Origin of the sequence: Paracoccus panacisoli (assembly GCF_042435015.1) — a bacterium.
In the GTDB taxonomy this organism is placed as follows: domain Bacteria; phylum Pseudomonadota; class Alphaproteobacteria; order Rhodobacterales; family Rhodobacteraceae; genus Paracoccus; species Paracoccus panacisoli.
Genome location: NZ_JBHMQU010000022.1, coordinates 1 through 54,827, shown reverse-complemented (window position 1 = coordinate 54,827; position 54,827 = coordinate 1). Strand labels below are relative to the sequence as shown.

Annotated in this window: 52 protein-coding genes and 2 pseudogenes (1 of these 54 running past the window's edge); 24 read left to right on the top strand and 30 right to left on the bottom strand. The window is 71.7% G+C overall.

From position 1 onward, the window contains the following. Positions 1-900 carry the 3' portion of a PP2C family protein-serine/threonine phosphatase gene (locus ACFHYO_RS05735; RefSeq protein ID WP_394318985.1) on the top strand. Its footprint begins 300 nt before the window's first position, so 900 of the gene's 1,200 nt are visible here — the last part of the coding sequence; its start codon lies beyond the left edge, outside the window; the stop codon is at positions 898-900. A 277-nt stretch (positions 901-1,177) separates the two neighbouring features. On the opposite strand, the gene ACFHYO_RS05730 is transcribed toward ACFHYO_RS05735, so the two are convergent. The 6 genes from ACFHYO_RS05730 to ACFHYO_RS05705 all read right to left on the bottom strand — a co-directional run bounded on the left by ACFHYO_RS05730 (position 1,178) and on the right by ACFHYO_RS05705 (position 10,326). Continuing rightward, positions 1,178-1,834, bottom strand: a complete 657-nt coding sequence (locus ACFHYO_RS05730) for a L,D-transpeptidase (RefSeq protein WP_036711808.1) — start codon at positions 1,832-1,834, stop codon at positions 1,178-1,180. 1,424 nt (positions 1,835-3,258) lie between these two features. Beyond that, entirely contained in the window at positions 3,259-3,777 is a 519-nt protein-coding gene (locus ACFHYO_RS05725; RefSeq protein WP_394318983.1) for a SixA phosphatase family protein, read from the bottom strand. Positions 3,778-3,864: 87 nt separating this feature from the next. Next, the gene (argB, locus tag ACFHYO_RS05720) at positions 3,865-4,764 is read right to left on the bottom strand and encodes an acetylglutamate kinase (RefSeq protein ID WP_036711816.1); all 900 of its coding nucleotides are present in this window, start codon (positions 4,762-4,764) and stop codon (positions 3,865-3,867) included. A gap of 93 nt (positions 4,765-4,857) precedes the next feature. Then, on the bottom strand, positions 4,858-7,956 hold the full coding sequence (locus ACFHYO_RS05715) for a calcium-binding protein (RefSeq protein WP_394318982.1): 3,099 nt from the start codon (positions 7,954-7,956) through the stop codon (positions 4,858-4,860). A 138-nt stretch (positions 7,957-8,094) separates the two neighbouring features. Further along, complete coding sequence (locus ACFHYO_RS05710; RefSeq protein WP_394318980.1) at positions 8,095-9,237, bottom strand: GNAT family N-acetyltransferase; 1,143 nt, start codon at positions 9,235-9,237, stop codon at positions 8,095-8,097. A gap of 216 nt (positions 9,238-9,453) precedes the next feature. Then, positions 9,454-10,326, bottom strand: coding sequence for a branched-chain amino acid aminotransferase (locus ACFHYO_RS05705; protein WP_043134260.1), 873 nt, complete (start codon positions 10,324-10,326; stop codon positions 9,454-9,456). Positions 10,327-10,475: 149 nt separating this feature from the next. On the opposite strand from ACFHYO_RS05705, the gene ACFHYO_RS05700 reads away from it, so the two are divergent. The 3 genes from ACFHYO_RS05700 to rsmD all read left to right on the top strand — a co-directional run bounded on the left by ACFHYO_RS05700 (position 10,476) and on the right by rsmD (position 12,549). Further along, positions 10,476-11,126, top strand: coding sequence for a MarR family winged helix-turn-helix transcriptional regulator (locus tag ACFHYO_RS05700; RefSeq protein WP_394318978.1), 651 nt, complete (start codon positions 10,476-10,478; stop codon positions 11,124-11,126). Further along, positions 11,123-11,839 (top strand): response regulator, encoded by a 717-nt coding sequence (locus ACFHYO_RS05695; protein ID WP_036712443.1) that lies wholly within the window; start codon positions 11,123-11,125, stop codon positions 11,837-11,839. Before ACFHYO_RS05700 ends, ACFHYO_RS05695 begins: the two co-directional genes overlap by 4 nt. A 74-nt stretch (positions 11,840-11,913) precedes the next feature. Then, entirely contained in the window at positions 11,914-12,549 is a 636-nt protein-coding gene (gene rsmD, locus ACFHYO_RS05690; RefSeq protein ID WP_394318976.1) for a 16S rRNA (guanine(966)-N(2))-methyltransferase RsmD, read from the top strand. Here the strand turns inward: rsmD and ACFHYO_RS05685 are convergent. Then, complete coding sequence (locus tag ACFHYO_RS05685) at positions 12,522-13,487, bottom strand: TAXI family TRAP transporter solute-binding subunit (RefSeq protein ID WP_394318974.1); 966 nt, start codon at positions 13,485-13,487, stop codon at positions 12,522-12,524. The two genes, rsmD and ACFHYO_RS05685, sit on opposite strands and share 28 nt — an antisense overlap. A gap of 296 nt (positions 13,488-13,783) precedes the next feature. Beyond that, positions 13,784-14,326: a molybdopterin adenylyltransferase gene (mog, locus tag ACFHYO_RS05680; RefSeq protein WP_036703172.1), complete on the bottom strand. Its 543-nt coding sequence runs from the start codon at positions 14,324-14,326 to the stop codon at positions 13,784-13,786. 241 nt (positions 14,327-14,567) lie between these two features. Between mog and ACFHYO_RS05675 the strand changes: the two genes are divergently transcribed. The 3 genes from ACFHYO_RS05675 (at position 14,568) to ACFHYO_RS05665 (ending at position 18,601) form a co-directional block, all read left to right on the top strand. After that, positions 14,568-15,221: a protein-L-isoaspartate O-methyltransferase family protein gene (locus tag ACFHYO_RS05675; RefSeq protein WP_036703171.1), complete on the top strand. Its 654-nt coding sequence runs from the start codon at positions 14,568-14,570 to the stop codon at positions 15,219-15,221. Continuing rightward, on the top strand, positions 15,221-16,627 hold the full coding sequence (locus tag ACFHYO_RS05670; protein ID WP_052171876.1) for a TolC family outer membrane protein: 1,407 nt from the start codon (positions 15,221-15,223) through the stop codon (positions 16,625-16,627). The genes ACFHYO_RS05675 and ACFHYO_RS05670 overlap by 1 nt, the downstream gene beginning before the upstream one ends. 993 nt (positions 16,628-17,620) lie before the next feature. After that, positions 17,621-18,601 (top strand): hypothetical protein, encoded by a 981-nt coding sequence (locus ACFHYO_RS05665; RefSeq protein WP_394318972.1) that lies wholly within the window; start codon positions 17,621-17,623, stop codon positions 18,599-18,601. A gap of 789 nt (positions 18,602-19,390) precedes the next feature. On the opposite strand, the gene ACFHYO_RS05660 is transcribed toward ACFHYO_RS05665, so the two are convergent. The 3 genes from ACFHYO_RS05660 to surE form a co-directional block, all read right to left on the bottom strand. Then, positions 19,391-20,281, bottom strand: coding sequence for a peptidoglycan DD-metalloendopeptidase family protein (locus tag ACFHYO_RS05660; protein WP_394318970.1), 891 nt, complete (start codon positions 20,279-20,281; stop codon positions 19,391-19,393). 546 nt (positions 20,282-20,827) lie between these two features. Continuing rightward, positions 20,828-21,577, bottom strand: a complete 750-nt coding sequence (locus tag ACFHYO_RS05655; RefSeq protein ID WP_394318968.1) for a protein-L-isoaspartate(D-aspartate) O-methyltransferase — start codon at positions 21,575-21,577, stop codon at positions 20,828-20,830. 4 nt (positions 21,578-21,581) lie between these two features. After that, positions 21,582-22,376, bottom strand: coding sequence for a 5'/3'-nucleotidase SurE (gene surE, locus ACFHYO_RS05650; protein ID WP_394318966.1), 795 nt, complete (start codon positions 22,374-22,376; stop codon positions 21,582-21,584). Positions 22,377-22,548: 172 nt separating this feature from the next. Between surE and ACFHYO_RS05645 the strand changes: the two genes are divergently transcribed. The 3 genes from ACFHYO_RS05645 to copM all read left to right on the top strand — a co-directional run bounded on the left by ACFHYO_RS05645 (position 22,549) and on the right by copM (position 24,961). Continuing rightward, on the top strand, positions 22,549-23,466 hold the full coding sequence (locus tag ACFHYO_RS05645) for a sulfite exporter TauE/SafE family protein (protein WP_168782562.1): 918 nt from the start codon (positions 22,549-22,551) through the stop codon (positions 23,464-23,466). Then, on the top strand, positions 23,463-24,323 hold the full coding sequence (locus tag ACFHYO_RS05640; protein WP_394318964.1) for a TIGR02186 family protein: 861 nt from the start codon (positions 23,463-23,465) through the stop codon (positions 24,321-24,323). Before ACFHYO_RS05645 ends, ACFHYO_RS05640 begins: the two co-directional genes overlap by 4 nt. Positions 24,324-24,403: 80 nt before the next feature. Next, complete coding sequence (gene copM / locus ACFHYO_RS05635) at positions 24,404-24,961, top strand: CopM family metallochaperone (protein ID WP_394318962.1); 558 nt, start codon at positions 24,404-24,406, stop codon at positions 24,959-24,961. Positions 24,962-24,986: 25 nt separating this feature from the next. On the opposite strand, the gene ACFHYO_RS05630 is transcribed toward copM, so the two are convergent. From ACFHYO_RS05630 to ruvC, 7 genes are all read right to left on the bottom strand, one after another. Beyond that, the gene (locus ACFHYO_RS05630) at positions 24,987-26,162 is read right to left on the bottom strand and encodes a pyridoxal-phosphate-dependent aminotransferase family protein (protein WP_394318960.1); all 1,176 of its coding nucleotides are present in this window, start codon (positions 26,160-26,162) and stop codon (positions 24,987-24,989) included. A gap of 548 nt (positions 26,163-26,710) precedes the next feature. Next, positions 26,711-26,863, bottom strand: coding sequence for a hypothetical protein (locus ACFHYO_RS05625; protein ID WP_394318959.1), 153 nt, complete (start codon positions 26,861-26,863; stop codon positions 26,711-26,713). Positions 26,864-27,262: 399 nt separating this feature from the next. After that, complete coding sequence (locus ACFHYO_RS05620) at positions 27,263-27,679, bottom strand: PaaI family thioesterase (protein WP_394318957.1); 417 nt, start codon at positions 27,677-27,679, stop codon at positions 27,263-27,265. A 6-nt stretch (positions 27,680-27,685) separates the two neighbouring features. After that, positions 27,686-28,714, bottom strand: a complete 1,029-nt coding sequence (ruvB, locus tag ACFHYO_RS05615; RefSeq protein WP_168782567.1) for a Holliday junction branch migration DNA helicase RuvB — start codon at positions 28,712-28,714, stop codon at positions 27,686-27,688. Further along, entirely contained in the window at positions 28,711-29,568 is an 858-nt protein-coding gene (locus ACFHYO_RS05610; protein ID WP_394318955.1) for a M48 family metalloprotease, read from the bottom strand. The genes ruvB and ACFHYO_RS05610 overlap by 4 nt, the downstream gene beginning before the upstream one ends. A gap of 82 nt (positions 29,569-29,650) precedes the next feature. Next, positions 29,651-30,334: a Holliday junction branch migration protein RuvA gene (ruvA, locus tag ACFHYO_RS05605; RefSeq protein ID WP_394318953.1), complete on the bottom strand. Its 684-nt coding sequence runs from the start codon at positions 30,332-30,334 to the stop codon at positions 29,651-29,653. Positions 30,335-30,344: 10 nt separating this feature from the next. Beyond that, a complete protein-coding gene (gene ruvC / locus ACFHYO_RS05600) occupies positions 30,345-30,839 on the bottom strand; it encodes a crossover junction endodeoxyribonuclease RuvC (RefSeq protein ID WP_036702760.1) in 495 nt (164 codons plus the stop codon). 167 nt (positions 30,840-31,006) lie between these two features. Between ruvC and ACFHYO_RS05595 the strand changes: the two genes are divergently transcribed. From ACFHYO_RS05595 to ACFHYO_RS05570, 6 genes are read left to right on the top strand one after another with little or no spacing between them, the layout of a single operon-like run. Continuing rightward, positions 31,007-33,841: a monovalent cation/H+ antiporter subunit A gene (locus tag ACFHYO_RS05595; RefSeq protein ID WP_394318951.1), complete on the top strand. Its 2,835-nt coding sequence runs from the start codon at positions 31,007-31,009 to the stop codon at positions 33,839-33,841. Further along, a complete protein-coding gene (locus ACFHYO_RS05590; RefSeq protein ID WP_052171829.1) occupies positions 33,841-34,239 on the top strand; it encodes a Na+/H+ antiporter subunit C in 399 nt (132 codons plus the stop codon). Before ACFHYO_RS05595 ends, ACFHYO_RS05590 begins: the two co-directional genes overlap by 1 nt. Beyond that, positions 34,236-35,831: a monovalent cation/H+ antiporter subunit D gene (locus tag ACFHYO_RS05585; protein WP_036710520.1), complete on the top strand. Its 1,596-nt coding sequence runs from the start codon at positions 34,236-34,238 to the stop codon at positions 35,829-35,831. The genes ACFHYO_RS05590 and ACFHYO_RS05585 overlap by 4 nt, the downstream gene beginning before the upstream one ends. Beyond that, entirely contained in the window at positions 35,828-36,319 is a 492-nt protein-coding gene (locus ACFHYO_RS05580) for a Na+/H+ antiporter subunit E (protein WP_394318949.1), read from the top strand. Before ACFHYO_RS05585 ends, ACFHYO_RS05580 begins: the two co-directional genes overlap by 4 nt. Beyond that, complete coding sequence (locus ACFHYO_RS05575) at positions 36,316-36,606, top strand: K+/H+ antiporter subunit F (protein ID WP_231555327.1); 291 nt, start codon at positions 36,316-36,318, stop codon at positions 36,604-36,606. Before ACFHYO_RS05580 ends, ACFHYO_RS05575 begins: the two co-directional genes overlap by 4 nt. Further along, positions 36,603-37,016: a Na+/H+ antiporter subunit G gene (locus tag ACFHYO_RS05570; protein ID WP_052171828.1), complete on the top strand. Its 414-nt coding sequence runs from the start codon at positions 36,603-36,605 to the stop codon at positions 37,014-37,016. Before ACFHYO_RS05575 ends, ACFHYO_RS05570 begins: the two co-directional genes overlap by 4 nt. 9 nt (positions 37,017-37,025) lie before the next feature. On the opposite strand, the gene ACFHYO_RS05565 is transcribed toward ACFHYO_RS05570, so the two are convergent. The 5 genes and pseudogenes from ACFHYO_RS05565 to ACFHYO_RS05545 all read right to left on the bottom strand — a co-directional run bounded on the left by ACFHYO_RS05565 (position 37,026) and on the right by ACFHYO_RS05545 (position 42,054). Next, complete coding sequence (locus ACFHYO_RS05565) at positions 37,026-37,754, bottom strand: GntR family transcriptional regulator (protein ID WP_394318947.1); 729 nt, start codon at positions 37,752-37,754, stop codon at positions 37,026-37,028. Between the two features lie 29 nt (positions 37,755-37,783). Further along, on the bottom strand, positions 37,784-38,722 hold the full coding sequence (locus ACFHYO_RS05560; protein ID WP_394318945.1) for a 2-hydroxyacid dehydrogenase: 939 nt from the start codon (positions 38,720-38,722) through the stop codon (positions 37,784-37,786). A 9-nt stretch (positions 38,723-38,731) separates the two neighbouring features. Then, positions 38,732-39,526 (bottom strand): SDR family oxidoreductase, encoded by a 795-nt coding sequence (locus ACFHYO_RS05555; RefSeq protein WP_394318944.1) that lies wholly within the window; start codon positions 39,524-39,526, stop codon positions 38,732-38,734. After that, positions 39,526-40,259 (bottom strand): annotated as a pseudogene (locus ACFHYO_RS05550) (SDR family oxidoreductase). Before ACFHYO_RS05550 ends, ACFHYO_RS05555 begins: the two are co-directional and overlap by 1 nt. Positions 40,260-40,272: 13 nt before the next feature. Continuing rightward, the gene (locus tag ACFHYO_RS05545) at positions 40,273-42,054 is read right to left on the bottom strand and encodes an IlvD/Edd family dehydratase (RefSeq protein WP_394318942.1); all 1,782 of its coding nucleotides are present in this window, start codon (positions 42,052-42,054) and stop codon (positions 40,273-40,275) included. Between the two features lie 79 nt (positions 42,055-42,133). Between ACFHYO_RS05545 and ACFHYO_RS05540 the strand changes: the two genes are divergently transcribed. The 6 genes from ACFHYO_RS05540 to ACFHYO_RS05515 all read left to right on the top strand — a co-directional run bounded on the left by ACFHYO_RS05540 (position 42,134) and on the right by ACFHYO_RS05515 (position 47,719). After that, positions 42,134-43,045, top strand: a complete 912-nt coding sequence (locus ACFHYO_RS05540) for a dihydrodipicolinate synthase family protein (protein WP_394318940.1) — start codon at positions 42,134-42,136, stop codon at positions 43,043-43,045. Further along, positions 43,042-44,181 carry a fumarylacetoacetate hydrolase family protein gene (locus ACFHYO_RS05535; RefSeq protein ID WP_394318938.1) on the top strand — a complete coding sequence of 380 codons (1,140 nt, stop codon included), beginning with the start codon at positions 43,042-43,044 and terminating at the stop codon, positions 44,179-44,181. Before ACFHYO_RS05540 ends, ACFHYO_RS05535 begins: the two co-directional genes overlap by 4 nt. Positions 44,182-44,245: 64 nt before the next feature. Next, the gene (gene denD / locus ACFHYO_RS05530; protein WP_394318936.1) at positions 44,246-45,235 is read left to right on the top strand and encodes a D-erythronate dehydrogenase; all 990 of its coding nucleotides are present in this window, start codon (positions 44,246-44,248) and stop codon (positions 45,233-45,235) included. Further along, positions 45,232-46,017 (top strand): GntR family transcriptional regulator, encoded by a 786-nt coding sequence (locus ACFHYO_RS05525; protein ID WP_394318934.1) that lies wholly within the window; start codon positions 45,232-45,234, stop codon positions 46,015-46,017. The genes denD and ACFHYO_RS05525 overlap by 4 nt, the downstream gene beginning before the upstream one ends. Then, the gene (locus ACFHYO_RS05520; protein WP_043134518.1) at positions 46,014-46,736 is read left to right on the top strand and encodes an SDR family oxidoreductase; all 723 of its coding nucleotides are present in this window, start codon (positions 46,014-46,016) and stop codon (positions 46,734-46,736) included. Before ACFHYO_RS05525 ends, ACFHYO_RS05520 begins: the two co-directional genes overlap by 4 nt. Next, a complete protein-coding gene (locus tag ACFHYO_RS05515; protein WP_394318932.1) occupies positions 46,733-47,719 on the top strand; it encodes an aldose epimerase family protein in 987 nt (328 codons plus the stop codon). The genes ACFHYO_RS05520 and ACFHYO_RS05515 overlap by 4 nt, the downstream gene beginning before the upstream one ends. Before the next feature lie 8 nt (positions 47,720-47,727). Here the strand turns inward: ACFHYO_RS05515 and ACFHYO_RS05510 are convergent, their stop codons facing one another. The 3 genes from ACFHYO_RS05510 to fsa are packed head-to-tail and all read right to left on the bottom strand — an operon-like array spanning position 47,728 to position 50,092. Further along, positions 47,728-48,684 (bottom strand): tyrosine recombinase XerC, encoded by a 957-nt coding sequence (locus ACFHYO_RS05510; RefSeq protein WP_052175100.1) that lies wholly within the window; start codon positions 48,682-48,684, stop codon positions 47,728-47,730. Then, positions 48,681-49,439, bottom strand: a complete 759-nt coding sequence (locus tag ACFHYO_RS05505; protein ID WP_394318930.1) for a DUF484 family protein — start codon at positions 49,437-49,439, stop codon at positions 48,681-48,683. The genes ACFHYO_RS05510 and ACFHYO_RS05505 overlap by 4 nt, the downstream gene beginning before the upstream one ends. Next, the gene (gene fsa / locus ACFHYO_RS05500) at positions 49,436-50,092 is read right to left on the bottom strand and encodes a fructose-6-phosphate aldolase (RefSeq protein WP_394318928.1); all 657 of its coding nucleotides are present in this window, start codon (positions 50,090-50,092) and stop codon (positions 49,436-49,438) included. Before fsa ends, ACFHYO_RS05505 begins: the two co-directional genes overlap by 4 nt. A 213-nt stretch (positions 50,093-50,305) precedes the next feature. On the opposite strand from fsa, the gene ACFHYO_RS05495 reads away from it, so the two are divergent. After that, complete coding sequence (locus ACFHYO_RS05495; RefSeq protein ID WP_394318927.1) at positions 50,306-50,833, top strand: TIGR00645 family protein; 528 nt, start codon at positions 50,306-50,308, stop codon at positions 50,831-50,833. Between the two features lie 39 nt (positions 50,834-50,872). Here the strand turns inward: ACFHYO_RS05495 and folD are convergent, their stop codons facing one another. Together folD and ACFHYO_RS05485 are read right to left on the bottom strand one after the other, a co-directional pair. Beyond that, entirely contained in the window at positions 50,873-51,751 is an 879-nt protein-coding gene (gene folD / locus ACFHYO_RS05490; RefSeq protein ID WP_394318925.1) for a bifunctional methylenetetrahydrofolate dehydrogenase/methenyltetrahydrofolate cyclohydrolase FolD, read from the bottom strand. Continuing rightward, positions 51,741-52,055 carry a chorismate mutase gene (locus ACFHYO_RS05485; RefSeq protein ID WP_036711467.1) on the bottom strand — a complete coding sequence of 105 codons (315 nt, stop codon included), beginning with the start codon at positions 52,053-52,055 and terminating at the stop codon, positions 51,741-51,743. Before ACFHYO_RS05485 ends, folD begins: the two co-directional genes overlap by 11 nt. 106 nt (positions 52,056-52,161) lie before the next feature. Here ACFHYO_RS05485 and ACFHYO_RS05480 point away from each other — a divergent pair, with 106 nt between their 5' ends. Then, complete coding sequence (locus ACFHYO_RS05480; protein ID WP_394318923.1) at positions 52,162-52,389, top strand: hypothetical protein; 228 nt, start codon at positions 52,162-52,164, stop codon at positions 52,387-52,389. A gap of 216 nt (positions 52,390-52,605) precedes the next feature. Here the strand turns inward: ACFHYO_RS05480 and ftsH are convergent, their stop codons facing one another. Both ftsH and ACFHYO_RS05470 read right to left on the bottom strand, forming a co-directional pair. Beyond that, positions 52,606-54,492: an ATP-dependent zinc metalloprotease FtsH gene (gene ftsH, locus ACFHYO_RS05475; protein WP_036711471.1), complete on the bottom strand. Its 1,887-nt coding sequence runs from the start codon at positions 54,490-54,492 to the stop codon at positions 52,606-52,608. A 63-nt stretch (positions 54,493-54,555) separates the two neighbouring features. After that, a pseudogene (locus tag ACFHYO_RS05470) lies at positions 54,556-54,827 on the bottom strand (tRNA lysidine(34) synthetase TilS); the annotation flags it as partial.

Sequence of the window (54,827 nt, the reverse complement as noted above, 5' to 3'; positions counted from 1 at the left end):
AAGCCGATCTCGGGGGCCGAGCTGGTCGCGCGGCTCGGCGCGGCCGAGCGGGTGCTCGACATGCAGGACACGCTGAGCGAGGCGAACGCCAAGCTGCGCGGCGCGCTCGACCGCCTCAGCGCTGCGCAGGAGCAGATCAACACCGACCTGCGCGAGGCCCGCAAGCTGCAGCAGGCGCTGATCCGCGAACGGCAGCGCAGCTTCGGCCCGCTCAGGCTGTCGCTGCTGATGCGGCCGGCGGGGATGATCGGCGGCGACCTGGTGGGGTTCCACCAGATCGATGAGCGGACCGTCGGGCTTTATGCGGTGGATGTCTCGGGTCACGGCGTCGCCTCGGCGCTGATCACGGCGCGGATCGCGACGCAGATCGATTCGCTGTCGCTCGACCACGCGCTGTCGCCGGTGCAGGTCGTCGCGGCGCTGAACGGGCTGATGCTCGACGGGATCCAGACCGACAACTACCTGACCATGATCTACGGCCGGCTGGACCTGCCGACCGGGCGGCTGCAACTGGTGCAGGCCGGCCACCCGCACCCGGCGCTGCAACGCGCAGGCGGCGGGGTCGAGCGGATCGGCGGCGGCGGCCTGCCGGTCGGCGTGATCGAGGCGCCCGTGTTCGAGGAGACCGTCGTGACGCTGGGCAGCGGCGACCGGCTGCTGATCGTGTCGGACGGGATCACCGACGCCTGCTCGCGCCGCGGCGAGTTGCTGGGCGATGAAGGTCTAAAGACGATCCTGCAGCTCAATGCGCCCCTGTCGGGGTTCGGGCTGCTCGAATCGATGTGCTGGTCGGTGTCCGAGTTCGCCTCGGGCGAGCGACAGGACGACGTCTCGGCGCTTTTGGTCGAGTACCTCGCCCCGGCCGAGGTGGTGCCGGGGCCACGGGGAGGGAGGGAGTGAGTGGGGTTGGTGGGGACGCTTGTGCAGGTGACAGGGTAGGATGGCGGGGCGCCGGGCGGAGGTTTGGTTTCTTTTGGAGGTCGGCAAGGGGGCGGTCAGCCGTCTCGCACTCCCGCCGCGGGCGGCCGGTTGAGGGGCGCCGCATCGTAGGCGGCGCTTTCAAATTGCCCTGCCGCGCCGCCAGACCGAGGGCGGACGGCGGCTCATAGGCCGCTCGCCCCATTCGGCCCGCGCGTCAGACGCAGCGCCGGCGAGCCGACCGCGGCCGCTGCCGTCCTCAGATCACCAGCACCTGCGTGCCGATCTTGGTCAGGCCGTACAGCTCCTTGATGTGCTCGTTGTAAAGCCCGATGCAGCCGTTCGACGACTTCCGCCCGATCTTGCGCGTGTCGTGGGTGCCGTGGATGCGGTAGTACTGCCAGCTCAGCCACAGCGCGTGGGTACCGAGCGGATTGTCCGGGCCGGCAGGGACGAAGTCCGGCCACTCGGGGTTGCGCTTCTTCATCTCGGGGGTGGGCGACCAGGTCGGCCCTTCGACCTTCTTGATGATCTCGGTCCGCCCCTTCCGCGTCAGATCTTCGCTGACCGGGATCGAGGTGGGGTAGAGCCGGAAGACGGTCTGGTCCTCGGACCAGAAGCTGAGCGCCCGCGAAGTGAAATCCACGAGGATCGCGCCGTTGGTGAGGTTGTCGAAGAACGGCTGCCAGTCGTGCATCCGGAAGCTCGACTGGTTGCGCCGGTTGTCCTGGGTGTCGAACTGCACCACGCCGGCGTCCGGGGTTGCGCCCGCCGCGGGCGCGCCCTGCAGCGGCTGGCCGGTGTAGGGGTCGATCGCCTGCGCGGCAGCAGCGCCGGCGACGGTCGCGACGCCGAGCGCGGCTGAACTGGCGAGAAACCGCCTCCGGTGAAGGGCGGGCGTGGCGATCCGGGTCATGTGTGTCTCCTGTCCTGCCGGGCCGTCGAGGCTCTTGTCGGCAACCTGCTTGATTCAGGCCAAGCAGATAGGCGGAGCGCCGCCGATTTCAATTCAAACCACCGTCACCGCCGCACGACCCCGCCGTCGCTGCGGCGGCGGGGCCACAATCGGGTGGGGGATGTGATGGCGGGTGGCTGGGACTCAGGTGCGGAGACGGGAATCTCTACGAGGCCGCGAGGGGGCGGGACGCGGTGGAGGCGGGCGAAATGGTCAACCGTGCAGGCGCCGCGCTGGATGGGCGCCGCACCACAGGGGATGAGCTTAGCCCTGAGGCGCTGCGCTCTAAGGCTATCCGCCAAATGCGAGCCGACATTGGCGACTCGGTTTTAGCCGGCCAGCCGTACCCCACAGCACACACCGGCTTGGCTAAGGGTGCCAGCTGCTCCGGCAAGAACAGCACAGCACGAGTCGTTCTCCTTGGAGGCAAAGAGCGTTTGGCCCGTGCCCGGGATTTCTTTGCTCGGACCACCAAAGTCGCCCGCAGGAGGCCGCACGTGGCCAAGGGGCGAAAAAGTTCGGCCACGGCGTGAGGCACGCCTCGACCGATGCCGTGCAGCCAATCACCCGTCGAGCCTGTGTGGTGCGCCGCACCGCGCACCGCCAAACCAGTCAGAGAACGCGTGATACGCCTCTCAACGCGTGCGGGGCAGCGGGAGAAACATTTCACGACCCCTCTAAGATTAAACACGACCCGACCTTCGCCCAGCCAAAACACCTATTCACTCGAGCTTGAGCGTCCACATCGAGCCGCAACTCGCGAAGGTGGCAGACCCTCCTCTCAGACAGTTCAGCCTGCCGCAGAGGGGCGCAACTTGGAATGCCGTGCCTTGGCTTGGGAAGCTATGGACGGGTCAGTTAGCTTGAACCGGGACTCAGTCTCCCGGCGCAGGGTGCACGGGGCGCCGGGCAGGCGCACAGCCTAGTCCGCAAAAGCCTTAACGCGACGCGAGAGCCATGCGCGCCGCCCACCGTGCCTCTGGGTGGGTGGCGAGCAAAGCTTTGCTTTACGCTCGGGAGAGATGGAGGAGGCGCTTGGAGCATTTCGTGCGCAGCCGGCAAAAGGCCAACGTCGCCACCGTTGGCGCTTGGTAAACTACTCGCCTCGGTCAGCGGTGCTTGGGTCGGGATGAAGTCGCCGAGGTGCGCAAGACTTGGCGTTGGTATCCCGCTGAGCCGCTCAGCAGCCGGACATCATCGTTTGCCGCGGTTCAGCCAGGCAATGCTGATCTCGTTTTGCGAATATGTAGCCCCGCATCTCCCAGAACGTCAGGGCGCGTGCGCAACTACGCCGTCTGTCGGGTCCAGCCCATCATCCTCGCTGCACGAAACGCAGGGGTCATCGGTGATTGCCGCACCCCTCGGTCCCCCAACCCTGCCCCGCCTCACTCCCGCCCGTCGAGCCGTACGAAATCCAACACGCTGCCCTCGCCGGGGCATAGCTTCGACCAGTCGTCGGTCTGGAAATCCACCACCAGCGTTGCCGCCGTGGGATAGCGGCGGAACTCGGGCGAGAGCGGGGGGCGCGCCGGCAGTTGCGCCGCGAAGGCGGCGATGCCGGGGTTGTGGCCGATCATCATCACCGTCGGCGCCGTCGCCGTGCGCAGCACCTTCAGCATCACCTCGGGCGCAGCGTGGTAGAGCGCGGGCTCGAGCCGGACGGGCGGGCGGGTCTCGAACACCGCGCTCGACACGCACTCCCACGTCTCGCAGGTGCGGCGCGCGGGCGAGCAGAGCACCTCCTCGGGGTCATAGCCGCGGCTGGCGAGCCAGTCGCCCAGCGCCCGGGCCGAGCGGCGGCCGCGGGCGTTCAGGGGCCGCTCCTGATCCGGCAGGCTCGGGTCGTCCCAGTCGGACTTGGCGTGGCGGGTCAGGATCAGGCGGCAATGTCCGGGCGGTGTCATCTCGGTCCTTTCCCGCGGGTGCCGGGTCAGACTGCCACCCGCATAGCCGGCCCGCAAGCCACCACGGCGGCTAGATTTTCACGACGGCTAAAGCCCGCTGCCGCCCTGCCTGAGCCCGTGCGGCTTCACCCGCGGCTCGGTCGACCGCATCAGGCTGCCCGCCCCCTGCTCGGTGAAGAGCTCGAGCATGGTCGCGTGCGGCACCCGCCCGTCGAGGATCACCACCGCCCGCACCCCCTCGTCCAGCGCCTTGAGCGCGGTCTCGGTCTTGGGGATCATCCCCCCGGCGATGGTGCCGTCGGCGATCATCGCGCGCACCTGGTCGGGGTGGATCTGGGTCAGCACCTGGCCCGAGCCGTCCTTGACCCCCGCCACGTCGGTCAAGAGCAGCAGCCGGTCGGCCTTGAGTGCGCCCGCGATCGCCCCCGCTGCGGTGTCGCCGTTGACGTTGAAGGTCTCGTTGTCGGCCATGCCGGTGGCGACCGGGGCGATGACCGGGATCAGCCCGGCGCCGTAGAGGTCGCGGATGATCTGGACGTTCATCTCGATCGGGCGCCCGACGAAGCCGAGTTCGGGGTCGTCGGCCTCGCACACCATCAGGTCGTCGTCCTTGCCCGAGATGCCGATGGCGCGGCCGCCGGCGTCGTTGATCGCCTGGACGATGCGCTTGTTGACGAGGCCCGAGAGGACCATCTCGACCACCTGCACGGCCTCTTGCGTGGTGACGCGCTTGCCGCGGACGAAGCGGCTTTCGATCCCCAGCCGGTCGAGCAGCTCGTTGATCATCGGCCCGCCGCCGTGGACGACGACGGGATGGATGCCCACCTGCTTCATCAGCACGATGTCGCGCGCGAACTCGGCCATCGCCGCGTCGTCGCCCATCGCGTTGCCGCCGAACTTCACCACCACAACCGCGCCGGCATAGCGCTGCATATAGGGCAGCGCTTCGGCGAGCGTGCGGGCGGTGCTGACGAAATCGCGGTCCATGTTCTGCTGTCTCATCCGGTGGCTGTCCTCAGGGGCGTGGCGCGAAGCTAGGCAAACCGCGGCCCGAGGTCCAGTCCGGCGGGACCGACCCGCTCAGAGCAGGAAATCGTCGCGGCCGAGCGCCGTCAGCCGTTCGACCCGGATGGAGAGGTCGGTCACGCGGTCGCCGTCGGCATCCAGCGCGATGCGGACCCCGTCGGAATAGGCGACCAGGATCACCTCGCCCGCGTGGCCAGTGAAGGACCGCCCGCCGAGCCACAGCCCGCCCTCGATGTCCGCGCCTAGCGCCGAGAGGTCGATGCGGTCCTCTCCCCTCACGAAATCGGCGATGGTGTCCTGCCCGCCGGCCGGATCGTCGAGCGCCGAGAAGACGAAGATGTCGGCCCCGGGATCGCCGACGAGCCAGTCGGCCCCCGCCCCGCCGGAAAGAAAGTCGTCGCCCGCCCCGCCGGCCAACCGGTCGGCGCCGGAACCGCCCGCCAGCGTATCGTTCCCCCAGTCGCCCAGCAGCACGTCGTCGCCTGCCCCGCCGTCAAGCACGTCGTTGCCGCCCTGCCCGTTCAGGACATCCCCGCCATCACTGCCGTCGAGGGTATCATTGTCCATGCCTCCTCGTAGCCGATCGTTGCCCGCGCCGCCGATCAGCCAGTCACTCCCTCCGTTTCCCCACAGGTCATCGTCGTCCGCGCCGCCATCGATGCTGTCATGGCCCGCCCCCCCGATCAGCCGGTCGCGGCCGCTGTCCCCAGCCATGAAATCATCGCCCACGTCGCCGGCCAGAAGGTCGTCTCCCAGACCACCGGACATACGGTCGTCTCCCGCCCCGGCGAACTGGGTGTCGTTGCCGCTGTGCCCGCATAGCGCGTCGCCGCCCTCTCCGCCCAGCAACACGTCGTTTCCCGATTCGCCCATCAAGAGGTCGGACCCGGTACCGCCTGCCAGCCGGTCGTTCTCGGTCCCGCCATAGATCCTGTCGTTCCCCCCACCGCCGTGCATCCAGTCGGCACCGCTGAGCCCAAGGAGTACGTCGTCGCCCTCGTTTCCCAGCACCACGTCGTCGCCCGCCGCGGCGATCACGTTGTCTTCCCCGCCGCCACCGGCAACGAAATCGTTTCCCGCCCCCGATCGGATGGTGTCGTTGCCCGAACCCCCGAACATCCGGTCGCGCCCGGCGCCGGCGAACATCACGTTGTTGCCCGCGGTGTCGCGGAACACGTTGTTGCCCTCGGCATCGATCAGCACGTCGTTGCCGTTCCCCCCGATCAACCGATCGTTGCCAGCCAGCCCGCAGATGCGGTCGTCGCCGTCCTCGCCAGCCAGGAAATCGTCGCCGGACCCGCCGTTCAGGCGGTCGTTTCCGGAGCCGCCGAAGATGATGTCGTTTCCACCCTGCCCGGCGAGGCTATCGTCCCCGCCCTCGCCCATGACGAGGTCGTGATCATCGCCCGCCAGCACGATGTCGTTCATCCCCCCGGCGCGGATGAAATCGTTGCCCCCGCCCGACCAGATCGTGTCCTCGCCGTCGTCCGCGCTGATGCGGTCGTGACCGGCGCCGCCGACGATGAAATCCTCGAGCCGGCTGCCGAGGATCGTGTCGTTGCCGGTGAAGCCGTAGACGGTCGAGCCGCCTTCGGTGGCCCGCAGCAGGTCCGCGCGGCCGGTGCCGGTCACCGTCGAGCGCACGTCCGGCGGCTGGTAATGGGCGACCGGGAACATGGCGTTGTCGAACCACGACGCCGACAGCGGCTTGCCGTTGTGGCTGTAGACGTTGACCGTCGTCTCGCCGCACTTGATGCGGATGCCCCAGCTCTGGGCGGTCATCTTGACCTGCCAGATCGAGCGGATCATCCCCATCATGGAAAAGTCGAGCCGGTCCACCCCCGCCTCGAAGTCGCGGATCGCCACCTGGCCGCGGACCCGCAGGGGCATGAACACGTCCGCCCCCGCCCCGCCGTACAGGTCGATGGCGCGCGAGCCGCAGATCAGGATGTCGTCGCCGTCCCCGCCCGAGATCCGCGTCGTGTTCAGCCCGCCCTGGATCAGGTCGTTGCCGTCGGTGCCGACGTGGCGGCCCTGATCGACGTGGCGGGTCTGGCCGATCCGGCCGGGGTCGATCACGAACTGGCTGATCCCGTCCTCGGTGGCCGAGGCGGCAAAGACCACGATGCGCCCGTCGATCACCCGGGTCGCGAGCGCCGAGACATTGGCGAGGCTCATGCCGTCCGCGTCGGCGATGGTGTCGAGATGCACGAGCCGCCCGTCCGGGGTCACGGTGAAGAGGCTCAGCCCGTCGTCCGCCCCGCCCACGACGACGAAGGCGCGGCCGTCGATCTGCACCGCCTCCATCACCGTGGCGGACTGGAAGCGCGTCGTGCGCTCGTCGATGACGTGATCGACCGGCACCAGCCCGCCGCCCGCGACGATCCGCACCGTGGTCAGGGACGACGACCCGGCCGAGCTGACGATGACGTAGTGCTTGCCCTCGACCTCGACCGCGGCGAGGTCGCGCGGGCCGTTGAAGCCGGTCCCGCGGCTGCTGCCGACGAACTGGCCGCTGCCCATCCGGCCGTCCGGGGTGACGACGTGGGCGCCGATGTAGTTGCCCAGCGTCGAGGCCTGCACGATCATGTCCACCCCGCCCAGCCGCAGGGTCAGCACGCTGTCGATCTGCCCGCCGGGCGGCATCCGCCCCGGCCAGGCATCGCGCGCCATCAGGCTCAGCCCGCCATCCGCGCGCTGGTGCCAGATCGACAGCTCGCCCGAGTTGTCGCGCGTCGTCCAGAGCAGCGAGCGCCCCGAGGCCGTGGTGAAGCTGCCCGCGTCCAGCAGGCTGGACGGCAGCCCCGCCCCGGAGAGGCCCCGGTCCCCCGCCCCCCGGCCGAGGTCGGGGTCGAGCCAGCGCACGTCCCGCACCCCGCCCGATATCCCCGCGGTCAGCAGCGCCGTTCCGCCGCCCGGCCGGTCGATCAGCAGCGCCTGCGGCTCGGCCATGTGGCGCAGGCTGCGGGCATAGGCGTAGCTCTCGGCCAGTTGCGGCGCGGTGTCGGCCCCGGTCACGGCATAGATCGACCCGCCCCCCGCATGGGTCGCCCCGACCAGCACCAGCCGGTCGCCCACCTTGCCGAGGGTCAGGTCCGTGAGATTACGGACCTGCCCCTGCATGGTCGTTGCGATGTGGCGAAACCCCGTCATGTCCCCGATCCATGTCGTCCACCTTGTTCCCCGTGGACGATCCTGCCGGGCGAGGGGTTAATTTGGGGTAAGATTCGCCGTTAACGCGCCGTTCAACTGCCTCAAATGCCCCTTACAGCCGCGGGAACCTTTTCGGGTTCAGCCGCGGCGGTAGGGGCCGAAGGCCGCCGTCTCGGCCATGTCGTCGCCGACGGCGGCGTCCTCGTCCTCAAGATGGGCGGCGAGCGCGGCGCAGAAACCGGGATCGGCGATCCAGTGGATCGAGTGCGTCGCGGCGGGCAGATAGCCGCGCGCCAGCTTGTGTTCGCCCTGTGCCCCGGCCTCGACGCGGGCGAGCCCGTGGGCGATCGCCCAGTCGATGGCGCGGTGGTAGCAGAGCTCGAAATGCAGGAACGGGTGGTCCTCGATGCAGCCCCAGTAGCGGCCGTAGAGCGTATCGGCGCCGATCAGGTTCAGCGCCCCGGCCACCGCCCGGCCGTCGCGCTCGGCGATGACCAGCAGGCAGTCGTCGCGCATCGTCTCGTGCAGCGCCTCGAAGAAGGCGCGGGTCAGATAGGGCCGCCCCCATTTTCGCCCGCCGGTGTCCTGGTAGAACGCCCACATCGCGTCCCAGTGGCGCGGCGCGATCTCGTCGCCGCGCAGCGCCCGGATCCGGCCGCCGAATTCGTTCGCGCGGGCGCGCTCTTTCCGCAGCGCCTTGCGCTTGCGGCTCGACAGGCGGGACAGGAAATCCTCGTAATCGGCGTAGCCGTCGTTCTGCCAGTGATACTGGGTCGTCGTGCGGCCGAGCCAGCCCTGCGCCTCGCCCAGCCGCCGCTCGGCCGCGGTGCAGAAGGTGACATGGGCCGACGAAAACCCGGCCTGCCCGGCCACCTCGGCCATCGCCGCCAGCAGCGCCGCCTGCACCGCGGGGCTGTCGGCGATCAGCCGGGGGCCGGTCGCGGGGGTGAAGGGCACCGCGGACTGCAGCTTGGGATAGTAGCGCCCGCCCGCGCGCTGCCACGCATCGGCCCAGTGATGGTCGAAGATGTATTCGCCCTGGCTGTGGGTCTTGAGATAGAGCGGCGCGACGCCCACGACCGCCGCCCCGTCGCGTGCGACCAGATGGGCGGGCTGCCACCCCGTCCCCCGCCCGACCGAGCCCGACGCCTCGAGCGCGGCGAGGAAACGGTGGGTGGTGAAGGGATCGCCCCGCAGCCCCGCGGCCGCGCCGCAGCCGTCCCAGGCGGTCGCTTCGATTTCCGCGATCGCGGGCAGGACGGACACGCTCAGATCAGCCATGCCGGGAAGATAGGTGGCGTTCGTCCGACGTCAACGCCGGCCGGGGCGCTGCCCCCAGCCTTCGGGCATGGCCCGAGGGCGTTCGTCGGGACAAAGCTCCACCGGAGCTTTGTCTGACCCTCCTCACCCCCGGGATATTTGGGTCCAGCCCGAGGGGCCGCCGGGCGTAAGCGCGGGAGGGGCGCGCCGCGTTGGGCGCGCGCCCCTCGGTCTGGCTCAGGCGCGGACGAGCGCCTCGTAGTCCTCGGCGATCTTGCGCGTCGTGGCTCCGACCTGGAAATGCCAGTCGTCGCCGATCTGGGCCACCGGGGTGACCTCGGCGGCCGAGCCGGTCAGGAAGCACTCCTGGAACTCGGACACCTCCTCGGGCAGGATGTGGCGCTCGTGCACGACCATGCCCTGGTCCTTGCACATCTGGATGATGGTCTGCCGGGTGATGCCGTTCAGGAACGCATCGGCGAGCGGGGTGTGGATCTCGCCGTCCTTCACGAAGAACACGTTGGCACCGGTCGCCTCGGCCACGTAGCCGCGATAGTCCATGAACAGCGCGTCCGAGCAGCCCTTCTTCTCGGCCGCGTGCTTGGACATGGTGCAGATCATGTAGAGCCCCGCCGCCTTCGCCGCCGCCGGGATCGTCTCGGGGCTCGGCCGCTTCCACTTCGAGATGTCGAGCTTGGCGCCCTGCCACTTGGCGTCGCCGTAGTAGCTGCCCCATTCCCACGTGCAGATCGCCAGCCGCACCGGGTTGTGGCTGGCCGCGACCCCCATGTCGGGGCCGGCGCCGCGGAAGGCGATGGCGCGGACATAGGCGTTGGTGAAGCCGTTGGCCTTGAGCACCTCCTCCTTGGCCGCGACGATCTGGTCGGCGGTCCACGGGATCTCCATGTCGATCAGCTCGCCGGACTTGAGCAGCCGCTCGGCGTGCTCGCGCGACTTGAAGATCTTGCCGTCGTAGCAGCGCTCGCCCTCGAATACGGCGCTGGCATAGTGGAGGGCATGGGTGAGAATGTGGACGCGCGCATCGCGCCAGTCCACCAGCTCTCCGTCCATCCAGATCTTGCCGTCGCGATCCTCGTAACTCGCTGCCATGTCAGCCCCCGACCTCAGGTCATTTTCAGATTGTGTCGCGCCTGCCCCCTTTCGGTGGCAGAAAATTGCGCCACGGCCAGCGGTAGAGATTGATTCTTGGAAAGTCAACAACGCTGCCCTATCATGGCCGCCATGACTGTGAGGCAACGATGCAGAACGCGGGACTGAAGACGGGCGCGCGCGACGCGCAACGCGAGGCGCGGCGCGATCCCCGCGCGACCGGCGTGGCGCAGGCGGCGGCCAGCGGGCTGGGCGCGGGGCTCGGGGCACCGGGGGTGCCGGCGGGCGCCGAAACCCTGCTGTCGCTCACCGACGAGCAGATCCGGCGCGGGATGGAGGCGATGTATTTCGCCTATCGCGCCTTCACCTCGGACCCCGACCTGATCCTGGCCGAGATCGGCTATGGCCGCGCCCATCACCGGGCGCTCTATTTCATCCACCGCGACTCGGGGCTGACCGTGACCGCGCTGCTCGAGGTGCTGGGCGTCACCAAGCAGTCGCTGAACCGCGTGCTCAGGGCGCTGATCGAGGACGGGCTGGTCGACAGCCGCATCGGCCGCCGCGACCGGCGCGAGCGGCAGCTCACCCTCACCGACAAGGGCGCCGCGCTGGAACGGCGGCTGTCCGAGAGCCAGCGGGCGCGGATGCGCGCCGCCTATCGCGCCGCCGGGCCGCAGGCGGTGACCGGCTTCCGGCAGGTGCTCGAGGCGATGATGGACGGCGAGACGCGGGCCCAGTTCCAGGCGCTGCGCGACGCCCCGCCCACCCCCGGCGAGGTCGGCGCGGGGCCGCGCGGATGACCCGATCCGAGCCCGCCCCCGACGCCCATCTGCTGATCGTGGACGATGACGAGCGGATCCGCAGCCTGCTGCGCCGCTTCCTCGTCCGCAGCGGCTATTTCGTCACCACCGCGCGGGATGCCGCGCAGGCGCGGCGGCTGCTCGCCGGGCTCGACTTCGACCTCATCGTGCTCGACGTGATGATGCCGGGCGAGGACGGGCTGACGCTGACCCGCGACCTGCGGCGGAAGAGCCAGACCCCGGTCCTGCTGCTGACCGCGCGAGGCGAGACCGACGACCGCATCCGCGGGCTCGAATCGGGGGCCGACGACTACCTCGCCAAGCCCTTCGAGCCGCGCGAACTGCTGCTCAGGATCGCCGCGATCCTGCGCCGGGTGCCGGCGGCGGCGGCGAGCGGGCCGAAGTACCTGACCCTCGGCCCGTTGCGCTACGACGCCGGCAAGGGCGAGCTGTGGCAGGGCGAGAGCCCCGTCCGCCTGACCGGCAGCGAGCAGACGCTGATGCGCCGCCTGGCCGAGAGCCCCGGCGAGCCGGTGGACCGCCCGACCCTGATCGAGGTGCTGGGCCGCGACCCCGACGAGGGCGGCGAGAACTCGGAACGCGCCATCGACGTGCAGATCACCCGCCTGCGCCGCAAGCTCGAACCCGACCCGCGCGAGCCGCGCTACCTGCAGACCGTGCGGGGGGCGGGGTACATGCTGGTGCCGGACTGAGGGCGCCAACGCGGGACGTTCGGTCCTGCGACGCGCCATCAGTTCTACCTTGCCGGCCATTTGCACATCCTCACTTGCCACCGGTTGCGACACGGGCAAAGCCGGCGCGACCGGACACGAAGGAGCGGGACATCATGCGGATCGTCGGCGGCAGGCTGCGGGGGCTGAAACTGGCCGAGGTCGGCGACGGCGACCCGGCAGCGCATCTGCGGCCCACGACCGACCGGGTGCGCGAGGCGATGTTCAACCTCATCGAGAACAGCCACGGCGTCACGCTCGAGGGTGCGCGGGTGCTCGACCTCTTCGCCGGCACCGGCGCGCTCGGGCTCGAGGCGCTCAGCCGCGGCGCGGCGCGGGTGGCGTTCGTCGATGACGGCGCCGCGGCACGGGCGCTGTTGCGCGCCAATGTCGAGAAGGCGAGGGCGATGGGGGTGACCGACATCTGGCGCCGCGACGCGACGAACCTCGGGCCGAACCGCGGGCCGGGCTATGACGTGGTGTTCCTCGACCCGCCCTACGGGCAGCGGCGGGGCGAGGCGGCGCTCGCCTCGGCGCTGGCCGGCGGCTGGCTCGCCCCCGCCGCGCTCGTGGTGTGGGAGGAGGAGGCGCCCCCCCTGCCCCCGCCGGGCCTCGCCCAGATCGACCAGCGCCGCTACGGGGCGACGCTGGTGACGCTGCTCACTCACTCGATGGGGACGCCGGCCTCCTGATAATACCGCGCCGCACCGGGATGCAGCGGCACCGGCAGGTTCTGCGCGGCCTTCATCGGGTCGATGTCATTGGCCGCCGAGTGGGCCGCCTTGAGCGCGTCGAGATTGGCGTACATCAGCTTCGCCATCTGATAGGCCAGCTCGTCCGGCACCTCATCGTGGGTGACGAGGTAGTTCGGCGTCAGCACCGTCATCACGTCGGCGTCCTGCCCTTCGTAGGTGCCGGCGGGGATCACCGCGGACTGGAACGGCTTGCCCATCTTCTCGGCGACGGCGGCGGGCACCTCGGCGATGGTGATCGGGATCGACGCCGCGAGGTCACGGATGAACCCCGACCCCAGCCCCGCCGACTGCAGCGTCCCGTCGAGCTGGCGGTTCTTGATCAGCTCGGCCGAGTCCGAATAGGGCAGGTACTCCACCTTGCTCAGGTCCTTGTAGCTCATCCCGGCCGCATCGAACATCAGCCGGCTGCTGAGTTCCGCCCCCGACGCCGGCGCGCCCACCGACAGCGAGTGCCCGCGCACGTCCGCGAAGGTGCGGATGCCCGAATCCTGCCGCACCACCAGATGGGCGAAGTTGGGATAGATCGCGGCCAGCACCCTGAGCGAGGTCAGCGGCCTCGGAAACCCTGCCTCGGCGTTGCCCTCGGCCGCGTGCATGAGCGAGTCGCCGAGGATGAAGGCCAGCTCGCCCCGCCGGCGGTCCAGCAGAACGCAGTTCTCGACCGAGGCCTTGGTCGCCTGCACCTGCGTCTGCGCCCCCTCGATGCCGGCGCCGTAGATCTGCGACAGCGCCACGCCGAGCGGGTAATAGACCCCCGAGGTGCCGCCGGTCAGGATGTTGATGAAGGTCCGGGCGTGACCCCCGCGCGGCAGCGCCACCAGCGCCCCCGCCCCGAGCGCGACCCGGCCCAGATCGCGGCGTGTGAATGTGGTCATAAGGGCTCCTCCCCTGAAATCCCTGATGTTTTTGAGTGTCCGGGGCTCCCCCCCGTGCGAGGCCCAACACCCCCGCCCGCGGCCGGGTTGCACCGCGGCCCCCGCGCCGGCCTCCCTCGGTCGAGCCACGGGACGCCTCGGGCTGGGCCATGACACCGGGGCAATGGCCCCTGTGCGGCCAGCCTTACAGCCGCCAGACCACCCCTCGCAGGCACGCCCCCACCCCCTCGGGCTGGACCCAAATATCCCGGGGGGGCGCCCGGAACGGGCGCGGGGGCAGAGCCCCCGACCCGCCTTCACCCCTTCGGCCGGAAAGCCACGATCCGCGCCGGGTCCGTCTCGATCCGCGCCGCGCCGATCAGGTCGAGGCAATAGGGCACCGCCGCGAACACCGCGTCGAGGCAGGTGGCGATGGCGGCCGGCTTGCCGGGGATGGTGATCATCAGGCAGGCGTCGCGGATGCCCGCCGACTGACGCGACAGGATCGCCGTCGGCACCCCCTCGTCGAGCGAGGCGCGCCGCATCGCCTCGCCGAAGCCCTCGAGCTCCTTCTCGATCACGTCGGCGAGCGCCTCCGGCGTCTCGTCGCGCGGCGCAGGGCCGGTGCCGCCGGTGATGAGGATGAGGTCGGCGCCCTCGCCGTCGGCCAGCCGCCGCAGGGTCGCGGCGACGCCCTCGCGCCCGTCGGGGACGATGTGGCGGGCGATCTCGACCGGCGAGGTCACCACCTCGCGCAGCCACGCCTCGGCGGCGGGGCCGCCCTTGTCCTCGTATTCCCCGCGGCTGGCGCGGTCCGAGACGGTGACGATGGCGATGCGGGCGGTCTGGCGCTGGGTCATTCGGGGCCTCGCGGATGGGGCGCGGCAGGGGCGCCGGGGGGATGCGGACGGCGGCGCGGCAGGCCGCGCCGGGCGTCATCCTGCCCGCTCGCGCCCGCGAAGGGAACCGGACGCGCTGCCGCACCGATCGCGTCGCCCGCACCCCGCGCCGTGCGGTCACGCCGCCCCCCCGCCTGCCCGCCGTTGCCCCGCGCCGCCAATCGTGGCAAGACGAGCCGACACGACAGCCGGATGGACCGCGATGACCGATTTCCAACAGCGCCGCATGATGATGGTGGACACCCAGGTCCGCCCCAACGATGTCACCAAATACCCCGTGATCGCCGCCATGCTCGACATCCCGCGTGAGGATTTCGTGCCCGACTCGCGCCGCGACGTGGCCTATGTCGGCGACAACGTGGACCTTGGCCACGGGCGCGTGCTGCTCGAGCCGCGGACGCTGGCCAAGATGATCGACACGCTCGACGTGCAGCCGACCGAGCTCGTGCTCGACCTCGGCTGCGGTTACGGCTACGCGGCCGCCGTGCTGGGCCGGATGGCGCAGGCCGTGGTCGCGGTCGAGGAACTGCCCGACATGGCCGCCGCCGCGACCGAGCGCCTCGCCGCCGCCCGCGCCGACAATGTCGCCGTGGTGCAGGCCCGGTTGACCGAAGGTGCAGCCGCGCAGGGCCCCTATGACGCGATCCTCGTCGGCGGCGGCATCGAGGAGCTGCCCGAGGCGATCGCGGACCAGCTCGCCGAGGGCGGGCGGATCGTCGCGCTGTTCCTCGAGGGCGCGCTCGGCGTCGTGCGGCTCGGCCGCAAGCTCGACGGGCGGATCGACTGGCGCATGGCCTTCAACGCTGCCGCCCCGCTCCTCCCCGGCTTTGCCCGGCGCCCGGGGTTCGTCCTGTGATGCGCCGCCGCACCCTCGCCGCGGTCCTCGCCCTGGGGACGGCGCTCGGCGGGGTGCCGGCCTGGGCGGAATCGCTCGCCGACAGCATGGTGGCGGCCTATCGCCACTCGTCGCTTCTGGACCAGAACCGCGCGCTGCTGCGCGCCGCGGACGAGGATGTGGCCAGCGCCACCGCCGCGCTGCGCCCGGTGGTGCAGTGGGTGGCGAGCCACAATTTCACCCGCTCGGACGGGGTCGAGATCGTCTCGGACACCGTCCAGCTGGTCGGGCAGATGACGCTCTATGACTGGGGCCGCAACCAGCTCGCCATCGACATCGCCAAGGAGCAGGTGCTCTCGACCCGCGAATCGCTGATCGCGGTCGAGCAGGACGTGCTGCTGAGCGCCGTTCAGGCCTTCCTCGAGGTCCGCTCGGCCGAGCAGCAGGTAGCGCTGAACCGCAACTCGGTCGAATTGCTGGGCCGTGAGCGGCAGGCGGCGCAGGACCGCTTCGACGTGGGCGAGATCACCACCACCGACGTGGCGCTGGCCGACGCGCAGCTGGCCGCCACCCGCGCCTCGCTGGCCGCGGCTGAGGGGCAGCTCGCCGTCGCGCGCGAGGCCTATACGGCCGCCGTCGGCCGCAAGCCCGGCAAGCTCGACGCCCCGCCGCCGCTGCCCAAGCGGCCGAAATCGCTCGAGTCGGCCCGCGCCACGGCGGTCAAGACCCACCCCGCGATTCGCCAGGCGCAGCGCGCCGTAGCCGCGTCCGAACTGGGCGTCGCCGCCGCCGCCGCCGAGCGCCGCCCCGAGGTGACCGGCTCGCTGGGCCTCGGCACCACGCGGCGGCCGCAGCAGACGATCTTCGGCCTGGGCGACCCTGAAACGACCACGACGCTCTCGGGCAGCATCGAGGCCAAGCAGACGATCTACTCGGGCGGCCGCCTGCCGGCCGCGCACCGCAAGCAGATGGCCCAGCGCGACGCGGCGCGCTCGGCGCTGCTCAACGCCTCGCGCCAGGTGGCCGAGGCGGTGGGCAAGGCCTGGGCGAGCATCGACGTGGCCCGCGCACAGATCGGCGCGATCGACCAGCAGATCTCGGCCGCCCAGCAGGCCTATGACGGGGTGCGGGAGGAGGCGACGCTGGGCGCCCGCACCACGCTCGACGTGCTCGACGCCGAGCAGAACCTGCTCGAGGCGCGGGCGAACAAGATCACGGCGGAAGCCAATCTCCAGTTAGCACATTATCAACTTTTGGCCGCTATGGGACTCTTGACGGTGAAAGACCTCAAGCTGGGAGTCCCGACCTATGACCCTTCGGCCTATTACAACGCGGTGCGCGAGGCGCCCTATACCAGCACCCAGGGCGAGAATCTCGACCGGGTGCTGCGCGCCATCGGCCGCGATCCGGGCAAGCCGCGGAATTGACCTCTCCCAGGGCGGCGGGCGATGACCGACCCGCTGCGGCTGGACCGCCCGCGGAGCCGGCGGGGTGAGGACATCGGCGACGTGCTCGCCTCGATCCGGCGGCTGATCGCGCAAGACGCCGCGCCTTCAGGGCGGGCTGCGGGCGCCGAGCCGCCCCTGCGGCTCGAGCCGGCGGGACGGAGCGAGGGGTCCGTGGGCGCGGCGCCTTGCGCGGGGGGAGCGGAGTCCGATGCGCGGGGGCCGGGTTTGGCGCCGGCTGAGGTGGAGACTGCCTCGAACCCGGGTGCGTCCGTTGTCGCTGGCTCGCCTTTCGGTGCAACGCCCGTTGGTGCGTCGGTTCAGCCGGCGGCGTCGCGAGGATCACAATCGTCCTCAGAGGCCGCGCCTGCTGGCGCATCGCCCGCGTTGCCCTCGACGACGCCGTTCGGAGCTTCGCCCGCGCCGGAGCCGGCGTCGCCCCTCGGTGCATCGCCCGCAGCTGCTGCACCAGCCGCCGCTATGACCGACGGGGCATCGCCGCTCAGAGGTTCGCCCTTGGCAAGATCCTACCACGCCGCGACACCCGACGGAGAATCGCGCCCCGCAGTAACCGCCGTAGCCGAGCCTCCCTCCTCCGCGTCGCTTTTCGCTGCTGCGTCTCACCCCGCTCCGCCGTCTGCGTCTCATCTCGCACCGCCCGGTGATGCACGGCCAGACCCAGCCTCGCCTGACACCGCATCGCCCGTCGCAGCTTCGCCCGCCGCCGCACACCCCGTCGCGCCCTTCCCGGGGCCGGCATCGCCTTTCGGGACGTCGTGTGTTGCCGCATCGCCCGTCGATCCATGGAGCAGCGCAGCCCTGCCCAGCACGGCACCGCGCGTTGCACCACTGCACGACGCGCCCCTAGCCACAGCAGCAGCCCTGTCCGCGTCGCCTGTTGTCGCTAAGGCCATGGCGACATCGCTCCCGAATGCACCGTCCGGGGCGGCCTCGGCAGCGAATGAGGCGGATGACATGACCCCAGCCGGTCGGCCCAACGACCCACCTCTTTCACCAGCCCGCACCGCGGCGCTCACCTCCTCCCTCGCCGAGGCTGTCGAGGCAGCCGCCGCCCGCATGGCCGAAACCGCCCGGCTGGCGGCAACCGCCCGCCGCGCCGACGCGTCGGCTGCACCGGGTTCCGCGTATCCGCGCTTGTCAGCCGCGCCAGACCCCGAGAGCGCCAGCCAACGACATGCCGACGCCCCGCCCCCCGGCACGACTGCCTCGCCCCTCGGCAGCGCCATCGGCCTGGCATCGCCGGAAGCGACACAAGGCAACAACAGCCCGTTCCGCCTTGGCCCTGACGCCCTGATCCCCCCCGCCCTCGCAGTGCCGGGCACCGGTGAGCGCGGTTCGCAGTCACCCCATGCCGAGCACGCACCGGTGGCGTCCGGCGCGGACCGTCCCCGTCTTTCGCCGATGCTGACGGTCGTCGAGCCTTTGGCCGCTGCGCACGTCACCAACCACAGAGTCGAGCGGGCCGAAGTCCAGCCTTTGTCCGCACTGCAACCTGCCGATGCTTGGCCGAACGGACAGTCGATCGGCGACTACACCGCAGCGCCCCCCCCTGCCGCCGAGCCTCTGGCAGCCGCTCAGCCGCACCCCGGTAGCCCCTTGGCACCGGCGACGCCTCTCTCAGCGCAAATGCCTTCGGCAAGCGGCCTCCTCACCTCCACCAGCCCCGACCCGCTATCCGTGCAGGACCTACCTTGCGCGTCTCTAACCACTCCGGCATTGCCCGTGACGCCGGAGCAGCAGACCACAGACCAGACCAACCCTGCCCAACCGGAGCCCTCCATGGATGCCCACCCCCTCCGCCAGCTGCTGCGCGAAGCGATCCGCGACGAGATGCGCGGCGAGATCGGCCAGCAGATCGACACCGAACTGCGGCGCGTCGTCCGCGAAGAACTCGCCACGGCGTTGACGGAGGCCTTCGGCCGCGACCTCCGCTGACAAAGCACAGTCGGGGCGAGGCTGATGCCGCACGCGGCTTCGGCGCGACCCCGGCGCGGCGCTGACGGCTTTTCGCAGTTGTCGGACTGCGATTGCACGCGCACTAGGCGAACGATCGGGTCGGCGAAGCCCTCGCCTATCGGTCGGTGGCCTGGTTCGGATGAGGCGCTGGGCCTCGCGGTCTGAGAGCACCGGCGGGGCTGGCGTACTGCGTCGGGCTTAGGCTGTGCGTTAGCTGGCGAACCACTCGACGCCCCGCAGGTTTTTGGTCCCCTAAGTGCGGCCGCGGTGCTGGCGCGCTATTCGGGGCTTCTGCTCGTGGGTCAGACGGAGTGCGGCTCGACTCCGCGCGGAACTATCGCCTCAGAACACAGCGGACGCGCGCCTCGGCCTGCCGGTCTGCGCCGAGCGGCGCGACCAGCGCTGAGGAGGATGACGAGTGCGAAACGGGAGTGCTAGTGCGGAGAAGGGGGGGCACCGAGTGAGCACCATGTGCCCGCCGGGGTGACGGGAACCCGCAACCGAGCGCCGAGAGCGAGCCTAGAGCTTACAGCCCAGAGCTCTAGAGCCGGGAGCCGGGAGCCGGGAGCCGGGAGCCGGGAGCCGGGAGCCGGGAGCCGGGAGCCGGGAGCCGGGAGCCGGGAGAGAAGCCTAAAGCCTAACCCCAGGTCCAGGGCCCAGGACCCGGCCTCCACAGCCCACAGCCCACAGCCCACAGCCCACAGGCCAAAGCCTACAGCCTACAGCCTACAGCCTACAGCCTACAGCCTACAGCCTACAGCCTACAGCCTACAGATACCCCTCGGGGTCCACGCTGTCGAAGCCCTTGCGGACCTCGAAGTGGACCACGCCGCTGTTGCGGGCGGTGCCCATCGACTGGCCGCGCTTGACGGGGTCACCCTTGGCCACCGACAGCTTGTCGAGCCCGGCGTAGACCGTCATCAGCCCGTCGTCGTGGCGCACCACGACGATCGGCACCCCATCGGTGTCGCGGGTGATCGCGGCGACCGTACCGCCGCCCGCGGCCTTGACCGGCGTGCCGGCGGGGGCCGAGATGTCGATGCCCTCGTTGCTGCCCTTCTTGTAGGCGCGCACGATCGAGCCATTGACCGGCATGGCGAACTTGCCGCTGCCCGAGGCGCCGGTGCGGGTCTTGCCGAGATCGGGGGCATCGCCGCGCGGTGCAGGCGTGCTCGCCGGCTGGGTGCGCTCGGCCGGGAGGGGCTTGGCGGCCGAGGGCGGCAGCGGGGTGGGCGAGCCGACGCCCGGGGCCGTGGCGTCGGCGGCGGCGACCGTGGTGCCGCCGGCGGGGATGGCGAGGCGCTGGCCGACGCGGATCGACATCGTCTCGGGCAGGTTGTTGGCGCGGGCGAGGTCCTGGATCGAGATGCCGTACTTGCGCGCCACCGACCAGCCGGTCTCGCCGGCGACGACGGTGTGGGTGCGCGCGGGTGCGGTGGCGGCCGGGGCGCTCGCCGCGGGCTTGGCCGTCGCGGCCGTCGCGCGGGTTCCCGCGGCCGGGGGAACGCCCGGCTGCGCCACGCCCTGACCGGCGAAGGGGTCGCGGACCTGCGGGGTGCCGGCCGCGGCGGGGGCGGCGCCCGGCGCGGCGCCTGCGGCACCGCCAAAGGGCCAGCGCAGCGTCGGCATCTGCACGCGCGGGACGGCGACCTGGGGCATGGCGACGCCGGGCACGGCGGCGGAGCTCGCCGGACCCGCGCCCACGGCGCCGGGCTGGGCCCCCGGCTGGGCGCCGGGCTGGGCACACGCCGCCAGCGCTAGCACTGCGGCCAGCGCAAGACCGCGCCGGGCGGTCGGGATCACGCGGCCGGAAAGGGGCTCGACGACCTGAACGGTAGCGGACTGAGGGGTGATTACATCGCCGGCCATGCCAGCAACCGCGCTCGGGAGCACTGGGATTTCGTCAGCGTGATGCGGAGCAAGCTGGGGGAGCGGCATCACTCGACGGCCGTCGTCATCTGCGGGCGCGGAAGGGGTTCGAACCGTCGGCACCGCCAGAGCCGCCAGCGCCCCCAAAGCCGAAGCGACAGGCACCGCACCGCGCTCCACCCCCGCCTCACAGCCTGACCCAACCCGCCCCGCACCAAGGCCCACTCCGCCCCGGCCCCCGTCCAGAGCCGTCACATCGGCGCGCGCCGCCGTACGCGGCTGCGGCATTTTCGTGCTGACCATCTGCCTGCCCTCACCAACCTCGTTTCGCGGGGGTCATGTCTGTCCCAACCCCTCGACCAGCGGCACGAACCGCACCTGCCGCATCTCGTCATAGGCGAAGCCCGTCTCGGTCCGCGTCACGCGGATGAGGGTCTGGACCGCGTCCGACTGCCCGACCGGCACCACCATGATACCGCCGACCTTGAGCTGCGACAACAGCGGCCCCGGCGGGTCCTCGGCCGCGGCAGTCACCATGATGCGATCAAACGGCGCCTGCTCGGGCAGCCCGAACGACCCATCCGCCACCCGGGCGGTGATGTTGGTCAGCCCCAGGCTGCGGAACAGCGCCTCGGCCTCGACCACCAGCCGGCGGTGGCGGTCCACGGTCAGCACCCGCCGACACAGCACCGACAGCACCGCCGCCTGGTAGCCCGAGCCGGTCCCGACCTCGAGGACCGTGTCGCGCGGCCCCGGGTTCAGCGCCTGGGTCATCAGCCCGACCACCGTCGGCTGGCTGATGGTCTGGCCGCAGGCGATGGGCAGCGGCGTGTCCTCGTAGGCGCGGTCCTCGAAATGCCCGCGGACGAAGGCGCCGCGGTCGATCCGCTCCATCGCCGCCAGCACACGGGGGTCGGTCACCCCGCGCGAGCGGAGCTGGAAGACGAAGCGCATCTGCCGCTCGGCCGCGTCCGCGTCGGCGTCCGGCCCGAACGCCCCGGGCGCACCCTGGCCGTGGCCGATGTCATCGTCGGGCCCTTCGCCCGAGCCGTCGAAACCGTTGCCCGGGCCGGGGCGCGGCGCCATCGCCTCAGTCCCCGTTCCAGAGCGCGCCGAGCCGCGCGGTGGCGGCGGCGCAGGTCAGGTCGGGCCGCATTGCCGTGACGGCGACATGCCCGCCGAGCAGCGCCTCGACGTCGCTGCCCGCACCGGCGGGGGCGTCCTGCCCGCCACCCGTGACCCAGAGGAACCGCCGCCCGTTCGGCGCCACCTGCGGTTTGACCGCAAAGCGCACCCCCTGCCGCCGGCCCTGCGTCGTGGCCCGCGGGGCGCGGGTCTCGGCAGCGCTGACGGGGGGGAAGTTCACATTGTAGAAGAGCGGGAAATCCTCGCCCTCGCCCCAGTCCGCGCGCTCGAGCAGGGCTCGGATCACCCCCGGGCCGTGGACCCGGGCGCTCTCGAACGGGTCCGCAAGCCGCGCGGTCGCCGGGCCCAGATACTGCGACAGCGCGATCGAACGGATGCCCTGCAACGCCCCCTCCATCGCGCCGCCGACGGTGCCGGAGTACATGACGTTCTCGCCCGCGTTGTTGCCGCGGTTGACGCCCGAGAGGATCAGGTCGGGCGGCGCCGCCGCCATGATGTCGCCGACGCCCGCGAGCACGCAGTCGGCCGGGCTGCCCTCGGCCGCCCAGCGGCGGGGGGCGAGTTCGGCGATCAGCGTCGGGTGGGCGTAGCTGATGCAGTGCCCCACCCCCGACTGCTCGAAGGCCGGGGCGACGGTCCAGACCTCGCCATCGGGGCCGGCGATCTCGGCGGCGATGTCGGCCAGCGCCTCGAGCCCCGGCGCGTTGATCCCGTCGTCGTTGGTGATGAGTATGCGCATGACAGCCCCGCCGAAAGGCGACCTGCCCCCGGTTCCGTCACTTGCTTAGCGCCCCGGCGCGGTCTGGCGCAAGCAACCGGGCCACGTGCGCCGCGTCACGCGGCCCGGACGCCCCATTCGGGGTTTGACCCTGTGCGCGCCCGGCGTCAGGATGGGGAAAAGCCGGGCAGTCATGCAGATCTTCCTTCCCATCGCCGAAGTCTCGGTGAACGCCTTCACGCTGGTCGGGCTGGGCGGGATCGTCGGGCTGATGAGCGGCCTCTTCGGGGTCGGCGGCGGGTTCCTGATCACGCCGCTGCTGTTCTTCATCGGCATCCCCCCGGCCATCGCCGTGGCGACCGGGGCGAACCAGGTGGTCGCCTCGTCCTTTTCCGGCGTGCTGGCGCATCTGCGCCGCAACACCGTGGACATCCGCATGGGTCTGGTGCTGCTGGTGGGGGGCGTGGCCGGATCGGCGCTCGGGGTGCTGGTCTTCAACCTTCTGCAGCGGCTCGGGCAGGTCGAGCTGTTCGTGCAGCTGAGCTACGTCGTCTTCCTGGGCCTCATCGGCCTGACCATGCTGCGCGAGAGCCTGTCGGCGCTGCTCGCCGCGCGCAAGCGCAGCGGGGTGCGGCGGCGGCTGCACCGGCACAGCTGGGTCCACCGCCTGCCGTGGAAGATGAAGTTCCGCGCCTCGGGCCTCTACATCTCGGTCATCCCGCCACTGCTCGTGGGGCTGGCGGTCGGCGTGCTCGCCGCGGTGATGGGGGTGGGCGGCGGCTTCGTCATGGTCCCGGCGATGATCTATCTGCTGGGGATGCCGACCAAGGTCGTGATCGGCACCTCGCTCTTCCAGATCGCGGCAGTCAGCGCCTTCACCACGCTGATGCACGCCATCAGCTCGAACACCGTCGACATCATGCTGGCGGTGCTGCTGATCGTCGGCGGGGTGGTGGGGGCGCAGATCGGCACCCATCTGGGCGCGCGGCTCAGGGCCGAGCAGCTGCGGGTGCTGCTGGCGCTGCTGGTGCTTGCCGTCTGCGCGCGGCTGGCGATCGATCTGGCGCTGCCGCCCGAGCATCTGTTCTCGATCGCGCCGGGGCGGTCGTGAGGGGCGCGCGCGCCCTGGCCGCGGGGGTGCTGCTGGCGCTGCTGGCGGGCGGCGCCGGGGCGCAGACGCAACCCGCCGCGGTGGCGCCGGCCGAGGCCCCCGCCGCGCCCGCACCTGCCCCCGCGCCCACCGAGCCCGGGGCGCCCGAGCCGGAACGCATCGTCACCGGGCTCTCGCAGGACGCGGTCTCGATCACCACCAGCTTCACCGGCTCGGAAATCCTGATCTTCGGCGCCATCCGCCGCGACGCCCCCCCGCAGGCGGGGCCGGTCGGCATCATCGTGACGGTCGAGGGCCCCTCGCAGCAGGTCACCGTGCGCCGGAAAGAGCGGCTCGCCGGGATCTGGATCAACACCCAGTCGCTCAGGATCGCCGCGGCGCCGGATTTCTATGCCGTGGCGACCAGCGCGCCGCTGCCCGCGCTGCTCGATCCGGCCGAGGACACGCGCTTCCGCATCTCGCCCGCTCTGGCAATCCGGGCGCTGTCGGCCGAGGCCGAGGTCGAGAACGTCACCCCCTTCACCCAGGCGCTGCTGGACCTGCGCACGGCCTCGGGGCGCTACCGCGTGGACGAGGGGGCGGTGCACATCGTCGATGACACGCTGTTCCGGGCCGACGTGCGGATGCCCTCGAACCTCGTCGAGGGCGACTATCGGGCGCGCATCTTCCTCGTCCGCGACGGGGCGGTGATCGACTATGACCAGGCTCCGATCCGGGTCCGCAAGGTGGGCTTGGAACGCTGGCTCTACCGTTTGGCGATCGAGCAGCCGTTCTGGTACGGGCTCATGTCGCTGGCGATTGCGATGGCGGCGGGCTGGCTCGCCTCGGCGGCGTTCCGGGCGATCCGGCGCGGGTGACGCCTCGCCGGAACGTGAGGCACCCAAGCCGGCCCGGCGGCGTTACCGTTCCGCAACCTGATCCAACCCCGAGGTGCAAGATGACCCGCCCGCAACACCCCGCCGCCCGCCGCCGCGTGGCCCTGATCGGCGCCGCCGCGAGCCTGCTCGCGTGGCCCGCGCTGGCGCAGACCGCCCCCGCCGCCGCCCCCGCCGATCCCCACGCCGGGCACGCGGCCCCCGCCGCCGCTACCACCACCGCCGCCGCCCCGGCTGAAACCGACGCCGCCCGCGCCTACGCCCGGGCGATGGAGGCGATGCACGAAGGGATGATGGTCGCGCCGACCGGCGATGCCGACGTGGATTTCGTCCGCGGCATGATCCCGCACCACCAGGGTGCCATCGACATGGCCCGCATCCAGCTGCAATTCGGCAAGGACCCCGAGTTGCGCAAGCTGTCCGAGGGGATCATCGCCGCGCAAGAGCGCGAGATCGCCGAGATGCAGGAGTGGCTGAAGCAGAACGTCCCCGAGGTCGCCCGCACCGACGCCGAGCAGGCCGAGGCCGGGAACACGCCGGCGCCCTCGCCTGCGGGGACGCCCACGCCCTCGCCCGCCGGGACGCCCGAGCCGAAGCCCGCGACCCCGCCGTCGAACTGACGCCGTAAGGGCGGCGCGCCCGGCCTCAGCGCGCGCCGCTGCGCCGGGCGATCTCGGCCGCGGCGGCCGCCGTGCCGCTGGGGCCGTGCGGCAGGCCCCGCGCGCGCATCCCGGCCTCGATGCTCGCCAGCGTGCCGAGGTGCATATGCGCGCTTACGTGGCCCATGTGCGCGATCCTGAGCGCGTCCGCGGGCTCGGCCGCGCCAAGGCCGATGCCGAGCGTCAGCCCGGCGTTGGCCTCGGTCCAGTGCCGCAGCCGCTCGGCCCCGGCCAGCGCCACCGCAGTCACCGACCGCCCCCGCGCCGCCGGATCGGCCACCTGCGCCCGGCAGGCGCCCCCGTCGCCCCAGGCGTCGAGCGCCGCCCAGGTCGCCGTGGCCAGCGCCTCGTGCCGCGCCCACGCGGCCTCGAGCCCCTCGTCGTCGAGCAGCATGGCCAGCGCCTCGGTCAGCCCGTAGATGTGCTGCACCGGCGGCGTGCCGCCCCAGAACTGCCACAGCTCCTGCGCGTTCGCCCGCGGCCCCCAGTTCCAGTAGGGCGTCGGCCGCCCCCACCCCGCAGCCACCCGGTCCGAGAACCAGACGAACGCCAGCCCCGGCGGCACCATCAGCCCCTTCTGGCTGGCCGAGACGAGCACGTCGATGCCCCAGTCGTCCATCCGCATCTCCTCGCACCCGAGCGAGGCGATCGCGTCCACCGCCAAGGCCGCCGGGTGGTCGCCCATCGCCGCGCGGATCGCGGGGATGTCGGCGCGCACCGAGCTGGCGGTGTCCACCTGGCAGACGAGGACGGCGCGGACCCGCCCCTCGCGGTCGGCGGCCAGCCGGTCGGCCACCCGCTGCGGATCGGGGGCGGTGAAGGGCGCGGACTCGATCATCTCGACCTCGACCCCGATCCCCTCGGCCACCGCCGCCCAGGCGCGGCCGAAATGCCCCGAGACGAGCACCAGCGCCCGGTCGCCGGGGGAGAGCAGGTTGATGTTCGCGGCTTCCCACGCGGCGTGGCCGTTGCCGATGTAGGGGGCGACGTTGGCCCGCGTCCCGGCGAGCCGCTTGAGCTGCGCCATCGCCGCCTCGTTCAGCCCGACCAGCTCGCCGCCGTAGATGTCGGGCGAGGGCCGGTGCATGGCCCGGAGCACCCGGTCGGGCACCGGCGAGGGACCGGGGATGGCAAGCACGGGACGGCCGGCGGCAAGGCTCATGGCGGGCACCTTTCGGGGGGAGGAGCGTCGCCCGAGTGGTAGGCCCCGCCCGCCGCGGCGTCCAGAGTGGGGCGGTGAGGCTTACGTCGCAGGCGGTTGGGAGGGCGCCCGTGCCAGCGCCGACGCACTGCGCGACGCGTGTCCTGCAGGAAAGCCCGCACGATGCGGTGGATGCCCGCCGCGCCCGTCGCGCGCGGCTCGGGGCAGCCGATGGTGAGCGGGGGTGGACGCAAGCCGTGCGACGAACCGGATTGAGACGCTCAGGCTGGTGCGCCCGCATCGGCGCAGACCTTTCCGGGTCGGTGCACTTCGTCAGCAGGGCCTCGCAGAGTCCGATTTCGGCGGGGGCGGGGCATCGAGATATTCGGCCAAACCCTGGCAACCGCTGGGCTACCGCATCGGCATCATTGAAGCTGGTCCCGGCGACCTGCCGCCGGGTCGGCAACCCCCAAGCCGACCGCGCGGGCGTCCCGGTGCAGCGGGTGAAGGCCGAGCTGCAAAACCCGTGCGCGGCCGGCGTGAACAGCGGGGTACGGCGCAGCCGCCGCTCAAAGCGTCATGAACATCCGCTGGAACGCCACGGCGCAGGCCACGACGCCCACCACCGCGAGCAGCATCTGCCCGGTGGCAAAGGCGGCCGCCGTGGCGACGAACACCACCGCAGTCAGGATCAGGCGCAGCGCCAGCGGCCAGTGCGGCATCGGTCAGCCCTCGCTTCGGACCGCCCCACCCTCGCCGCCCCTGCCCCGCCCGTCAACCGGACGCGCGGTCGCAGGCCGGCAGACCGATTGCCAACCGAGTGGGCAACCCCTGCCGCCGTTTGGAGTGGCCGCGGCAACAGCGTTCAGTGCACTATTGGCCAGCCCTCGCGCCAAACAACCCATCGCGGCCCCGGCCCCTGCCCGGCAGACGGCCCCTGCCCCGCACGCGGTCCTCGCCCCATACGCGCCTGGTCCCCACACGCGGAGCCGTCCTCGCAGCCGGGCCCGGCCCCATCCGTCAGCCCGGACACCGCTGCCCACCAGCCCGCCCGCTGCACGCCCGCGTCAGCCTTCTTTCCGGCCCAAATCCCCAACCCGCCCGCGACGGGCGCAGGCACGTCACGCCTCGACCGGCACCATCGTCCCGAGCATCGTCGCCACCTGCTTGCGGCCTGCGGGCCCCTCGGCCCAGACGTCGGCCGCCACCACCACGATCCGCCGGCCGGCCTTGATCACCCGCCCCTCGGCCACCAGCCGGGCGCCCACCGCGGGGGCGAGCAGGTTGATCTTCATCTCGACCGTGACCACCTCGGACCCCTCGGGCAGGACCGAGAGCGCCGCATAGCCCGCCGCGCTGTCGCCGATGGAAAACGCCAGCCCCGCGTGCGCCGCCCCCTGCTGCTGCATGAGATGCGGCGCGATGGGCGCGGCGATCACCACCTCGCCGGCCGCGGCGCGCGCCATCTCGGCGCCCAGCGTCGTCATCATCGTCTGCCGTGCGAAACTCGCGCGCAGCCGCGCCTCGATTGCGTCCATCGCCCCCTACTCCTCGAACAATCCCGCCTGCGCCGTGCGCGGCATCTCGAGCCCCAGATGCCGCCAGCCGGTCGCCCCCAGCATCCGCCCGCGCGGCGTCCGCTGGATCAGCCCCTGCTGGAGGAGATAGGGCTCGATCACCTCCTCGATCGCGTCGCGGCTTTCCGACAGCGCCGCGGAAAGCGTTTCCACGCCGACCGGACCGCCGCCGTAATGCTCGGCCATCAGCGTCAGATAGCGCCGGTCGGCGCCGTCGAGCCCGAGGTCGTCGACCCCCAGCCGCGTCAGCGCCCGGTCGGCGAGCGCCCGGTCCAGCCGCCCGTCGCCCTCGACCAGCGCGAAATCCACCACCCGGCGCAAGAGCCGCCCGGCGATCCGCGGGGTGCCGCGGGCGCGGCGCGCGATCTCGCGCGTGCCCTCGGCATCGGCGTGGACGCCCATCAGCCGGGCGCCGCGGGCGACGATCTGGTCGAGCTCCTCGACGGTGTAGAACTGCAGCCGGGTGGGGATGCCGAAGCGGTCGCGCAGCGGCGTGGTCAGCAGCCCCAGCCGGGTCGTGGCGCCGACCAGCGTGAAGGGTTGCAGCTCGATCCGCACCGTGCGCGCCGCCGGCCCCTCGCCGATCACGAGGTCCAGCTCGAAATCCTCCATCGCCGGGTAGAGGATTTCCTCGACCGCCGGGTTCATGCGGTGGATCTCGTCGATGAACAGCACGTCGCGGGCGTCGAGGTTGGTCAGGATCGCGGCCAGATCGCCCGCCCGCGCCAGCACCGGCCCGGATGTCATCTTGAAGTTCACTCCCAGCTCGCGCGCCATGATCTGGGCGAGCGTGGTCTTGCCGAGGCCGGGGGGGCCGTGGAACAGCGTGTGGTCCATCGCCTGCCCGCGCATCCGGGCGCTGTCGATGAAGACGCGCAGGTTGGCGCGGGCCTCGGCCTGACCGATGAACTCCTCGAGCTTCTGCGGGCGCAGGGCGCGATCCTCGGCGTCGCCCTCCATCGGCGCGGGGCGCAGGGTGGGGTCCGGCTGGCTCACCGCACGACGCCGGGGGTGCGGGTGCCGGCCATCGCGGCCAGCCGGTCGATGCGGTCCTGGGTCGGCGGGTGGGTGGCGAACATGGCGTCCATCTTGAGCGCCCCCAGCGGGTTGACGATGAACATCGATGCCGACGCGGGGTTGCGCTCGGCCGGCAGGTTCACGGTCCGCCCGGCGGCGTTGGCGATCTTGGCCAGCGCCGAGGCGAGCTTGAGCGGCTGGCCCGAGATCTCGGCGCCGATGCGGTCGGCCTCGTATTCCCGGGTGCGCGAGATCGCCATCTGAACCAGCCCCGCGGCGAACGGCGCGACGAACATCGCCACCAGCCGGCCGATGCCGCCGCCGCGCCCGTCGCGGCCGCCCGCGAACATCATCATGTTGCCGAGCATGGCGATGGCGCCGGCGAGCGTCGCCGTGACCGTCATGGTCAGCGTGTCGCGCTGGCGGATATGGGCCAGCTCATGGGCGATCACCCCGGCCAGCTCATCCCGGTCGAGGGTCCGCAGAAGCCCCTGCGAGACCGCCACGGCGGCGTTCTGCGGGTTGCGGCCGGTGGCAAAGGCGTTCGGCTGCTCGGCGGGCAGGATGTAGACCGCGGGCATCGGCAGCCCGGCGCGGTCGGCCAGTTCGCGCACCAGCGCCGCCAGCTCGGCGCCGTTCGCCTCGGTCACGGGGATCGCCTGCTGCTGGCGCAGCACCGCCTTGTCGCTGTTCCACCACGCCCAGAGGTTCGTGGCCCCGGCAAAGACCAGCGCCATGATCGCGCCGCCCTGCCCGCCCAGAAGCCAGCCGAGCCCCATCACCAGCGCGGTGAGCGCCGCCATGAGGACGAAGGTGCGGGTGTAGCCGTTCATGCGCGTCGTCTCCTTGGTCCGGTCTCGATCAGGCCCCAACCCTCGGGGGCGCGCAACCCTTTCGGCGCGCGCCGATCCGGCGTCACTCCTTCGGCGCCAGCGCCCGCAGCGCGGCGCGGATCAGCGCGGGGGTGGGGGCGGCGGGGTCGCGGGCGGCGGCCTCGGCGACCGCGGCGGCGGCCTCGGAGGGGCCGTAGCCGAGGTTGGTCAACGCCGAGAGCGCGTCGGCCGAGGCGGCGGCCGAGCTGGGCGCCGCCGTGCGGGGCGAGGGCGCCGGGGCGGGGGTGGCGTCGGGCTCGACCAGCACCGCGCCCGCATCGCCCAGCCCCGCGTCCACCGTCAGCGCGCCGCCCATGGCGATGACCTGCGGGGCGCGGTCCTTCAGCTCCAGCACCACGCGCTGCGCGAGCTTCGGCCCCACCCCCGGCGCCTTCCTGACCGCCGCCCAGTCGCCCAGCGCGATGGCGCGGCCCACGCCTTCCGCCCCAAGCGTCCCGAGGATCGCCAGCGACGCCTTGGCCCCGATCCCCTGCACCGAGGTCAGAAGCCGGTGCCACTCCTTCTCGAGCAGCGTCGGGAAGCCGAAGAGTTGCAGCAGATCCTCGCGCACCACGAGGTCGGTATAGAGCGCGGCGGCCTCGCCCACCCGCGGCAGGCTGGCGGCGGTTCGTTCGCTCACATGGACGATGTAGCCTACGCCGCGCACGTCGATCAGCACGTGGTCGGGGGCGCGGTGCAGGATCACCCCGGCGATGCGGCCGATCATCGGGCGGCCCTCATGCGACCACCTTGATCCTGAGCACCCGGCTCTGCAGGTGGCGCGCGTGGCAGATGGCGATGGCGAGCGCATCCGCCGCGTCCGGCCCGGCCAGCGCCACGCCGGGGAGCGTCAGCCGCACCATGTGCTCGACCTGCTGCTTCTGCGCGTGGCCGACGCCGACGATGGCCTTCTTCACCGCGTTCGGGGCGTATTCCCCGACCGTCAGCCCCGCCTGCGCCGGCGCCAGAAGCGCCACGCCGCGGGCCTGCCCGAGCTTCAGCGTCCCCACCGCGTCCTTGTTGACGAAGGTCTGTTCCACCGCCGCCGCATCCGGCGCGTGGGCCGCGATCACCGCCACCAGCCCGCGGTGCAGCTCGCACAGGCGGGCGGCGAGGCTGTCGGCGCCCGAGCGCACGATGCCGTTGGCGATGTGGGTGACGCGCGAGCCGTCGACCGCGATCACCCCCCAGCCCATGTTCACCAGCCCGGGATCGATGCCCAGAACCCTCATGCCCGATCCCTCACCTCGTACCATGGCGGTTCCGGTCCGCCCAACGGCGCGCCGTCCGCGTTTTTCCAAACCGCTAGCACGAAACGCGAACATCGCCTAGCGGCATTTCGCCGTTTGCTTGACACCCATGGCCCCGCTTGGGAAACGGGGCCAAACGGGGGATTGAGATGTCGCCAGCCTTGATTGCCGCGCTGCCGTTCCTCGGGGCGCTGCTGCCCGGCCTGATGGTCCGCGCGGGCCGATCGGCCGCGGCGATCGCCTGCGGGACGGCAACGGCGCTGGCGCTGCTGGGCCTCGTGCTGCACACGCCGGCGATCATGGCGGGCGAGGTCATCACCGCCCGCATCCCGTGGATGCCGCAGATCGGGCTCGACGCCGATTTCCGCATCGACGGGCTGAGCCTGCTCTTCGGCATCCTGATCCTCGGGATCGGGCTGCTGATCATCCTCTATGGCCGCTACTACCTGTCGCGCAAGGACGCGGCGGGGCCGTTCTTCACCTATCTGATGCTCTTCCAGGGCGCGATGATGGGGATCGTGCTCAGCGACAACATCCTCATGATGCTGGTCTTCTGGGAGCTGACGTCGCTCTCGTCCTTCCTGCTGATCGGGTTCTGGAAGCACCTGCCCGAGGGGCGGCAGGGGGCGCGGATGGCGCTGACGGTGACCGGGATGGGCGGGCTTGCGATGATCGCGGGCTGCCTGATCCTGGGGCAGATCGCCGGGTCCTACCGGCTCTCGGACATCTTGCTGGTGCGCGAGGCGATCCAGGCCTCGCCCTACTACCTGCCGGCGCTGGTGCTGATCCTGATCGGCGCCTTCACCAAGTCGGCGCAGTTCCCGTTCCATTTCTGGCTGCCGCGCGCGATGGCGGCCCCCACCCCGGTCAGCGCCTACCTGCACTCGGCCACGATGGTGAAGGCGGGGCTGTTCCTCATGGCGCGGCTCTGGCCGGTGCTGTCGGGGACGCCCGAGTGGTTCGCTATCGTCGCCACCACCGGCCTCATCACCATGCTGATCGGGGCGGCGATCGCGCTCTTTCAGGACGACCTCAAGGGGCTTCTGGCCTATTCCACGGTCAGCCACCTCGGGCTGATCACCATGCTGCTGGGCTTCGGGACCGAGGCCGCGGCCATCGCCGCGGTGTTCCACATCATCGCCCACGCAAGCTTCAAGGCGGCGCTGTTCATGGCCGCCGGGATCGTCGATCACGAGGCGCATACCCGCTCGATCAAGCGGCTTGGCGGCCTGCGCGGGCTGATGCCGCTGACCTTCGGGATCGTGCTGATCGCGTCGCTCTCGATGGCCGGCATCCCGCCCTTCAACGGCTTCATCTCCAAGGAGATGATGCTCGAGGAAGCCGCCCACGCCGTCTGGCGCGGGATGCCGTGGCTCGTGGGCGGCGTCGCCACCTTCGCGGCGCTGATCTCGGTCGCCTATGCGCTGCGGATGATCGTGCACGTCTTCCTCGGGCCGGTGCGCGACGACTATCCCGCCGCACCCCATGATCCGGGCCCGGGGCTCATCTTCTCGCCCGCGCTGCTGGTCGGCATCGTGATCGTGACCGGGCTGTTCCCCGCCGCGACCGTGGGCTGGCTGGTCGATGCCGCCGCCGCGGCCGTCACCGGGGGCACGCCGCACGCGCATCTGGCGCTGTGGCACGGGGTCACCCCGGCGCTGTGGATGTCGGTGATCGCGGTCGCCGGCGGCGCGGTGCTGCTGGCGCTCTGGCACCCGATCGAGGCGCTGCGGACCCGCCTGCGGACGCCCGATGCCAAGGCGATCTTCGACGCCATGACCGGCACCGCCGAGCGGTGGGCGCGGGCGGTCACCGACCGCTTCACCAACGGCTCGATGTCGCGCGCGCTCGCAGCCTTCATGCTGACCGCGGTCGCGGCGAGCTTCGTCGCCTGGCACACCGGGCAGGTCGGGCCCGAGACGCGGCCGATGCTGCCCATCACCCCGGTCGCGCTGGTCGGCTGGGTGATGCTGATGGTCGCCACCGGCACGATGGTCGCGCTGCACCGCCGCCGCATCCTCGCGCTGGTGCTGGTCGGCATCATCGGGCTGATCGTCAGCTGCACCTTCGTCTATCTCTCGGCCCCCGACCTTGCCCTGACCCAGATCACGGTCGAGGTGGTCACGGTCATCCTTCTGCTGCTGGCGCTGAACTTCCTGCCCAAGCGGACGGTGATGGATACCGGCAACTTCAAGCGCGGGGCGGATGCCTTCGTCGCGGCGGTGACCGGGCTCGGCGTCGGCGGGCTCGCCTATGCGATCATGCGGCGCGAGCCGGCCTTCGACCCGATCTCGGGCTACATGCTCGACAACAGCTACAAGCTCGGCGGCGGGGACAACGTGGTGAACGTGATCCTCGTCGATTTCCGCGGCTATGACACCTACGGCGAGATCATCGTGCTCGGCATCGCCGCGCTGACGATCTTTGCCCTGACCGAGACGCTGCTGACCGGGCGCTCGGGCGCGCGGCTCAGGAACTGGGTCCACGACATGCGGCGCGCGGGCGACCGGCACCCGCTGATGCTGGTCGTGGCAACGCGGGTGGTGCTGCCGATCTCGCTGGTGGTCGGGCTCTACATCTTCCTGCGCGGCCACAACGCGCCGGGCGGCGGGTTCATCGCCGGGCTGATCGTCTCGGTGGCGCTGGTCATGCAGTACATGGCCTCGGGCTTCGCCTGGGCGCAGGAGCGGCAGAACATCCCCTATCACGCGCTGATCGGGCTGGGCGCGCTCGCCGCCGGGATCACCGGCGCCGGGGCGTGGTTCGCGGGCAAGCCCTTCCTCACCTCGGCCTTCGGGTATTTCCACCTCGTCGGGATCGAGCCGTTCGAGCTCGCCACCGCCATGGGCTTCGACACCGGCGTGTTCCTGTGCGTCGTGGGCGCCGTGATGCTGGCGCTGAACTCGCTGTCGCGGATCGCCCGGCAGGCCGGGCAGAAGGTCAACGTCCACCCGATGGACATCCAGCTGGGAGGGCCGCGCTGATGGAGATCCTCGTGGCCTCGGCGCTGGGGTTCATGACCGCCGCCGGAGTCTATCTGACCCTGCGCAAGCGGACCTTCGCGGTGGTGCTGGGCATGACGCTGCTCAGCTACACCACCAACGTCTTCCTGTTCATCTCGGGCCGGCTGTCCGTGAACCTGCCGCCGGTCCTGCAGAAGGGCGTCACCGACTATTCCGACCCGCTGCCGCAGGCGCTGGTGCTGACCGCGATCGTGATCTCGTTCGGGATGACCGCGGTCGTGGTGATGATGGCGCTCGGCGCCTTCCTCGAGGGGGGCGACGACCACGCCGACATGCCCAAGGGTGACCGGCGCGAGGTCGCGCCGGGGGGCGAGAAGCCCTCGGCCCGGCCCGCCGACCGGCCGGAGGCCGCCCGATGAACCACTGGATCATCGCCCCCGTCGTGCTGCCCGCCTTCCTCGGGCCGCTGATCGTCCTCGGGATGCGGCACGACCTCGTGCTGCAGCGGGTGTTCTCGACCGTCGGCACCGCCGCGCAGCTGGTCATCGCGCTGTGGCTGATGACCCAGGCCGCGGGCGGCGAGATCCAGGTCTACCGCATGGGCAACTGGGCCGCGCCCTTCGGCATCGCGCTGGTGCTCGACCGGCTGGCGGCGCTGATGCTGGTCCTGACCGCGGGGCTGGGGCTGATCGTCCAGCTTTACGCCATCGGCTCGGGCTGGGACCGCAAGGGCTGGCATTTCCACGCGCTGTGGCAGTTTCAGCTCATGGGGATCAGCGGCGCGTTCCTGACCGGCGACGCCTTCAACCTGTTCGTCTTCTTCGAGGTGCTGCTGATCGCCAGCTACGGGCTGATGATCCACGGCGGGGGCGAGATGCGGCTGCGCGCGGGCGTGCAGTATGTGGTCTACAACCTCGCCGGGTCGTGCCTGTTCCTCGCTGCGCTGGGGACGATCTATGCCGTCACCGGGACGCTGAACATGGCCGACCTCGCGGTGCGGGTGGCGCAGCTGCCGCCGCAGGACACCGCGCTGCTCAGGACCGGCGCGGTGCTTCTGATGCTGGTGTTCGCGGTCAAGGCGGCGCTGGTGCCGCTGCATTTCTGGCTGCCCTCGACCTATGCCCGCGCCCCCGGCCCGGCCGCCGCCCTGTTCGCGATCATGACCAAGGTCGGGGCCTACGCGATCATCCGCTTCTTCACCCTCGTCTTCCCCTCGGACAGCGTCATCGAGCGTTTTGCCGCCGACCTGCTGCTGCCCGCGGCGCTGGTCACGCTGGTGGTGGGGCAACTCGGCATCCTCGGCTCGCGCCACCTCGGCCGGGTCGCGGCCTTCGCGGCGCTCGGCTCGGTCGGGACGCTGATGATCGGGGTGGCGCAGTTCCGCCTGCCCGGCCTTTCGGCGGGGATCTGGTATCTCGTCCACTCGACCCTCGCCGCGGCGGCGCTGTTCCTCGTCGTGGACCTGATCGGCGGGCGCCGCGCGGGCGGCAGCCTGTGGCTGCGCCCCATGCCGCCCATCGCCCAGGGCGGGATCGTCGGCGCGCTGTTCTTCGCCGCCGCCATCGGCATCGCCGGCCTGCCGCCGCTTTCGGGCTTCCTCGGCAAACTCGCCATCCTGCAGGCCAGCCGGCACAGCGACCACACCCTGCTGATCTGGAGCGTGATCCTCGTCACCTCGCTCATCGCCATCTACGGCTTCGCCCGCGCCGGCTCGACGGTGTTCTGGCGCGCCCACCAGCACGGCCCCGAGCCCGCCCGGGTGGTGGTGGCGCCGAACGACCAGCGCCCGCTGCCGCCGAAGGTCGAGCCTGACGAGTGCATCCAGGACCTCGCCGACGCCCCGGCCCCGTGGCTTGCGCTGACCGCCACCGCCACGCTGATCGCCGGCATGGCGCTGCTGACGGTGTTCGCCGGGCCGATGATGGACTATGCTCAGGCCACCGCCCGGCAACTGGTCGACCCCGCCCCCTATGTCGAGGCGGTGCTGCTGCGGCAGGAGGGCACGAAATGATCCGCCGCATCCTGCCCCACCCGGTCCTGTCGCTGGTCTGCGCGCTGGTCTGGATCCTGCTCGTCAACCGCTTCGCCTGGGGCTCGCTGGTGTTCGCGCTGGTGATCGGCCTCGTGGTGCCGGTGGCGACCGCGCCCTACTGGCCCGACCGCGCCCGCATCCACAACCCGGTCAAGATCGCGGCCTACATCGTCATCGTGATCTGGGACATCATCGTGGCCAACATCTCGGTGGCCCGGATCGTGCTTTTCATGCCCAAGCACGACCTGCGCCCGGTCTGGCTGCCGGTCCCGCTGGCGCTGACCACGCCCGAGGCGATCTCGGTGCTCGCCGGCACCATCACCCTCACCCCCGGCACCGTGAGCTGCGACCTGAGCGAGGACGGCAAGGTGCTGCTCGTCCACTGCCTGCACGCGCCGGACCCGCAATCGGTGCTCGACGACATCAAGGGCCGTTACGAGGCCCGGCTGCTGGAGATCTTCGCATGACGCTGTTCGGCATGGGCCTTCTCGATCTCGCGCTCGCCTTCGCCTTCGGCTGCTATGCGCTGGCGCAGCTCTTCTGCCTCTACCGCGTCGTCTTTGCGCCGGGGTTGAGCGACCGGGTGCTGGCGCTCGACACGATGGCGATCAACATGATCGCGCTGATCACGCTGTTCGGCATCCGCGAGGGGACGGCGATGTATTTCGAGGCGACGATGCTGTTCGCCATGGTCGGCTTCGTCTCGACCGTGGCCTTCGCCAAGTTCGTGCTCAGGGGGGACATCATCGAATGAGCCTCGTCGCAGAGATCTTCATCGCCTTCCTGCTGGTCGTCGGCGGGGTGTTCGGGGTCGTCGGCGGCTGGGGGCTGGTGCGCCTGCCCGACCCGATGACGCGGCTGCACGCGCCGACCAAGGCGGCGACGCTGGGGGTGGGCGCGGTGCTGATCGCGTCGATGGCGACGATGTGGTTCCGCTACGGGATCGTGAGCTGGCACGAGTTCATGATCGCGCTGTTCCTGTTCCTGACCGCGCCGATCACCGGGATGTTCATCGCCAAGGCGCATCTGCACCTGTCGTGGAAGCGCGACGAGCTGCCCCCGCCGGGGCCGACGACGCCGACCGAATGGGCGACCTACGGCGACACCGCGGCCGAGTGCGCGATCGTCACCGGCCCCTACCACGCCGAGAAGCGCAGCGAGTAGCGCCGCGCCTCAGCCCGGCGGCGGGGCGTCGAGTTCGTCGAAATGCCGCGCCACGTTGCGGCTGAGGTTGTCGAGGTGGCTTGCCATGTGCCGCTGCATCGCGCCCGCATCCCGCGCCCTGAGCGCCGCGACCATGCCGCGGTGGTCGGCCAGCACCTGCGCCGCATCCGACCGCCGCCGCGCCGACAGATAGCGGATGCGCCAGAGCCGGGCGAGGTATTCCTCGTGGCTGCGGCTCAGCGCGGCGTTGTGGCCGGCGGCGACGATGGCGCGGTGCATCTTCATGTCGAGGTCGAACACCTCGAGCGGGTCACCCTCGGCGTGGTTCGCCTCGACCGTGCGCGCCAGCGCGGCGATGGCGGCGATCTCGGCCTCGGTCGCGTGGGCGCAGGCGAGTTCGCCCCCGTGCAGTTCGAGGAGCCTGAGCACCGCCACCTCGTCCAGCGCCTCGGCCCGGGTCATGTCGGTGACCAGCGGGCTGCGCAGCGGGCGCAGCGTCACCAGCCCCTCTTGCGCGAGGATGCGGACCGCCTCGCGCAGGGGGGTGCGGCTGATGCCGAGGCGCTCGGCGTGGTCGCGTTCCTTGATCGGGCTGCCGGGCGGGATGGTGCCGGTCAGGATCTCGCGCCGCAGCCGGTCGGCGATGGCGGCGGGGATGGTCGCGGCCTCGGCCCCCTCGCCGGGGTGGTCGCCGGGGCCGTCGCCGTCGGAGTCGGGGGTTGCGCTGGCTTCGCTCATACGGGGGCCGCCTCGCCTGTCGGGGCCGGTCAGTTGACCGGCGTTTCGGGGGGCCGTCCGGCGAGGACGGCGGCGAGGTTGCGCCGTTGCAGCGCCCCCATCGCGGCCCGCGTCTCGACCGTGGCCGATCCGATATGCGGCAGCGGCAGCAGGTTGCCGAGCCGCGCGAGCTCCGGGTCGACCGAAGGTTCGGCGCGGAACACGTCAAGCGCCGCGCCCCCCAGCCGCCCCTGGGCCAGCGCCCGGGTCAGGGCGCCCTCGTCCACCACGCTGCCGCGCGAGACGTTGACCAGCACCCCCTCGGGGCCGAGCGCGTCGATGATTGCCGCCGACACCATCCCCTCGGTGTCCGGGCCGCCGACCACGATCACGAACAGGTCGTCGACCGCGCGGGCCAGCGCCAGCGGGTCGGGGTGCGCGGTCCAGCCGGGCGGCGTCTCTTTCGGGTGGCGCGACCAGTAGTGGACGGGGCACTTGAAGGCCGTCAGCCGGTCGGCGATCTCGCGCCCGATCCGACCGAGCCCGAGGATGCCGACCGTCCGCCCCGAGGCCTTGCGCGCCAGCGGCGGCCCGCCCTCCGCGGCCCAGCGGCCCGAGCGGACGGCGGCGATGCCCGGCTCGAACCCGCGCAGCAGCGCGATCCACATCCCCACGGCGAGGTCCGCCACGTCGTCGTTCAGCACTTCGGGGGTGTTGGTCACGGTGACGCCGTGCGCGCTTGCCGCCGCCACGTCGATGGCGTCGTAGCCCACGCCGAAGTTGGCGATCACCCGCAGCCCCGGCAGCAGGTCCATCTCGACCCCGCCGAAGGGCGCGTGCCCGGCATAGGCCACCCCGCGCACCGCCGCGCGCGCGGCCTCGTCCAGCCCGGCCAGCGCGCCGAGGTCGGGCAGCGCCTGCGCCCCCATCGCCGCCAGCGCGTCGCGGTCGGTGTCGGTGTAGCGGCCGATGGCGAGAATCCCGGTCATGCCCAATCCTTACAACGCGGCGGTGATGCCGCCATCCACGTAAATCACCGTGCCGTTGACGAAGGACGCAGCGTCCGACGACAGGAACACCGCCGCGCCGACCAGCTCCTCGACCCGGCCCCAGCGGCCGGCGGGGGTGCGCCGGGCCAGCCAGTCGCTGAACGCCGGATCGGCGACCAGCGCGGCGTTGAGCGGCGTCTCGAAATACCCGGGCGCGAGGCCGTTGCAGTTCAGCCCGTGCTGCGCCCAGTCGGTCGCCATCCCCTTGGTCAGGTTCGCCACCGCCCCCTTGGTCGCCGTGTAGGGCGCGATGCCCGGCCGGGCGAGCGCCGACTGGACCGAGCAGATGTTGATGATATGCCCCCGCCCCCGCGCGATCATGTGCCGCGCGCAGGCCTGCGCCACGTTGAAGACGCTCGCCACATTGACCTGCAACAGGCGCTGGAAGGCATCGTCGGGAAATGTCTCGAGCGGGCCGCGGTGCTGCTGGCCCGCGTTGTTGATCAGGATGTCGATGGGACCGACGCGCCCCTCGAACCCGTCCACCGCGGCGCGGGCGGCGGCATGGTCGGTCACGTCGAAGGGCAGCGTGGCGACCTCGTGGCCCGCCGCCGCCGGCCCCTCGGCCGCGGCATCGAGGCGGGCCGCGTCGCGGGCGTTCAGCACCACCGCGGCGCCCGCCGCGGCCAGCCCGCGCGCCAGCGCCAGCCCGATCCCTTGCGAAGCGCCGGTGACCAGCGCCCGCCGCCCGCTGAGGTCGAAGAGCGACAGCCCCTGCGGCAGCGCCTCGGCCGGGGCGCCCATCAGCCGCGGCCGATGAACGGCATGTTGGTCGCCATCACCGTCACGAACTGCACGTTCGCCCCTCGGGCAGCGACGCCATGTGCAGCACCGTGTCGGCCACCGCCATCGCGTCCATCACCGGCTCGATCCGCGTCGAGCCGTCCGCCTGCGGAACCCCTTTGGTCATCGGCACCGCCATCTCGGTCAGCGCGTTGCCGATGTCGATCTGCCCGCAGGCGATGTTGAAGGGCCGCCCGTCGAGGCTGATCGACCGCGTGATCCCCGTCACCGCGTGTTTCGAGGTCGTGTAGCCGATCGAGCCGGGCCGCGGCGCGTGGGCCGAGACCGAGCCGTTGTTGATGATCCGCCCGCCCTGCGGCGATTGCGCCCGCATGATGCGGAATGCCGCGCGGGCGCACAGGAAGACGCCGGTCACGTTGACCTCGATCACCCGGCGGAACTCGTCGGGGGCAACCTCGTCGGGGGTCTGGGCGACCAGCCCGGTCCCGGCGTTGTTGAAGAGCACGTCCACCCGGCCCCATTCCGCCGCCGCGCGGTCGAACGCCGCGTCCACCGCGCCCGCGTCGCAGACGTCGCAGGGCAGGACCAGCGCGCCGCTGTCGCCGGCCGTCTCGCGCAGCGCCTCCTCGCGCCGGCCGATCAGCCCGACCCGCCAGCCGGCGTCGAGGAACCGCCGCGCCGTGACCCGGCCGATGCCGCTGCCCGCGCCGGTGATGATGATCCCGTTCGCCATCGCTCGGCCCCCGTCAGTGGTTATCCCGCGGCAGCGTCTTGACCACCCGCTGATAGGCCGTCGCCAGCTCGAGGCAGCCGCCCTGCGCAAGCTGCCCGACCTCCTTGCGATAGATCTCCTCCCACGGGGTCTGGTTGACGAGCTCGGGTGGCGTCCACGCCGCGCGCCGCGCCGCCCAGTCCTCCGCATCCACCAGCGCGTCGAGCCGCCGGGCGTTCAGGTCCAGCCGCACCCGGTCCCCGGTCTCGAGCAGCGCCAGCCCGCCCCCCACCGCCGCCTCGGGCGAGGCGTTGAGGATCGAGGGGCTTTCCGACGTCCCCGACTGCCGCCCGTCGCCGACGGTCGGCATGTGGTTGATGCCCTGCCGGATCATCGCGTCCGGCGGCTGCATGTTCACCACCTCGGCGCTGCCCGGATAGCCGACGCAGCCGACGTTGCGGATGAAGAGGATGCAGTGCTCGTCGATGCCCAGCGCCGCATCGTTGATCCGGGCGTGGTAGTCCTCGGGCCCCTCGAAGACGATGGCGCGGGCCTCGAACACCCCCTCGCGCCCCGGCTCGGACAGGAAGCGCTGCCGGAAATCGGCCGAGATCACGCTGGTCTTCATCAGCGCCGAATCGAACAAATTGCCCGAGAGGACGAGGAACCCGGCCCGCTCGCGCAGCGGATCGCTGACCGGCCGGATCACCGCCCGGTCGGTCGAGCGGATCGCGGCGACGTTCTCGCCCGCCGTCCGCCCGGTCACGGTCATCGCGCCCTCGTTGAGCAGCCCCGCCTGAAGCAGCTCACCCATCACCGCGGCGACGCCGCCGGCGCGGAAGAAGCTCTCGCCCAGGTATTCGCCCGCGGGCTGCATGTTGACGAGCAGCGGCAGCTCGAAGCCCACCGTTTCCCAGTCCTGCACGTCAAGTTCGACCCCGGCGTGGCGGGCCACCGCCTGCAGATGCGGCGGCGCGTTGGTCGAGCCGCCGATGGCGGTGTTGACGCGGATCGCGTTCTCGAAGGCCGCGCGGGTCAGGATGTCCGAGGGCTTGAGGTCGTCGAGCACCATCTGGACGATCCGCTTGCCGGTCTCATAGGCCATCGCCATCCGCTCGCGGAACGGCGCGGGAATGGCCGAGCAGCCGGGCAGGCTCATCCCCAGCGCCTCGGCCATGGCGTTCATGGTGCTGGCCGTGCCCATCGTGTTGCAATGCCCGAGCGAGGGGGCCGAGGCGCAGACCCGCTCGATGAACTCGGGGTAGTCGATCTTGCCCTCGCTGAGCAGCCGCCGGCTTTCCCAGACGATGGTGCCCGAGCCCGCGCGCTTCCCCTGCCACCAGCCGTCGAGCATCGGCCCCCCGTTGAGTGTGATCGCGGGCAGGTCCACGGTCGCCGCCCCCATCAGCATGGCGGGGGTGGTCTTGTCGCAGCCGGTGGTCAGCACCACCCCGTCGAGCGGATAGCCGTGCAGCACCTCGACCAGCCCCAGATAGGCGAGGTTGCGGTCGAGCGCGGCGGTCGGGCGCTTGCCGGTCTCCTGGATCGGGTGGACCGGAAACTCCATCGGGACGCCGCCGGCGGCGCGGATGCCCTCCTTGATGCGGTCCATCAGGAAGACGTGGATCTTGTTGCAGGGCGCGATGTCGCTGCCGGTCTGGGCGATACCGATGATCGGCTTTTCGCTGGTCAGTTCCTCGCGCGTGTAGGTGCTGTTCTGGTAGCGCTCGAGATACAGCGCCGTCATGCCCGGGTTGTTCGGGTTGTCGAACCATTCCTGGCTGCGAAAGCGCTTGTTGGCGCGGGTGTCGGACATGGGCCACCTTCCACGGCTTGCTGCTGCCCGGATGGTATACCATAATCCCCGCGACGCAAGCGGCGGGGAGGGCGCGCAGATGGCGGGTTGGGAAGGCATCTGGCCGGTGGCGCCGACGCCGTTTCATGATGACGGGACGCTCGACCTTGACGGCATGACGCGGGTGCTCGACTGCATCATCGACCAGGGCGCGACGGGGATCTGCATCCTCGCCAATTTCTCGGAACAGTTCCTGCTGGCCGATGGCGAGCGCGAGACGCTGACGCGCCTCTCGCTCGACCACGTCGCGGGGCGGGTGCCGGTGATCGTCACGATCAGCCATTTCGCCACACGGATCGCGGTCGAGCGCGCGCGCCGCGCCAAAGCGCAGGGGGCGGCGGCGGTGATGATGATGGCGCCCTATCACGGCGCCACGCTGCGCGGCACGCCAGACCAGACCTTCGAGCAGTTCGCCGCGGTGGGTGAGGTCGGCCTCCCCATCATGGTGCAGGACGCGCCGATGTCGGGGGTCGAGCTGACCGTGCCGCTGCTGGTGCGGATGGCGCGCGAGATCGAGATGGTGAAGCTCTTCAAGATCGAATCCGTGCAGGCCGCCGCCAAGCTGCGCGCGCTGATCGCCGAGGGCGGCGCGGCCATCGAGGCGCCGATGGACGGGGAAGAGGCGATCACGTTGCTCGCCGATCTCGACGCCGGCGCGACGGGGTCGATGACCTCGGCCTCGATCGTGGACCAGATCAGGCCGGTGCTGGACCTCTGGGCCGCGGGCGACCGCGAGGGCGCGACGGAGGCCTATGCCCGCATCCTGCCCTTCGTGAACCACGAGAACCGGCAATGCGGCTTTCGCGCCGCCAAGGCGCTGATGGTCGAGGGGGGCGTGATCGGCTCGGACGCCTGCCGCCACCCGATCCCGCCCCTGCACCCGGCGACGCGGGCCATGGCCATCGACCTCGCGCGGCGGCTCGACCCGGTGGTGCTGAGATGGGGAAGATGATGCCGCTTCCGCCCGAGGGGATGTTCGTCGGCCGCGTCTGGCGGCCCGGGATCGGCCCGGCGCTGGTCGTGCACCGGGACGGCCGGCTGGTCGACGTGACCACCCCCGCCGCGCCGACGATGCGCGACCTGCTCGAGATGGACGACCCGGCCGGCTGGATCGCCGCGCAGTCCGGCGAGGACATCGGCGCGCTGGCCGATTTCGCCGCGACGGCGGGGGGCGAGGACGCCGCGCGACTGCTCTCGCCCGCCGACCTGCAGGCGATCAAGGCCTCGGGCGTGACCTTCGCCGCCTCGATGGTCGAACGGGTGATCGAGGAACAGGCGGCGGGCGACCCCGACCTCGCCGCCGGCATCCGCGACCGCATCGGCGCGGCCACCGGCGCCAACCTGCGCGGCATCGTGCCCGGCTCGGACCGTGCCGCCGAGGTCGCCCGAATCCTCAAGGCCGAGGGGCTCTGGTCGCAGTATCTCGAGGTCGGGATCGGCCCGGACGCGGAAATCTTCACCAAGTGCCAGCCGATGGCCTCGGTCGGCTGGGGGGCCGAGGTCGGGCTGCACCCGATCAGCCGCTGGAACAACCCCGAGCCGGAAATCGTGCTCGCCGTCGATTCGCGCGGCCTGATCAGGGGCGCGACGCTCGGCAACGACGTGAACCTGCGCGACGTCGAGGGGCGCTCGGCGCTGCTGCTCGGCAAGGCCAAGGACAACAACGCCTCGGCCGCCATCGGGCCGTTCATCCGGTTGTTCGACGCGGGCTACGGGCTCGACGAGGTGCGCCGGGCCGAGCTGACGCTGCGGGTCGAGGGAGCGGACGGGTTCGTGCTGGACGGGCGATCCTCGATGGACCAGATCAGCCGCGATCCGGCTGATCTGGTGGCGCAGGCGGTGGGGCCGCACCACCAGTATCCCGACGGGTTCATGCTGTATCTCGGCACGCTCTTCGCCCCGACGCAGGACCGCGACGCGCCCGGGCAGGGCTTCACCCACCATCCGGGCGACGTGGTGACGATCAGCGAACCGGCGCTCGGGGCGCTGACCGACACCGTGCGGCTGTCGACCGAGTGCCCGCCGTGGCGGTTCGGGGCCGCAGCGCTGATGCGCAACCTCGCCGGACGCGGGCTGCTCGGCCCCTGACGCCCCTTGATCCGCCCCCCGGCGCTTGGCAATGTATACATCAGCGAGCTAGGGGGGACGCGGCATGAGGGTTCTGATCCTGGGCGGGGCGGGCATGGTCGGCCGCAACCTCGCTGCCCGGCTGGTCGCCGACGGCAGCCTCGGCGGCACGCCGGTCGAGGAAATCACGCTCTTCGACGTGGTGCCCGCCACCACCCCCGCATCGGACCGCACCGCGATCACCGTGCGCACCGGCGACATCGCCGACGAGGCCACCGTGACCGCGCTGGTGGCCGAGCGGCCGGAGGTCATCTTCCACCTCGCCGCCATCGTCTCGGGCGAGGCCGAGGCGGATTTCGACAAGGGCTACCGCATCAACCTCGACGGCACCCGGCTGGTGTTCGAGGCGATCCGCGCGCTCGGCGACTACCACCCGCGGGTTGTGTATACATCCTCGATCGCCGTCTTCGGGGCCCCCTTCCCCGAGGCCATCGGCGACGAGTTCCTGACCGCGCCGATGACCAGCTACGGCACCCAGAAGATGATCGGCGAGCTGCTGCTCAACGACTATTCACGCCGCGGCATCTGCTACGGGGTGGGCATCCGCCTCCCGACCATCGTGGTGCGGCCCGGCGCGGCGAACAAGGCGGCCTCGGGGTTCTTCTCGGGCATCATCCGCGAGCCGCTGGCCGGGCTCGAGGCGATCCTGCCGGTCGAGGACGAGGTGCTGCACTGGATGGCCTCGCCCGCGTCGGCGACCGGGTTCCTGATCCACGCCGCGACCATGGACACCGGCGCCCTCGGCGCGCGGCGCTGCCTGACCATGCCGGGCCTTGCCATCACCGTGGGCGAGATGATCGCGGCCCTCGGCCGTGTCGCCGGGCCCGAGGCCGTGGCCCGCATCCGCCGCCAGCCCGACGCTACCATCCGCGGCATCGTTGCCGGCTGGCCGCGGCGCTTCGACGCGACCCGCGCGGCCGCCCTCGGGTTCACCGCCGACACGGATTTCGACGACGTGATCCGCGCCCATATCCGCGACACCGACGCCGCTGCTGCCGGGGAACCGCAGGGATGAACGCCACCGGCGCCCCGCCCTTCCGGGCCGCGCGACCCCGCCCGCTGCCGCCCGGCGCGGGCGGGCTGAACGCCCGCGACCGAGCCTATCTGGACCTGCGCTACCGCATCCTGAACGGCCGCCTCGCCCCCGGCACGACGCTGCTCGAGACCGAGATCGCGGCGCTTCTGGGCCTGTCGCGGACCCCGGTGCGCGAGGCGCTGATCCGGCTGGCCGAAGAGGGGCTGGTGCTGATCCGCCCCCGCCACGGGGTCACGGTGATCGACCTGACGGTGAGCGATTTCCGCGACATCCTCGACGTGTTCTCGGCGCTCGAGGTGCGCGCCGTGGCGCTGGCCGCGGCCCGTCCCCCCGCGCCCGCCGATGCCGCCCGGCTGACCCAGCTCGTCCAGCGGATGGAGCGCGCGACCGAGGCCGGGGACATCGCCCGCTGGTCGGACCTCGACGACGACTTCCACTCGACGCTGGTGGGGCTCTGCGGCAACGCCCGGCTGCTCAGGTCGATCGGGGAATACTGGGGCCAGCAGTATCGCGGCCGGCGGCTGATCCTGCCGCACCGGCCGCTGCCCGAGGATTCGAACCGCGAGCATCGGGTGATCCTTCAGGCAGTGCTCGCGGGCGACCCCGAGGCCGCGCACGCCGCCCACCTCGCCCACCGGGCGCGGGCCGACCGCGACCAGCTTGCGCTTCTGACGCAGGTGCTGGGGCCGGGGATGCCGGCGCGCCCCGACCCGCGCCCCGCCGACCGCCCCGCCCCCGCAGAGGAAAGCGAGACGACATGAACCGCATCGACCTCGACGGCCGCCGCGCCGTCGTCACCGGCGGCGCCCAGGGCCTCGGCCGCGCCATCGCCGAGCGCCTCGCCGCCAGCGGCGCCCGCGTCGAGATCTGGGACGTGCAGGACGCCACGCCCACGGCCGACGTCCTCGGCGCCACCGCCCGCCGGCTCGACCTGACCGACGAGGCCGCCGTGACCGCCGCCGCGGGCGCCGCCGGCGCGGTCGACATCCTCGTGAACAACGCCGGCATCACCGGTGGCAACGCGCCGACATGGGAGATCGCGCCCGACATCTGGCGCCGGGTGATGGAGGTGAACCTGACCGCCCCCTACCTGACCTGCCGCGCGCTGGTGCCCGGGATGGTCAGTCGCGGCTACGGGCGGATCGTCAACATCGCCTCGGTCGCGGCGAAGGAGGGGAACCCGAACGCCGCGCATTACTCGGCCTCGAAGGCCGGTGTGATCGCGCTCACGAAGTCGCTGGGCAAGGAGCTGGCCGAGACCGGCGTGCTGGTGAACTGCGTGACGCCCGCCGCGGCGCGCACCCCGATCTTCGACCAGATGAGCCCGCAGCACATCGACTATATGCTGGCGAAGATCCCGATGAAGCGGTTCCTGGAACCCGCCGAGGCCGCCGCGATGGTCGCCTGGCTCGCGTCCGAGGACTGCGCCTTTTCCACCGGCGCGGTGTTCGACCTGTCGGGCGGGCGGGCCACCTATTGATCCGGCTGGCCCTGCCCTCGGGGGTCTGGGCCGGGATCGACCCGCTGGGCGCGACGCTCACGGCGCTGGTGCTGCCCGACCGCGCCGGGCGGCTGGCCGACGTGCTGCTGTCCCCCGCCACCCGCGGCGGCGGCCCCTACATGGGCGTCACGGTCGGGCGCTATGCCAACCGGATCGCCGGGGCGGCCTTTGCGCTCGATGGCACGACCCACAGGCTGAGCGCCAACGACGGGCCGAACTGCCTGCATGGCGGCGCCGAGGGGTTCGATGCCCGCGTCTGGCAGGTGTTGGCGCCCGACCCGCGCGGGGTGACGCTGCGCCTGTCCAGCCCGGACGGCGATCAGGGCTTTCCCGGGCGGCTCACAGCCGAGGCCGCCTATGCGCTGAGCGAAGACGCCGCAGGCGTGCGGCTGGCGCTCACCCTCACCGCGACGACCGACCGGGCGACCCCGGTGAGCCTCACGAACCACGCCTATCTCAACCTGTCGGGCGGCGACGAGACGATCGAGGACCACCGCCTCGGCGTCGCGGCGCGGCGCTATCTGCCCGTCACGCCCGCGGCGATCCCCCTGCCCGAGGCGCCCGCGCCGGTCGCGGGCACGCCCTTCGACCTGCGCACCCCGGCGCGGCTGGGCGAGCGGCTGGCCGCCCCGCATCCGCAGATCGCGGCGATGGGCGGGATCGACCATTGCCTCGCGCTCGACGGGCACGGGCTGCGCGCGGCGGCGACGCTGTCGCACCCGCGCTCGGGGCGGCGGATGGTGCTCTGGACCGATGCGCCGGGGATGCAGGTCTATACCGGCAACGGGCTGGCCGGGGTGGCACTGCAAGGCGGCGGGATGGCGCGGCGCTGGGGGGCGGTCTGCCTTGAGCCGGGGGCCTGGCCTGATGCGCCGAACCGGGCCGATTTCCCCTCGGCGATCCTGCGGCGCGGCGCGGTCTATCGCCACCGGATGGTCTGGGTGTTCCCGCGCCCCGCCTGAGGCGCGCCTCAGGCCCGCGGGTGCGCGGCGCGGTGGACGGCCACCAGCCGCGCGTCATCGACGCCGGTATAGACCTGCGTCGTGGACAGCCGCGCGTGGCCCAGCAGTTGCTGGATGGTCCTGAGGTCGCCCCCCGCCGCCAGCAGATGGGTGGCGAAGCTGTGCCGCAGTGCGTGCGGCGTCGCCGTCTCGGGCAGGCCGAGCGCCTGCCGCAGCGCGGCCATCGCGCCCTGCACCTGCCCCGGCGCAAGCCGCCCGCCGCGGGCGCCGCGGAACAGCGGCTCGTCCTTCTGCGGCGTGAAGGGCGCGAGGCGCAGATAGTCGGCCACCGCCGCCCGCGCCGCGGGCAGCACCGGCACCACCCGCTCTTTCCCGCCCTTGCCGCGGACCCGCAGCGCCTCAGCGAAAGGCCAGTCCTGCCCGTCGAGCGCCAGCGCCTCGGAAATCCGCAGCCCCAGCCCGTAGAGCAGCGTCAGCACCGCCGCATCCCGCGCCGCGATCCACGGCGTCGGGTGCTGCGCGCCGGCGAGGTCCAGCACCGCGCGGGCCTGCGCCGGGGCGATGGGCCGCGGCAGGCTGCGGCGGTAGCGCGGACCGCGCGCCGACAGCGCGCGCGAGGCGTCGAACCCCTCGCGGTCCGACATCCAGCGCAGGAACCCCCGCACCGCCGAGAGCCGGCGGGCGAGGCTGCGGGGCGAGAGGCCGCGGGCGCGCTCGGCGGCGGCAAAGGCGCGCAGGTCGGTCTGGGTCAGGTCGGCGAGCGTCGCGGGCAGCGCCGGGGTGCCGTGATAGCCGCCGAGGAAAGCGAGAAACGCCAGCAGGTCGCCCTGATAGGCGGTGATGGTGTGAGCGGCCCGGCCACGGGTGCTGCGCTCACCCTCGAGCCAGCGCGCCAGCGCATCGGCCATCGCCGGCGCGAGGGCCAGCGGAGTGAGGGGCGCCGACGGGGCCGGCGCCCGGCTCATTCCCGAAGCCAGCCGATCAGCACCAGCCGGAACACCTGGGCGAAGAACCGCAGCAGGTCGGTGCCTTGCGCCGGCGAGAACCGCGTCGGGTCGAGCGAGCCCATGACCAGCAGCGCCGGGCGGCGACCGGCGCCGAGGTCGAGCGGCAAGAGCGCCTCGGACGCTACCTCGGTGCCGTGGACGGCCCGCGTCTCGCCGCTCGCGCGCCGCAGGATGATGTCGTCGCCGCGCGGGGCGCGCCGCCCGGCCGCGATCATCCGCGCCACGCTGCCCTCGGGGGCGACCACCAGCGGGCCGGTGTCGGCGCTGGGGGCGGTGCCTTCGGCCCCCTCCATCACCAGCCGCAGGGTCTCGACCCGCAGGATCGGCGCCACGTCGCTGTCGAGCGTCTCGAGGAACCCCGCGAAGTCCATCGGCTCGATCAGCGCCAGCACCGCGCGGTGGATGACCTGAGTGCCGGACTGGTTTTCATAGGCGGCCGAGATCACGCTTTCATGGGCGCTCTCGAGCCGGTCGAGCCGATGCTCGAGCGCCTCCATCGCGCGGCCGCGGATGTCGATGACGTTGGCGCCCTGCTCGGCCTCGCGCGCGGCGACGAGCGCGCGCATCAGCTCGCGGTCGGCGAGGATCAGCCCCGGCTCGGCCAGCAGCCGGGCGCGGGTCTCGGGCGAAAGCGCGGCGGCGTCGCCCTCGGCCGGGGCCGCGTCCGCCGTCACGGCCGCGCCCTCGGGCTGGCCCTCGGCCTCGCCGGTCATGCGCCGATCTTCTGGCCGGTCTTGGCCCAGTCGGCGTTGAACTGCTCAAGCCCCTTGTCGGTCAGCACGTGGTTCGCCATCGCCTTGATGACCGCGGGCGGGGCGGTGATCACGTCGGCGCCGATCCGGGCGCATTCGATGATGTGGTTGACCGAGCGGATCGAGGCGGCGAGCAGGTTCGTCTCATACCCGTAGTTGTCATAGATCGTGCGGATGTCGGCGATGAGCTCCATCCCGTCCAGCCCGATGTCGTCCAGCCGGCCGATGAAGGGCGAGATGAACGTGGCGCCTGCCTTGGCCGCGAGGATCGCCTGCGCGGGGGTGAAGCACAGCGTGACGTTGACCATGTGGCCGTCGTCGGTCAGCGCCTTGCAGGCCTTCAGCCCGTCCCAGGTCAGCGGCACCTTGACGGTGACATTGGGGGCGATCCGGGCCAGATGCTTGCCCTCGCGGATCATGTCCTCGGCCTTTTCCGAGACGACCTCGGCCGAGACCGGGCCGGGGACGAGATCGCAGATCTCCTTGGTGACCTCGGCGATGTCGCGCCCGGACTTGAGGATCAGCGAGGGGTTCGTGGTGACCCCGTCCACCATCCCCAGCTCGTGCAGCTCGCGGATCGCGGCGATGTCGGCGGTGTCAACGAAAAATCTCATGGCGAGGGGCCTTCTGCGGCGAAAGGGGGCGTCGGCGCGGGTTTACCGCAGAACGGCGGATGCGGAAAGCCCGAAGGGCTGCGGGGGGCTTTCCGGGCCGTGGGTGCCTTTGCCCCGTACGGGCCGCAGCGACGTCTCCCCTGCCCCCTTGCCCGACGCCCGCCCGCCGGTCTATGCGGCCGCCGATCCAGCCCCCCCCCGACGAGGACCCCGATGGAACAGAAGTTCGAGCGCGCGCTCTTTGCCACCCGCTGGCTGATGGCGCCGATGTATCTCGGGCTGATCGGCGCGCTGGTGATGATGGTGGTCGTGTTCCTGCGCCAGGTCGCCTATTACGTGCCGCAGGCCCTGACCATGAGCGCCGAGACGGCGATCCTCGCCTCGCTCTCGCTCATCGACCTGACGCTGGCGGCCAACCTGCTGCTCATCGTGATCTTCTCGGGGTATGAGAACTTCGTCTCGAAGCTCGACCTCGATGCGCAGCACGAGCGGCCGTCGTGGATGGGCACGGTCGATTTCTCGGGGCTGAAGATGAAGCTGATCGCATCGATCGTGGCGATTTCGGCCATCGACCTGCTCAAGCGGTTCATGGAGCTCGGGCGCCCCGGCATCACCCCGCTGGGCGACCGCGAGCTGCGCTGGCTGGTCATCATCCACGTGGTGTTCGTGGTCTCGGGGCTGCTGATGGCGGCGATGGACTGGCTGATCGCACGCAGCGGGAAGAAATACGGCGGGGCGTGAGGCGCGCGGGCGCAGAGGCGCCCACGCTGGTGACGCGCCTCAGGGCGTCAGCCCCTGCGGGTCGGCCAGGCCGTGGACGCGGGCCGTTGCGGTCAGGGTGTTGGCCAGCAGGCAGGCGATGGTCATCGGCCCGACCCCGCCCGGCACCGGGGTGATGGCGCCGGCGACCGCGCGGGCGGTCTCGAAATCCACGTCGCCGACCAGCCCGTCTTCGGTCCGGTTGATCCCGACGTCGATCACCGTGGCGCCGGGCTTCAGCCAGTCGCCCTGCACGAAGCGGGGACGGCCCACGGCGGCCACGACGATCTCGGCCCGCCGGCAGAGGTCGGGCAGGTCGCGGGTGCGCGAGTGCGCCACCGTCACCGTGGCGCTGTCGGCGGTGAGCAACTGCGCCATCGGCTTGCCGACGATGTTCGAGCGCCCGATCACCAGCGCGTCGCGGCCCGCAAGCGACCCCAGCCGGTCGCGCAGCAGCATCAGGCACCCCAGCGGCGTGCAGGGCACCATTGCCTTCTGCCCCGTCGCCAGACGCCCGGCGTTGAGCACCGTGAAGCCGTCCACGTCCTTCTCGGGCGCGATGGCGTTGATCACCGCGGCCTCGTCCATGTGCCCCGGCAGCGGCAACTGCACGAGGATGCCGTTGACCGCCGGGTCATCGTTCAGCCGCGCGATCAGCGCCAGCAGCTCGGCCTCGGGCGTGTCGGCAGGCAGGCGGTGGGCGAAGCCCTCCATCCCCACCTCGGCGGTCGCCTTGCCCTTGGCGCGGACATAGACGCCCGAGGCCGGGTCGTCGCCGACCAGCACCACGGCGAGGCCGGGGGTGATGCCGTGCGCGGCCTTCATCGCCGCCACCTCGGCCGCGATGCGGGCGCGAAGCCCGGCGGCGAAGGCCTTTCCGTCGATCAGCTCAGCGGTCATCGGTTTCCCCCAGCGCGCGCGCCTCTTGCGCGATGAAATGCTCCATCATGACCCGCCACAGCGCTTCGGCCAGGTCCGGGTCGACGCCCTCGGCCGCGGCGTTGCGGCGGGCGTTGGCGGCGACCTCCTCGACCCGCGCGCCGATGCGGGCGGGCAGGCCGGCGGCGGCCTTGATCTCGGCCGCGCGGTCGATCAGCCGGGTGCGGCGGCCGAGCAGCGCGGCCATCTCGCGGTCGAGCGCGTCGATGGCGGCGCGCAGCGCATCCATGTCGGGCAGCGAGGCGGGATCGGGCCGGTCGGTCATGGCGGGGTCATTGCCCCGCGGCGGGCGGCTGTGCAAGGGGGCGCGGGTGGCGGCTTGACCCCACCCGCCCCCGTGGCGGAGCCTTGCCCCTGATGCCGGAGATCCGATGACACCCTATGCCGATCCGCAGGGCCCCTCGGGGGTCGCGGCCTACACGCTCGGCACGGCGCACATCGACGTGCGGTTCAAGAGCGGGACGATCTATCGCTATACGGTGCTGTCGGTGGGTCAGGCCAACTTCGACCACATGGCGCGCCTCGCCCGCGCCGGCGAGGGGCTTTCGACCTTCATCAGCCGGGTGGTCCGCGACCGCTACGCGGCGCGCCTCGCCTGACGCGGCGGGAGGCGGCGGTGGGGGGCGCAGCCGGTCGCCTATGAACAGGGCGTTACCACCTCCCGTGGCGCCAAGCTCCTGACCCACGACCGGGCACCGAGCGGCGCACCGCCCAACAGCAAACCGGCGCTCAACTTGCACCGGGAGCCCGACCCCGCGCCACCACAGCAAAAAGCCCCGGCGCGAACCGGGGCTTTTCCAAACCTCTCACACAGCTCAGGCCGTCGGCACCGGCGCCTGTCCCGCCGGGGGCACCCGCGGGATCGCGGGGACCGAGGGGATCGCCGAGGGCGGGGTGTCGTCGTCGCCGCCGAGCGCCTCGCCGCGGATGACCTTGCCGATCTCCTCGCCGGTCAGGGTCTCGTACTCCAGCAGACCCTTGGCCAGCCGCTCGAACTGCTCTTCCTTCTCGGTGAGGATGCGGCGGGCCTCCTGATAGCCCTCCTCGATCAGCTCGCGGACCTCTTCCTCGATCATCTCCTTGGTCTTGGCCGAGACCGAGAAGCCGCCGGTGTTGCCCGAGTAGCCCTCGTGCGCCTCGGCATAGTCCACGGCGCCGACCTTGTCCGACATCCCCCAGCGCATGACCATCGCGCGGGCCAGCGCGCTGGCCTGCTGGATGTCGCCGGCCGGGCCGTTCGAGACGCCCTCTTCGCCATACTTGATGATCTCGGCCGCCTTGCCGGCCATCGTCATGGTGATCTTCTGCTTGGCCTCGTCCTTGTGGTAGTTCAGCCGGTCCATCTCGGGCAGGCTGACCACCATCCCCAGCGCGCCGCCGCGCGGGATGATCGTGGCCTTGTAGACCGGGTCGCACTTCGGAAGGCTCAGCCCGACGATGGCGTGGCCGGCCTCGTGATAGGCGGTCTTTTCCTTCTGCTCGGGCGTCAGCACCATCGAGCGGCGCTCGACGCCGAGCATCACCTTGTCCTTGGCGTTCTCGAAATCCTCCATCGTGACGAAGCGCCGGCCGATGCGCGCGGCCATCAGCGCCGCCTCGTTCACGAGGTTCATCAGGTCCGCCCCCGAGAAGCCCGGCGTGCCCCGCGCGATCAGGCGCAGGTCCACGTCCGGCCCCTGCGGCACCTTGCGGGCGTGGACGTTGAGGATCTTCTCGCGGCCCTTGATGTCGGGGTTCGGCACGTGGATCTGCCGATCGAAGCGGCCGGGACGCAGCAGCGCCGGGTCGAGCACGTCCTTGCGGTTCGTGGCGGCGATGATGATGATCCCCTCGTTCGCCTCGAACCCGTCCATCTCGACCAGAAGCTGGTTCAGCGTCTGCTCGCGCTCGTCGTTGCCGCCGCCAATGCCGACGCCGCGGGCGCGGCCGACCGCGTCGATCTCGTCGATGAAGACGATGCAGGGGGCGGATTTCTTGGCCTGCTCGAACATGTCGCGCACGCGGCTGGCGCCGACGCCCACGAACATCTCGACGAAGTCAGAACCCGAGATGGTGAAGAACGGCACCCCCGCCTCACCCGCGATGGCGCGGGCGAGCAGGGTCTTGCCCGTCCCCGGAGGGCCGACCAGCAGCGCGCCTTTCGGGATCTTGCCGCCGAGGCGCGAGAACTTCTGCGGGTTGCGCAGGAACTCGACGATCTCCTCGAGCTCCTCCTTCGCCTCGTCGATGCCGGCCACGTCGTCGAAGGTCACCCGGCCGTGCTTTTCGGTCAGAAGCTTGGCCTTGGACTTGCCGAAGCCCATCGCCCCGCCTTTGCCGCCGCCCTGCATCCGGTTCATCATGAAGATCCAGACACCGATCAGCAGGATGAAGGGCAGCCAGACGCCCAGAAGCGACATGAAGCCGGACTGCTGCTGGCGCTCGACCCGCACGTCCACGTCATTGGCGATCAGCTTGTCGGCGATGTCCTCGCCCATCGGGCGGACGGTGACGTACTGCCGGTTGTCCTTGCCGGTGGCGATCACCTGCTCGCCGTCGATGGTGGCGGCGACCACCTGGTCGTTCTCGACGCGCTTGAGGAACTCGGAATAGCTGATCTGGGTGCTGTTCATCTGCGCGCTGCCACCGCCGAAGGCGTTGAACAGGGCCAGGATCATCAGGAACAGGACCACCCAGAAGGCGATGTTGCGCGCATTGCCCAAGGGCATATCCTCCGCGGGGGGAAAGCAGGTTTCGGCTGAAAATAGGCGCTCGGGCGCGAGGGTTCAATGCGCCCGCAGGATGGCGAGCCAATCGGCGCGCCCGCGCAGCGGTGTGGCGGTGACCCCGGCGCCCGGATCGAGCAGCGGCAGCAGGGTGCGCCCGCCCGCCTCGACCGCCGGGGCCGCAAGCAGCGCGACACGCGGCAGGCCCGCCCCGCGCCAGTCGCGGGCAGCGAGCGCGGCGGGGGTCGTGGCGGTGACGCGGGCGCCAGGCGGCAGGCCCAGAAGGCGCCAGCGGTCGTCCCAGACGGCCGAGCCGTCCGCCCCGGCCTCGG

Coding starts and splice junctions, on each gene's coding strand:
- ACFHYO_RS05545 (WP_394318942.1), bottom strand. CDS start 42,054: ATGTCCGACACCCGCGCCAACAAGCGCTTTCGCAGCCAGGAATGGTTC.
- ACFHYO_RS05595 (WP_394318951.1), top strand. CDS start 31,007: ATGTCGCCAGCCTTGATTGCCGCGCTGCCGTTCCTCGGGGCGCTGCTG.
- ACFHYO_RS05525 (WP_394318934.1), top strand. CDS start 45,232: ATGAACGCCACCGGCGCCCCGCCCTTCCGGGCCGCGCGACCCCGCCCG.
- ACFHYO_RS05695 (WP_036712443.1), top strand. CDS start 11,123: ATGACCCGATCCGAGCCCGCCCCCGACGCCCATCTGCTGATCGTGGAC.
- denD (WP_394318936.1), top strand. CDS start 44,246: ATGAGGGTTCTGATCCTGGGCGGGGCGGGCATGGTCGGCCGCAACCTC.
- surE (WP_394318966.1), bottom strand. CDS start 22,376: ATGCGCATACTCATCACCAACGACGACGGGATCAACGCGCCGGGGCTC.
- ACFHYO_RS05655 (WP_394318968.1), bottom strand. CDS start 21,577: ATGGCGCCGCGCCCCGGCCCGGGCAACGGTTTCGACGGCTCGGGCGAA.
- folD (WP_394318925.1), bottom strand. CDS start 51,751: ATGACCGCTGAGCTGATCGACGGAAAGGCCTTCGCCGCCGGGCTTCGC.
- ACFHYO_RS05540 (WP_394318940.1), top strand. CDS start 42,134: ATGGCGGGTTGGGAAGGCATCTGGCCGGTGGCGCCGACGCCGTTTCAT.
- ACFHYO_RS05480 (WP_394318923.1), top strand. CDS start 52,162: ATGACACCCTATGCCGATCCGCAGGGCCCCTCGGGGGTCGCGGCCTAC.
- ACFHYO_RS05665 (WP_394318972.1), top strand. CDS start 17,621: ATGACCCCAGCCGGTCGGCCCAACGACCCACCTCTTTCACCAGCCCGC.
- fsa (WP_394318928.1), bottom strand. CDS start 50,092: ATGAGATTTTTCGTTGACACCGCCGACATCGCCGCGATCCGCGAGCTG.
- ACFHYO_RS05520 (WP_043134518.1), top strand. CDS start 46,014: ATGAACCGCATCGACCTCGACGGCCGCCGCGCCGTCGTCACCGGCGGC.
- ACFHYO_RS05485 (WP_036711467.1), bottom strand. CDS start 52,055: ATGACCGACCGGCCCGATCCCGCCTCGCTGCCCGACATGGATGCGCTG.
- copM (WP_394318962.1), top strand. CDS start 24,404: ATGACCCGCCCGCAACACCCCGCCGCCCGCCGCCGCGTGGCCCTGATC.
- ACFHYO_RS05575 (WP_231555327.1), top strand. CDS start 36,316: ATGACGCTGTTCGGCATGGGCCTTCTCGATCTCGCGCTCGCCTTCGCC.
- ACFHYO_RS05535 (WP_394318938.1), top strand. CDS start 43,042: ATGATGCCGCTTCCGCCCGAGGGGATGTTCGTCGGCCGCGTCTGGCGG.
- ACFHYO_RS05660 (WP_394318970.1), bottom strand. CDS start 20,281: ATGCCCCAGGTCGCCGTCCCGCGCGTGCAGATGCCGACGCTGCGCTGG.
- ACFHYO_RS05670 (WP_052171876.1), top strand. CDS start 15,221: ATGCGCCGCCGCACCCTCGCCGCGGTCCTCGCCCTGGGGACGGCGCTC.
- ruvC (WP_036702760.1), bottom strand. CDS start 30,839: ATGAGGGTTCTGGGCATCGATCCCGGGCTGGTGAACATGGGCTGGGGG.
- ACFHYO_RS05555 (WP_394318944.1), bottom strand. CDS start 39,526: ATGGGCGCCCCGGCCGAGGCGCTGCCGCAGGGGCTGTCGCTCTTCGAC.
- ACFHYO_RS05585 (WP_036710520.1), top strand. CDS start 34,236: ATGAACCACTGGATCATCGCCCCCGTCGTGCTGCCCGCCTTCCTCGGG.
- ACFHYO_RS05730 (WP_036711808.1), bottom strand. CDS start 1,834: ATGACCCGGATCGCCACGCCCGCCCTTCACCGGAGGCGGTTTCTCGCC.
- ACFHYO_RS05715 (WP_394318982.1), bottom strand. CDS start 7,956: ATGACGGGGTTTCGCCACATCGCAACGACCATGCAGGGGCAGGTCCGT.
- mog (WP_036703172.1), bottom strand. CDS start 14,326: ATGACCCAGCGCCAGACCGCCCGCATCGCCATCGTCACCGTCTCGGAC.
- ACFHYO_RS05685 (WP_394318974.1), bottom strand. CDS start 13,487: ATGACCACATTCACACGCCGCGATCTGGGCCGGGTCGCGCTCGGGGCG.
- ACFHYO_RS05570 (WP_052171828.1), top strand. CDS start 36,603: ATGAGCCTCGTCGCAGAGATCTTCATCGCCTTCCTGCTGGTCGTCGGC.
- ACFHYO_RS05700 (WP_394318978.1), top strand. CDS start 10,476: ATGCAGAACGCGGGACTGAAGACGGGCGCGCGCGACGCGCAACGCGAG.
- ACFHYO_RS05710 (WP_394318980.1), bottom strand. CDS start 9,237: ATGGCTGATCTGAGCGTGTCCGTCCTGCCCGCGATCGCGGAAATCGAA.
- ACFHYO_RS05625 (WP_394318959.1), bottom strand. CDS start 26,863: ATGCCGCACTGGCCGCTGGCGCTGCGCCTGATCCTGACTGCGGTGGTG.
- ACFHYO_RS05505 (WP_394318930.1), bottom strand. CDS start 49,439: ATGACCGGCGAGGCCGAGGGCCAGCCCGAGGGCGCGGCCGTGACGGCG.
- ACFHYO_RS05610 (WP_394318955.1), bottom strand. CDS start 29,568: ATGAACGGCTACACCCGCACCTTCGTCCTCATGGCGGCGCTCACCGCG.
- argB (WP_036711816.1), bottom strand. CDS start 4,764: ATGGACCGCGATTTCGTCAGCACCGCCCGCACGCTCGCCGAAGCGCTG.
- ACFHYO_RS05495 (WP_394318927.1), top strand. CDS start 50,306: ATGGAACAGAAGTTCGAGCGCGCGCTCTTTGCCACCCGCTGGCTGATG.
- ACFHYO_RS05725 (WP_394318983.1), bottom strand. CDS start 3,777: ATGACACCGCCCGGACATTGCCGCCTGATCCTGACCCGCCACGCCAAG.
- ACFHYO_RS05705 (WP_043134260.1), bottom strand. CDS start 10,326: ATGGCAGCGAGTTACGAGGATCGCGACGGCAAGATCTGGATGGACGGA.
- ACFHYO_RS05580 (WP_394318949.1), top strand. CDS start 35,828: ATGATCCGCCGCATCCTGCCCCACCCGGTCCTGTCGCTGGTCTGCGCG.
- ACFHYO_RS05560 (WP_394318945.1), bottom strand. CDS start 38,722: ATGACCGGGATTCTCGCCATCGGCCGCTACACCGACACCGACCGCGAC.
- ACFHYO_RS05645 (WP_168782562.1), top strand. CDS start 22,549: ATGCAGATCTTCCTTCCCATCGCCGAAGTCTCGGTGAACGCCTTCACG.
- ACFHYO_RS05630 (WP_394318960.1), bottom strand. CDS start 26,162: ATGAGCCTTGCCGCCGGCCGTCCCGTGCTTGCCATCCCCGGTCCCTCG.
- ACFHYO_RS05510 (WP_052175100.1), bottom strand. CDS start 48,684: ATGAGCCGGGCGCCGGCCCCGTCGGCGCCCCTCACTCCGCTGGCCCTC.
- ACFHYO_RS05620 (WP_394318957.1), bottom strand. CDS start 27,679: ATGGACGCAATCGAGGCGCGGCTGCGCGCGAGTTTCGCACGGCAGACG.
- ruvA (WP_394318953.1), bottom strand. CDS start 30,334: ATGATCGGCCGCATCGCCGGGGTGATCCTGCACCGCGCCCCCGACCAC.
- ACFHYO_RS05565 (WP_394318947.1), bottom strand. CDS start 37,754: ATGAGCGAAGCCAGCGCAACCCCCGACTCCGACGGCGACGGCCCCGGC.
- ACFHYO_RS05590 (WP_052171829.1), top strand. CDS start 33,841: ATGGAGATCCTCGTGGCCTCGGCGCTGGGGTTCATGACCGCCGCCGGA.
- ACFHYO_RS05675 (WP_036703171.1), top strand. CDS start 14,568: ATGACCGATTTCCAACAGCGCCGCATGATGATGGTGGACACCCAGGTC.